General features: G+C 68.7%; 51 protein-coding genes and 1 pseudogene (2 of these 52 only partly in view). 30 read left to right on the top strand and 22 right to left on the bottom strand.

Annotated elements, in window-relative coordinates; translation table 11 throughout:
• The 15 genes and pseudogenes from ACRSCF_RS00495 to ACRSCF_RS00425 form a co-directional block, all read left to right on the top strand.
• Window positions 1-2019, top strand: partial view of an IPTL-CTERM sorting domain-containing protein gene (locus ACRSCF_RS00495; RefSeq protein WP_244387697.1) — the 3' portion only. Its footprint begins 1665 nt before the window's first position; only the last 2019 of its 3684 coding nucleotides appear in the window; the start codon falls outside the window, past its left edge; its stop codon occupies window positions 2017-2019.
• Between the two features lie 164 nt (window positions 2020-2183).
• Window positions 2184-2864: a fumarylacetoacetate hydrolase family protein gene (locus ACRSCF_RS00490; protein WP_070080774.1), complete on the top strand. Its 681-nt coding sequence runs from the start codon at window positions 2184-2186 to the stop codon at window positions 2862-2864.
• Window positions 2861-3622 carry a fumarylacetoacetate hydrolase family protein gene (locus tag ACRSCF_RS00485; protein WP_244387696.1) on the top strand — a complete coding sequence of 254 codons (762 nt, stop codon included), beginning with the start codon at window positions 2861-2863 and terminating at the stop codon, window positions 3620-3622. Before ACRSCF_RS00490 ends, ACRSCF_RS00485 begins: the two co-directional genes overlap by 4 nt.
• Window positions 3623-3649: 27 nt before the next feature.
• Window positions 3650-5107, top strand: coding sequence for a 5-carboxymethyl-2-hydroxymuconate semialdehyde dehydrogenase (gene hpaE, locus ACRSCF_RS00480; RefSeq protein WP_034365845.1), 1458 nt, complete (start codon window positions 3650-3652; stop codon window positions 5105-5107).
• A gap of 42 nt (window positions 5108-5149) precedes the next feature.
• Window positions 5150-6145, top strand: a pseudogene (locus tag ACRSCF_RS00475) (tripartite tricarboxylate transporter substrate binding protein); the annotation flags it as partial.
• 20 nt (window positions 6146-6165) lie between these two features.
• A complete protein-coding gene (locus ACRSCF_RS00470; RefSeq protein ID WP_012202043.1) occupies window positions 6166-6492 on the top strand; it encodes an aromatic ring-opening dioxygenase subunit LigA in 327 nt (108 codons plus the stop codon).
• A 1-nt stretch (window position 6493) separates the two neighbouring features.
• The gene (locus ACRSCF_RS00465; RefSeq protein WP_244387695.1) at window positions 6494-7312 is read left to right on the top strand and encodes an extradiol ring-cleavage dioxygenase; all 819 of its coding nucleotides are present in this window, start codon (window positions 6494-6496) and stop codon (window positions 7310-7312) included.
• Window positions 7313-7747: a 5-carboxymethyl-2-hydroxymuconate isomerase gene (locus tag ACRSCF_RS00460; protein ID WP_203400212.1), complete on the top strand. Its 435-nt coding sequence runs from the start codon at window positions 7313-7315 to the stop codon at window positions 7745-7747.
• Between the two features lies 1 nt (window position 7748).
• Window positions 7749-8582 carry a 2-oxo-hept-4-ene-1,7-dioate hydratase gene (gene hpaH, locus ACRSCF_RS00455; protein ID WP_034365851.1) on the top strand — a complete coding sequence of 278 codons (834 nt, stop codon included), beginning with the start codon at window positions 7749-7751 and terminating at the stop codon, window positions 8580-8582.
• A 45-nt stretch (window positions 8583-8627) separates the two neighbouring features.
• Window positions 8628-10082, top strand: a complete 1455-nt coding sequence (locus ACRSCF_RS00450) for an NAD-dependent succinate-semialdehyde dehydrogenase (RefSeq protein WP_016452253.1) — start codon at window positions 8628-8630, stop codon at window positions 10080-10082.
• Window positions 10083-10100: 18 nt separating this feature from the next.
• Window positions 10101-10922: an aldolase/citrate lyase family protein gene (locus ACRSCF_RS00445; protein WP_244387694.1), complete on the top strand. Its 822-nt coding sequence runs from the start codon at window positions 10101-10103 to the stop codon at window positions 10920-10922.
• 86 nt (window positions 10923-11008) lie between these two features.
• Window positions 11009-11497: a homoprotocatechuate degradation operon regulator HpaR gene (gene hpaR / locus ACRSCF_RS00440; RefSeq protein ID WP_016447335.1), complete on the top strand. Its 489-nt coding sequence runs from the start codon at window positions 11009-11011 to the stop codon at window positions 11495-11497.
• A gap of 44 nt (window positions 11498-11541) precedes the next feature.
• Window positions 11542-12177: a 3'-5' exonuclease gene (locus ACRSCF_RS00435; RefSeq protein WP_244387693.1), complete on the top strand. Its 636-nt coding sequence runs from the start codon at window positions 11542-11544 to the stop codon at window positions 12175-12177.
• A gap of 190 nt (window positions 12178-12367) precedes the next feature.
• Window positions 12368-12871 (top strand): flavin reductase family protein, encoded by a 504-nt coding sequence (locus ACRSCF_RS00430; RefSeq protein ID WP_016452255.1) that lies wholly within the window; start codon window positions 12368-12370, stop codon window positions 12869-12871.
• Window positions 12872-13080: 209 nt separating this feature from the next.
• Window positions 13081-14496, top strand: coding sequence for an amino acid permease (locus tag ACRSCF_RS00425; protein ID WP_244387692.1), 1416 nt, complete (start codon window positions 13081-13083; stop codon window positions 14494-14496).
• Here the strand turns inward: ACRSCF_RS00425 and ACRSCF_RS00420 are convergent.
• Window positions 14493-15692, bottom strand: coding sequence for a DUF5666 domain-containing protein (locus tag ACRSCF_RS00420; RefSeq protein ID WP_034365877.1), 1200 nt, complete (start codon window positions 15690-15692; stop codon window positions 14493-14495). The genes ACRSCF_RS00425 and ACRSCF_RS00420 overlap by 4 nt on opposite strands.
• Before the next feature lie 148 nt (window positions 15693-15840).
• On the opposite strand from ACRSCF_RS00420, the gene ACRSCF_RS00415 reads away from it, so the two are divergent.
• Genes ACRSCF_RS00415 through ACRSCF_RS00405 form a run of 3 tightly spaced genes read left to right on the top strand, consistent with a single transcriptional unit; the run spans window position 15841 to window position 18558 of the window.
• Window positions 15841-16551 carry a PepSY domain-containing protein gene (locus ACRSCF_RS00415; RefSeq protein ID WP_223275184.1) on the top strand — a complete coding sequence of 237 codons (711 nt, stop codon included), beginning with the start codon at window positions 15841-15843 and terminating at the stop codon, window positions 16549-16551.
• Window positions 16551-17231 carry a response regulator transcription factor gene (locus ACRSCF_RS00410; protein ID WP_016452258.1) on the top strand — a complete coding sequence of 227 codons (681 nt, stop codon included), beginning with the start codon at window positions 16551-16553 and terminating at the stop codon, window positions 17229-17231. The genes ACRSCF_RS00415 and ACRSCF_RS00410 overlap by 1 nt, the downstream gene beginning before the upstream one ends.
• A complete protein-coding gene (locus ACRSCF_RS00405; protein ID WP_074921175.1) occupies window positions 17221-18558 on the top strand; it encodes a sensor histidine kinase in 1338 nt (445 codons plus the stop codon). The genes ACRSCF_RS00410 and ACRSCF_RS00405 overlap by 11 nt, the downstream gene beginning before the upstream one ends.
• A 19-nt stretch (window positions 18559-18577) precedes the next feature.
• Here ACRSCF_RS00405 and minE read toward each other — a convergent pair whose 3' ends face one another.
• The 7 genes from minE to ACRSCF_RS00370 form a co-directional block, all read right to left on the bottom strand.
• Window positions 18578-18841 (bottom strand): cell division topological specificity factor MinE, encoded by a 264-nt coding sequence (minE, locus tag ACRSCF_RS00400; protein ID WP_016447328.1) that lies wholly within the window; start codon window positions 18839-18841, stop codon window positions 18578-18580.
• Window positions 18842-18847: 6 nt separating this feature from the next.
• Window positions 18848-19660 carry a septum site-determining protein MinD gene (gene minD, locus ACRSCF_RS00395; protein WP_017405686.1) on the bottom strand — a complete coding sequence of 271 codons (813 nt, stop codon included), beginning with the start codon at window positions 19658-19660 and terminating at the stop codon, window positions 18848-18850.
• 49 nt (window positions 19661-19709) lie between these two features.
• Window positions 19710-20456 (bottom strand): septum site-determining protein MinC, encoded by a 747-nt coding sequence (gene minC / locus ACRSCF_RS00390; RefSeq protein WP_034365861.1) that lies wholly within the window; start codon window positions 20454-20456, stop codon window positions 19710-19712.
• 168 nt (window positions 20457-20624) lie between these two features.
• Complete coding sequence (locus ACRSCF_RS00385) at window positions 20625-21413, bottom strand: crotonase/enoyl-CoA hydratase family protein (protein WP_034365864.1); 789 nt, start codon at window positions 21411-21413, stop codon at window positions 20625-20627.
• A gap of 24 nt (window positions 21414-21437) precedes the next feature.
• Window positions 21438-22454, bottom strand: a complete 1017-nt coding sequence (locus tag ACRSCF_RS00380) for an acyl-CoA dehydrogenase family protein (protein ID WP_244387691.1) — start codon at window positions 22452-22454, stop codon at window positions 21438-21440.
• Window positions 22455-22538: 84 nt separating this feature from the next.
• A complete protein-coding gene (locus tag ACRSCF_RS00375; RefSeq protein ID WP_244387690.1) occupies window positions 22539-23696 on the bottom strand; it encodes an acyl-CoA dehydrogenase family protein in 1158 nt (385 codons plus the stop codon).
• Window positions 23697-23784: 88 nt separating this feature from the next.
• Window positions 23785-25848: an acetoacetate--CoA ligase gene (locus ACRSCF_RS00370; protein WP_244387689.1), complete on the bottom strand. Its 2064-nt coding sequence runs from the start codon at window positions 25846-25848 to the stop codon at window positions 23785-23787.
• A 195-nt stretch (window positions 25849-26043) separates the two neighbouring features.
• Between ACRSCF_RS00370 and ACRSCF_RS00365 the strand changes: the two genes are divergently transcribed.
• From ACRSCF_RS00365 to ACRSCF_RS00355, 3 genes are all read left to right on the top strand, one after another.
• Window positions 26044-27351: a solute carrier family 23 protein gene (locus tag ACRSCF_RS00365; protein ID WP_244387688.1), complete on the top strand. Its 1308-nt coding sequence runs from the start codon at window positions 26044-26046 to the stop codon at window positions 27349-27351.
• Window positions 27352-27558: 207 nt separating this feature from the next.
• A complete protein-coding gene (locus ACRSCF_RS00360) occupies window positions 27559-29073 on the top strand; it encodes an acetyl-CoA hydrolase/transferase family protein (protein ID WP_043789488.1) in 1515 nt (504 codons plus the stop codon).
• Window positions 29074-29203: 130 nt separating this feature from the next.
• A complete protein-coding gene (locus ACRSCF_RS00355; protein ID WP_012202024.1) occupies window positions 29204-29677 on the top strand; it encodes a hotdog fold thioesterase in 474 nt (157 codons plus the stop codon).
• Here the strand turns inward: ACRSCF_RS00355 and ACRSCF_RS00350 are convergent, their stop codons facing one another.
• The 6 genes from ACRSCF_RS00350 to ACRSCF_RS00325 form a co-directional block, all read right to left on the bottom strand.
• Window positions 29678-30391 (bottom strand): ABC transporter ATP-binding protein, encoded by a 714-nt coding sequence (locus ACRSCF_RS00350; protein ID WP_016452267.1) that lies wholly within the window; start codon window positions 30389-30391, stop codon window positions 29678-29680.
• Window positions 30384-31142 carry an ABC transporter ATP-binding protein gene (locus ACRSCF_RS00345; protein ID WP_016452268.1) on the bottom strand — a complete coding sequence of 253 codons (759 nt, stop codon included), beginning with the start codon at window positions 31140-31142 and terminating at the stop codon, window positions 30384-30386. The genes ACRSCF_RS00350 and ACRSCF_RS00345 overlap by 8 nt, the downstream gene beginning before the upstream one ends.
• Window positions 31135-32202 carry a branched-chain amino acid ABC transporter permease gene (locus tag ACRSCF_RS00340; protein ID WP_016447317.1) on the bottom strand — a complete coding sequence of 356 codons (1068 nt, stop codon included), beginning with the start codon at window positions 32200-32202 and terminating at the stop codon, window positions 31135-31137. Before ACRSCF_RS00340 ends, ACRSCF_RS00345 begins: the two co-directional genes overlap by 8 nt.
• Before the next feature lie 3 nt (window positions 32203-32205).
• On the bottom strand, window positions 32206-33078 hold the full coding sequence (locus ACRSCF_RS00335) for a branched-chain amino acid ABC transporter permease (protein WP_013799989.1): 873 nt from the start codon (window positions 33076-33078) through the stop codon (window positions 32206-32208).
• 50 nt (window positions 33079-33128) lie between these two features.
• On the bottom strand, window positions 33129-34292 hold the full coding sequence (locus ACRSCF_RS00330; protein ID WP_013799988.1) for an ABC transporter substrate-binding protein: 1164 nt from the start codon (window positions 34290-34292) through the stop codon (window positions 33129-33131).
• A 164-nt stretch (window positions 34293-34456) separates the two neighbouring features.
• Entirely contained in the window at window positions 34457-36049 is a 1593-nt protein-coding gene (locus ACRSCF_RS00325) for a benzoate-CoA ligase family protein (RefSeq protein WP_046238978.1), read from the bottom strand.
• A gap of 174 nt (window positions 36050-36223) precedes the next feature.
• Here ACRSCF_RS00325 and ACRSCF_RS00320 point away from each other — a divergent pair, with 174 nt between their 5' ends.
• The 4 genes from ACRSCF_RS00320 to boxA all read left to right on the top strand — a co-directional run bounded on the left by ACRSCF_RS00320 (window position 36224) and on the right by boxA (window position 41827).
• The gene (locus tag ACRSCF_RS00320) at window positions 36224-37138 is read left to right on the top strand and encodes a helix-turn-helix transcriptional regulator (protein ID WP_013799986.1); all 915 of its coding nucleotides are present in this window, start codon (window positions 36224-36226) and stop codon (window positions 37136-37138) included.
• Window positions 37139-37332: 194 nt separating this feature from the next.
• Window positions 37333-39003, top strand: coding sequence for a 2,3-epoxybenzoyl-CoA dihydrolase (gene boxC, locus ACRSCF_RS00315; protein WP_212645588.1), 1671 nt, complete (start codon window positions 37333-37335; stop codon window positions 39001-39003).
• Between the two features lie 38 nt (window positions 39004-39041).
• Window positions 39042-40469, top strand: a complete 1428-nt coding sequence (gene boxB / locus ACRSCF_RS00310) for a benzoyl-CoA 2,3-epoxidase subunit BoxB (RefSeq protein WP_034365867.1) — start codon at window positions 39042-39044, stop codon at window positions 40467-40469.
• Window positions 40470-40495: 26 nt separating this feature from the next.
• Window positions 40496-41827 (top strand): benzoyl-CoA 2,3-epoxidase subunit BoxA, encoded by a 1332-nt coding sequence (gene boxA / locus ACRSCF_RS00305; protein WP_034365870.1) that lies wholly within the window; start codon window positions 40496-40498, stop codon window positions 41825-41827.
• Here boxA and ACRSCF_RS00300 read toward each other — a convergent pair.
• Together ACRSCF_RS00300 and ACRSCF_RS00295 are read right to left on the bottom strand one after the other, a co-directional pair.
• On the bottom strand, window positions 41821-42582 hold the full coding sequence (locus ACRSCF_RS00300) for an aspartate/glutamate racemase family protein (RefSeq protein ID WP_160851031.1): 762 nt from the start codon (window positions 42580-42582) through the stop codon (window positions 41821-41823). The genes boxA and ACRSCF_RS00300 overlap by 7 nt on opposite strands.
• 14 nt (window positions 42583-42596) lie before the next feature.
• Window positions 42597-43478 carry an amino acid ABC transporter substrate-binding protein gene (locus tag ACRSCF_RS00295; RefSeq protein WP_016447309.1) on the bottom strand — a complete coding sequence of 294 codons (882 nt, stop codon included), beginning with the start codon at window positions 43476-43478 and terminating at the stop codon, window positions 42597-42599.
• Window positions 43479-43700: 222 nt separating this feature from the next.
• Between ACRSCF_RS00295 and ACRSCF_RS00290 the strand changes: the two genes are divergently transcribed.
• Complete coding sequence (locus ACRSCF_RS00290) at window positions 43701-44930, top strand: D-amino acid dehydrogenase (RefSeq protein ID WP_016447308.1); 1230 nt, start codon at window positions 43701-43703, stop codon at window positions 44928-44930.
• A 12-nt stretch (window positions 44931-44942) separates the two neighbouring features.
• Here the strand turns inward: ACRSCF_RS00290 and ACRSCF_RS00285 are convergent, their stop codons facing one another.
• Both ACRSCF_RS00285 and ACRSCF_RS00280 read right to left on the bottom strand, forming a co-directional pair.
• Entirely contained in the window at window positions 44943-45848 is a 906-nt protein-coding gene (locus ACRSCF_RS00285; protein WP_034365873.1) for a LysR substrate-binding domain-containing protein, read from the bottom strand.
• 18 nt (window positions 45849-45866) lie between these two features.
• On the bottom strand, window positions 45867-46439 hold the full coding sequence (locus ACRSCF_RS00280) for a cob(I)yrinic acid a,c-diamide adenosyltransferase (protein WP_016447306.1): 573 nt from the start codon (window positions 46437-46439) through the stop codon (window positions 45867-45869).
• 181 nt (window positions 46440-46620) lie between these two features.
• Between ACRSCF_RS00280 and ACRSCF_RS00275 the strand changes: the two genes are divergently transcribed.
• On the top strand, window positions 46621-46989 hold the full coding sequence (locus ACRSCF_RS00275; protein ID WP_016447305.1) for an EF-hand domain-containing protein: 369 nt from the start codon (window positions 46621-46623) through the stop codon (window positions 46987-46989).
• A gap of 82 nt (window positions 46990-47071) precedes the next feature.
• Window positions 47072-48496 carry an FAD-binding oxidoreductase gene (locus ACRSCF_RS00270; RefSeq protein ID WP_013799978.1) on the top strand — a complete coding sequence of 475 codons (1425 nt, stop codon included), beginning with the start codon at window positions 47072-47074 and terminating at the stop codon, window positions 48494-48496.
• Here ACRSCF_RS00270 and ACRSCF_RS00265 read toward each other — a convergent pair.
• Window positions 48486-49391, bottom strand: coding sequence for a LysR family transcriptional regulator (locus ACRSCF_RS00265; protein ID WP_016447304.1), 906 nt, complete (start codon window positions 49389-49391; stop codon window positions 48486-48488). The two genes, ACRSCF_RS00270 and ACRSCF_RS00265, sit on opposite strands and share 11 nt — an antisense overlap.
• 129 nt (window positions 49392-49520) lie before the next feature.
• Here ACRSCF_RS00265 and ACRSCF_RS00260 point away from each other — a divergent pair, with 129 nt between their 5' ends.
• Both ACRSCF_RS00260 and ACRSCF_RS00255 read left to right on the top strand, forming a co-directional pair.
• Window positions 49521-50729: a CaiB/BaiF CoA transferase family protein gene (locus tag ACRSCF_RS00260; RefSeq protein ID WP_013799976.1), complete on the top strand. Its 1209-nt coding sequence runs from the start codon at window positions 49521-49523 to the stop codon at window positions 50727-50729.
• A 71-nt stretch (window positions 50730-50800) separates the two neighbouring features.
• Window positions 50801-51802 carry a Bug family tripartite tricarboxylate transporter substrate binding protein gene (locus ACRSCF_RS00255; RefSeq protein ID WP_013799975.1) on the top strand — a complete coding sequence of 334 codons (1002 nt, stop codon included), beginning with the start codon at window positions 50801-50803 and terminating at the stop codon, window positions 51800-51802.
• A gap of 323 nt (window positions 51803-52125) precedes the next feature.
• On the opposite strand, the gene ACRSCF_RS00250 is transcribed toward ACRSCF_RS00255, so the two are convergent.
• The 3 genes from ACRSCF_RS00250 to ACRSCF_RS00240 form a co-directional block, all read right to left on the bottom strand.
• Entirely contained in the window at window positions 52126-53313 is a 1188-nt protein-coding gene (locus ACRSCF_RS00250) for an IS481 family transposase (RefSeq protein WP_411165070.1), read from the bottom strand.
• A gap of 265 nt (window positions 53314-53578) precedes the next feature.
• The gene (locus tag ACRSCF_RS00245) at window positions 53579-54868 is read right to left on the bottom strand and encodes a M20/M25/M40 family metallo-hydrolase (RefSeq protein ID WP_034368563.1); all 1290 of its coding nucleotides are present in this window, start codon (window positions 54866-54868) and stop codon (window positions 53579-53581) included.
• A gap of 157 nt (window positions 54869-55025) precedes the next feature.
• A protein-coding gene (locus ACRSCF_RS00240; RefSeq protein ID WP_016452281.1) for an MFS transporter crosses the window boundary here: on the bottom strand, window positions 55026-55116 show its 3' portion. 1184 nt of this gene lie beyond the right edge of the window; the window shows 91 of its 1275 coding nt (coding positions 1185-1275); the start codon falls outside the window, past its right edge — the gene reads right to left on this strand; its stop codon occupies window positions 55026-55028.

Here is a 55116-nt window from a genome sequence, read left to right as displayed (position 1 = left end):
GACGCATCGACGGCCATCGTCATCGATGCCGCCACCATGCTGGTGGGCGACGACGAGGCGCCTGCCCAGGATGCCTCGGGCAATGCGCTGCCGGCCGGCAACTCCTTCTCGGCCTATGGCCCGGCCGGCGGGCTGCCCGTCAAGCCGCTGATGCTGGACAGGACCGCCCTGGGCCTGGCCGATGCCGCCGCCTGCACCGCCCCCGGCCTCACGGGCCTGGACAGCTGCAAGAGCGACGAGGAAATGGACATCGAGGCCAGCTTTGCCCTGGGCAGCCGCGTGTACGTGGCGGGCTCGCACTCCAACAACAAGAGCGGCAAGTCGCGCACCGACCGCTGGCGCCTGGCGGCGATGGATGTGACCGGCTCCGGCGCCTCCACGGCGCTGACCGCCAGTGGCTACTACCGCTGGCTGCGCGAGGACCTGCGCAGCTGGGACGCGGCCGCGCATGACGGCCTTGCCGCCAACTATCTGGGCCTGGTGGCCAGCTCGGACGGCGGCGCCACCAAGGCGCCCGAGGCCGAGACGATGAGCGGTTTTTCCATCGAAGGCATGTCCACCAGCCCCGACGACGGCGCCGCATGGCTGGGCTTTCGCGCGCCGCTGGTGCCGGCGCCGGGCGCGCCCGCCGTCACGGCCGACGACGCCACGGGCCGCACGCATGCGCTGATCGTGCCCGTGACCAACTTCGCGGCCCTGCCTGCGGCCGATGGCGGCAGCAAGGGCAGCGCGACCATGGGCCAGCCGATTCGCCTGGACCTGGGCGGCCGCGGCATCCGCGAAATCCGCAAAAATGCGGCCGACGAGTACCTGATCATTGCCGGCCCCTCGGCCAGCGCCACGGGCACCGCGCCGCGCAACTTCCAGCTCTATTCCTGGGACGGCCGCGTGAACAGCGCAGGCCTGGCCCTGAACCTGCGCCCGCGCGCTGCCGACCTGGCCGCCATCACCGCGCCCCACACCGCCTGCTCGGCCGAAGGCATAGGCGCCATGCCCGCCAGCCTGGACGCGGGCGGCAGCGTGGACATCCTCAGCGACTGCGGCGATGCCGATTTCTACGGCGATGGCACCGTGGCCAAGGACCTGCCCCATGCCGCCTGGAAAAAGGCGCGCCTGGACAGCCTGGCGGTACCCGCCCTGTCCACCGTGGCCCTGTCCGCCCAGGCCGTGGACCAGACATCGGCCGTGGTCCAGGCCACGCCCAGCGTGGGCGGCAGCCTGCGCGCCGTGGCCCTGCCCGCCAACGCCCCCGTCCCCGTCCCCAGCTGGGAACAGGTCATGGCCGGCCTGGATGCCGCCGGCCTGCCGGCCCCTGCCAGCAACACGGTCAGCACCGCGGCCGGCACGGCCGCCACGCTGTCCTTCACCGGCCTGGACCCCGCCGTGAGCTACCGCGTGCATGCGGTCAACCTGCCGGCCTCGGGCACGGCCAGCGCGCCGGCTGTGCTGGCGCTGAGCAAGCCCGTGCCCATCGGCACGCAGATCGGCACGGGCAGCAACACGGCGGGCGTCAGCAACGGCACGGGCAATGTGGGTGCAGACCAGTGGCAGTTCGCCTCGAACTCGGCAGGCTTTCAGCCTGCGCCCTCGCAAAGCCCGCTGCCGGGCGGCCTGCGCATGCCCTACGGCAGCCTGAGCTTCGTGCTCATGGGCGGCACGCCGGGCTCCATGGCCACCATCCGCATGGACCTGCCTGAAGCCGCACCCGCCCAGGCCACGCTCTGGAAGTACGGCCCCACGGCCGCCACGCCCACGGCGCACTGGTATGAGCTGGCCGCATCGGCCTACCGCTTCGCACCCGACCGCCGCTCGGTGAGCTTCGACATCACCGACGGGCAGACGGGCGACAGCGACCTGATCGTCAACGGCGTCATCGTGGACCCCGTGGCGGTGGCCGCGCCTGCGGCCCTGCCGCCCGGCGCCACGGCCACCCCCGTGCCCGGCCTGTCCACGCTGGCCCAGGCGCTGCTGGCGCTGGCCCTGGGCGGCATGGCCGCACTGCGCCGCCGACGCGGCTGACGCCCGCGCGCCTTCTGTACCGGCCGCACCCGGTACCCCCTTCAAGCCCCTGCACGGTTCGCCGTGCAGGGGCTTTTTGCTGCGGCCTGGGAAAACCCTGAATCCCCCGTGTTGACGGGGCTTGTTGCACAAACAATAATTACCACGTTAACTAAATCCACACCATGCAGATTCAGCCCTTTCTCCTGGATGACGGCCTTGCGCTGGGCACGGTCTACGGCACGCTGCTCAACCAGCAGGCCACCGTGCAGCGCCTGTCGCCGCAGTTCGACAGCGCGCCCTACAAGGCCGCTCCGCGCGCCCCCGTGCTCTATCTCAAGCCGCGCAACACCTGGGCGCGCGATGGCGCTGCGGTGGCCGTGCCGGCCGATCCCGGCGAGGTCCGCGTCGATGCCAGCATCGGCCTGGTGATCGGCCGCAGCGCCACGCGCGTCAGCGAAGCAACGGCCCTGGACCATGTGGCCGGCTGGCTGATCGCCAGCGACCTCACGCTGCCGCACGAGAACTACTACCGCCCCGCCATCCGCCAGCGCTGCCGCGACGGTTTCTGCCCGCTGGGCACGCCGGTGCGCGGCGCAGGCTTCGATGCGCAAGCGGCAGAACTCACGGTGTCCATCAATGGTGAACAGGTCTGGCAGCGCGGCTTTGCCGACCTGGTGCGCTCGCCCGCAAGGCTGCTGGCCGACGTGACCGAATTCATGACGCTGTCGCCCGGCGACGTGCTGCTGCTGGGCCCGGGCGAAGGCGCGCCGCTGGCGCGGCCCGGGGACCGCGTGGTCATCGAGGTGCCCGGCCTGGGCCGGCTCACGCATTCGGTGGTGGCAGAACAGGGAGCAGCAGCATGAAGCACGGACGCGTCATCTTCGAAGGACAGAGCCTGCAGGTCACCGAAGGCCCGCACAGACAGGTGCAGTTGCCCGATGGCCGCCTGGTGGCGGAGACCGCCGTGCAGTGGCTGCCGCCGCTGCAGTTCGGCACCGTCTTCGCGCTGGGCCTGAACTATGCGGACCATGCCAAGGAAATCGCCTTCAACAAGGCGCCCGAGGAGCCGCTGGTCTTCCTCAAGGGCCCGAACACGCTGAACGGCCACCACGGCCACACGTACCGGCCCGCCGACGTGGCCTACATGCACTTCGAGTGCGAGCTGGGCGTGGTCATCGGCAAGACCTGCCGCAACGTGCGCCGCGAAGACGCCTACAGCGTGGTCGCCGGCTACTGCACGGCCAACGACTACGCCATACGCGACTACCTGGAGAACTTCTACCGGCCCAACCTGCGCGTGAAGAACCGCGACGGCGCCACGCCCGTGGGCCCGTGGTTCGTCGATGCGGCCGATGTGCCCGACCCCATGAGCCTGCGCCTGCGCAGCTGGGTCAACGGCGAGCTCAAGCAGGACGGCAGCACGCGCGACATGGTGCATGACATCCCCTCGCTGATCGCCCACCTGTCGGGCTTCATGACGCTGAACCCCGGCGATCTCATCCTCACCGGCACGCCCGACGGCGTGGCCGACTCCCGCGTGGGCGACGAGATCGTCACCGAGATCGAAGGCCTGGGCCGCCTGGTCAACACCATCGTCGGCGACGCGCCGGCCGCCTCCTGAACCCACCGCATACGCCAAGGAATCCCCATGCGCATTGACCACCTGATCGACGGCAAGGCCGTCGCCGGCAAGGACTATTTCGAGACCGTCAACCCCGCCACCCAGGAGGTGCTGGCCGAGGTTGCCGCTGGCGGCGAGGCCGAGGTGCAGGCCGCCGTCGCCGCCGCGAAGAACGCCTTCCCGAAATGGGCCAACACGCCCGCCACCGAACGCGCCAAGCTCGTGCGCAAGCTGGGCGACCTGATCGCCCGCCATGTGCCCGAGATCGCGCAGACCGAGACCAACGACTGCGGCCAGGTCATCGCCCAGACCGGCAAGCAGCTGGTGCCGCGCGCGGCCGACAACTTCTACTACTTTGCCGAGATGTGCACGCGCGTGGACGGCCACACCTATCCCACGCCCACGCACCTGAACTACACCCTGTTCCACCCCGTGGGCGTGTGCGCGCTGATCTCGCCGTGGAACGTGCCCTTCATGACGGCCACCTGGAAGGTGGCGCCCTGCCTGGCCTTCGGCAACACGGCCGTGCTCAAGATGAGCGAGCTGTCGCCCATGACGGCCGCGCGCCTGGGCGAGCTGGCGCTGGAGGCCGGCATTCCGCCCGGCGTGCTCAACCTGGTGCACGGCTACGGCAAGGACGCGGGCGAGCCCCTGGTGCGCCACCGCGATGTGCGCGCCGTCTCGTTCACGGGCTCGACCCAGACCGGCAACCGCATCGTGCAGGCCGCCGGCCTCAAGAAGTTCAGCATGGAGCTGGGCGGCAAGAGCCCCTTCGTGATCTTTGACGACGCCGACTTCGAGCGCGCGCTGGATGCGGCCGTGTTCATGATCTTCTCCAACAACGGCGAGCGCTGCACGGCCGGCAGCCGCATCCTGGTGCAAAAGGGCATCTATGCGAAGTTCGTGGACCGCTTCGTGGAGCGCGCCAGGAGGATCACCGTGGGCGACCCGCTGGACGAGTCCACCATCGTCGGCCCCATGATCAGCGCCAGCCACCTGGCCAAGGTGCGCCACTACATCGAGCTGGGCCAGAAGGAAGGCGCCAGCATGCTGTGCGGCGGCCTGGATGCGCCCGTGCTGCCCGAGCGCGTGCGCAAGGGCAACTATGTGCTGCCCACGGTGTTTGCCGACGTGGACAACCGCATGCAGATCGCCCAGGACGAGATCTTCGGCCCCGTGGCCTGCATCATCCCCTTCAGCGACGAGGCCGAAGCCGTGCGCCTGGCCAACGATATCCAGTACGGCCTGTCCAGCTACGTCTGGACCGAGAGCGTGGGCCGCGCCCACCGCGTGGCCGCCGCCATCGAGGCCGGCATGTGCTTCGTCAACAGCCAGAACGTGCGCGACCTGCGCCAGCCCTTCGGCGGCACCAAGGCCTCGGGCACGGGCCGCGAGGGCGGCAGCTGGAGCTACGAGGTCTTTTGCGAGCCCAAGAACGTGGCCGTCTCGCTGGGCTCGCACCATATTCCGCACTGGGGCGTCTGAACGGGCGACCAGCGACAACGACAAAGAGAACCGAGGAGACAAGACATGCAACGCCGCCATTTCCTGCAATCCACCGCAGCCACCACGGCCGCAGCGCTGATGCTCCCGGGCCTTTCCCAGGCCCAGCCCGGCAGCGCGTCCGGCACCTGGCCCGCAAAGCCGCTGCGCATCATCGTGCCCTTCACGCCGGGCGGCACCACCGACCTGGTGGCGCGCCTGGTGGGCACCGAGCTGGGCAAGTCCCTGGGCCAGCCTGTGATCGTGGAGAACAAGCCCGGCGCGGGCACGGTGATCGGCGTGGACTATGTGTCCAAGCAGCCGGCCGACGGCTACACCCTGGTGTGCGTGGCCAACAGCTTCACGGCCAACAAGACGCTGGTGAAGAACCTGCCCTACGACACCACGCGCGACCTCAAGCCCGTGGCGCTGATGGGCCTGTCCGAGCATGTGCTGGCCACCCACCCGGGCAGCGGCCTGAAGACGCTGGCCGACCTGCGCAGCCGCGCCAAGGCCAGGCCCGGCGAGCTCAGCTATGCCTCGTTCGGCAACGGCACCTCGGCCCATCTGTCGGGCGCGCTGCTGTGCCAGGAGATGGGCATCGACATGGTCCACATCCCCTACAAGGGCCAGGGCCCGGCGCTGGCCGACCTGCTGGGCGGCCAGGTGGACGTGATGTTCGGCAACTGGCCCGAGTTCCGTGGCCATGTGCAAAGCGGCAAGCTGGTGGCACTGGGCATGGCCACGCGCCAGCGCTCGCAGTTCGCTCCCCAGGTGCCCACGCTGGCCGAGCAGGGCGTGGCGCTGGAATCCAACTCCTGGCAGGGGCTGCTGGCACCCGGCGCCACGCCCGATGCGCTGGTGCAGCGCATCAACGCCGCCGTGGTCAAGGCGCTGGCCGAGCCCGCCGTGGTGGACGCCTTCGCGCGCGGCGGCATCGTCTCGCAGGCCGGCACGGCGCAGCAGTTCGCGGCCTTCGTCACCAGCGAAATCGCCAAGTACGAAGCCATCATCCGCCGCGCCAACATCACGCTGGGCTGAGGCAGACACCGGGAGCCGCCATGAGCCTGTACACCATGCAGAAATTCCTGTTCCAGCTCAACCGCGAGCCCGAGGTGCAGCGGCGCTTCGCCGAGGACCGCGCCGCGCTGCTGGCCGAGTACGCGCTGGAGCCCGAGGAGTACGAAGCCATGTTCCACGGCGACATCGGCAAGCTCTACGTGCTGGGCTGCAACGGCCAGCTGCTGATGCACTTCGCGCCGCTGCTGGGCATGCCCTGGGCCGACTACCTGCAGGCCATGCGCGATGGCGTGCAAAAGCACGGACCGGTGCGCGCGGGCGTCTACGCGATGACGACAGCCACCAACGAAAAGATCGCAGGAGTTTGAGATGAGTCTGGTATTTGCAGGCGTTTGCAGCCACGCGCCCGGCATCACGGGCCGCGCACACCTGGCCGATCCGGCCACCAAGGATGCCTTCCATGCCGCCTTCCGCGACATGGGCGCACGGCTGGAGGCGGCGCGGCCCGACGCCGTGATCGTCATCGCGGCCGAGCACTTCGCCAACTTCTTCATGAACAACATGCCGGCCTATGCCATCGGCATGGCGGACCACTACGAAGGGCCCATCGAGGACCCGGCCTGGCTGGGCATAGAGCGCCACCGCATTCCCGGCAATGCCGAGCTGTCGCGGCGCCTGATCACCGAGGTCATGCAGACCGTGGACGTGGCCTTTGCCGAGGAGTGGAAGTTCGACCACGGCATCATGGTCCCGCTGCACTTTCTGACGCCGGCCTATGACAAGAACATCATCCCCGTCAACATCAACTGCCAGGGCCCGCCGCTGACGCCGCTGCACCGCGCCTGGGCCTTTGGCGAGGCCCTGCGCCGCGCCTGCGACAAGGCGCCCGAGCGCATCGCCATCGTGGGCACGGGCGGCATCTCGCACTGGCCGGCCACGCCCGACTCGGGCAAGGTCAACTGGGAGTGGGACCAGCAGTTCATGGACCGCTGGTGCCGCAACGACCGGGACGCGCTGCTGTCGTACACCGACGCCGAGACCTACCGCGACGGCGGCCAGGGCGGCTTCGAGATCCGCAGCTTCATCGCCGTGGCCGCCGCCGCGCGCGGCGCGGGCCAGGTGCTGTACTGCCAGCCCATTCCCATCTTCGCCGTGAGCTGCACGGCCGCCACCATGGAGGTGGCCTGAATGCCGCACGTGGTCATCCTCTACACGGCCAGCCTGGACGCGCACACCGACATGACGCAGCTGTGCCGCGCCCTGGCCGACACCATGCTCACCGTGCGCGCCGAAGACGGCGCCCAGGTCTTTCCCACGGGCGGCACGCGCGTGCTGGCCTACCCCGCGCCGCACAGCGCCGTGGCCGATGGCGGGGCCGCGGGCCTCGCAGCGGGCGGCGATGGCGACTACGGCTTCATCTACATCAACCTGCGCATGGGCCGGGGCCGCTCGGCCGCCGTGCAGCAGCAGGCCGGCGACGCCCTGCTGGCCTGCGCGCGCCGCCATCTGCAGCCGCTGTTCGTGCAGCGCCACCTGGGCCTGACCGTGCAGGTCGATGAAAGCCCGGGCCAGGTCTACGACGGCAAGCACAGCACCCTCCACCCTCTCTTTTCCAGGCCTTGAAATGTTTTCCCAAGAACTGTTGACCCAACTGGCCCAGGAGCTGGACCGCAGCGAGAAGACGCGCGTGCAGGTCGAGCATTTCTCCAAGCGCTTTCCCGGCATGACCGTGGAGGATGGCTACCGCGTCTCGCGCGAATGGGTGCGCCTGCAGATCGCGGCGGGCCGCAAGGTGATAGGCCACAAGATCGGCCTGACCTCGCGCGCCATGCAGATATCGAGCCAGATCGACGAGCCCGACTACGGCACCCTGCTCGACAGCATGCTCTACCGCTGCACGCCGGGCCAGGTGCTGGACATCCCGGCCGCCCACTTCATCGCGCCGCGCGTGGAGGTGGAGCTGGCCTTCGTGCTCAAGGCGCCGCTGCGCGGCCCGGGCCTGCCCGGCGGCAAGGAGATCACGCTGCAGGACGTGCTGGACGCCACCGACCATGTGACTCCGGCCATCGAGATCATCGACGCGCGCATCGAGCAATTCGACCGCCACACCAAGGCCATGCGCAAGGTCTACGACACCATCAGCGACAACGCGGCCAATGCGGGCATCGTCACCGGCGCCGGCCGCGCTGACCCCCAGGTGATAGACCTGCCCTGGTGCGGCGCCATACTGCGCTGCAACGGCGTGGTCGAGGAGACCGGCCTGGCTGCCGGCGTGCAGGGCCATCCCGCCATCGGCGTGGCCTGGCTGGCCAACAAGCTCTCGCCCTGGGGCGAAGCCCTGGAGGCCGGCCAGACCGTGCTGGCGGGCTCGTTCACGCGCCCCGTGGCCGCCAAGCCTGGCGACCTGTTCGATGCCGACTACGGCCCGCTGGGCCGGCTGCAGTTCCGTTTTGTCTAGGCGCCGTCGTCCCGACGCCTGCCCCGCCCTTATTGGAGATTTCCCATGCCGCTTGCACTGCGCGACCCCAGCCTGCTCAAGAACCTCTGCCTGATCGACGGCCAATGGCTGGCCGCCGACGATGGCAGCCGCATCGACGTCCACAACCCCGCCACGGGCGAAGCCGTCGGCCATGTGCCCCGCATGGGCGAGGCCGAGACGCAGCGCGCCATCGCCGCCGCCGAGCGCGCCTTCGCCCTCTGGAAGCAGCAGACCGCCGAGGCCCGCGCACGCCTGCTGCATCGCTGGTTCGAGCTGATGATGGAGAACCAGGAGGACCTGGCCCTGATCATGACCAGCGAGCAGGGCAAGCCCCTGGCCGAGTCGCGCGGCGAGATCGCCTATGCGGCCTCCTACGTGCAGTGGTTTGCCGAGGAAGCGCGCCGCATCTACGGCTCCACCGTGCCCGCGCCCTGGGCCGACAAGCGCATCATCGTGACCAAGGAGCCGGTGGGGGTCTGCGCCGCGATCACGCCCTGGAACTTCCCGGCCGCCATGATCACGCGCAAGGTCGCGCCCGCCCTGGCGGCGGGCTGCACCATCATCGTCAAGCCCGCGCAGCAGACACCGCTGTCGGCCCTGGCCATGGCAGAGCTGGCCCAGCGCGCCGGCATTCCCGAAGGCGTGTTCAGCGTGATCACGGGCTCCTCGCGCGCCATCGGCGGCGTGCTCACGGCCAGCATGGCCGTGCGCAAGCTGACCTTCACGGGCTCCACCGAAGTGGGCCGCGTGCTGGCCGAGCAATGCGCGCCCACGCTCAAGAAGATGTCGCTGGAGCTGGGCGGCAACGCGCCCTTCATCGTCTTCGATGACGCGGACCTCGATGCCGCCGTGGAAGGCGCCATGGCCTCCAAGTACCGCAACACCGGCCAGACCTGCGTGTGCGCCAACCGCCTGCTGGTGCAGGACGGCGTGTACGACGCCTTCATGGCCAGGCTCAAGGTCGCCGTGCAGGCCCTCAAGGTGGGCAACGGGCTGGAGGCCGGCGTGGGCCAGGGCCCGCTGATCGACCAGGCCGCCGTGGACAAGGTCGAGGAGCTGGTGGCCGATGCCGTGAAGAACGGCGCCGAGGTCGTGCTGGGCGGCAAGCGCCACGCGCTGGGCGGCACCTTCTACGAGCCCACCATCCTGGCCAACGCCACGGACCGCATGCGCATCGCCAGGGAAGAGGTCTTCGGCCCCGTGGCGCCCGTGTTCCGCTTCAAGACCGAGGAAGAGGCCATCCGCATGGCCAACGACACCGAGTACGGCCTGGCCGCCTACTTCTACGCCCGCGACGTGGGCCGCGTGTGGCGCGTGGGCGAGGCGCTGGAGTACGGCATGGTGGGCATCAACAGCGGCATCATCAGCACGGCCGTGGCGCCGTTTGGCGGCGTCAAGCAGTCGGGCATGGGCCGCGAGGGCGGCGCCGCCGGCATAGAGGAATACCTGAGCACCAAGTACCTGTGCATGGGCCACTGAGGCCCGGACAATCACACCATGCAGACACCTGTGAACCGCTTCAAGGCCGCCATTGCGGCCGACCAACCCCAGATCGGCCTGTGGCTGGGCCTGGCCGACGCCTATTCGGCGGAAATCTGCGCGGGCGCCGGCTTCGACTGGCTACTGATCGACGGCGAGCATTCGCCCAACGACACGCGCACCCTGCTGGCGCAGCTGCAGGCCATCGCGGCCTATCCCGACAGCCATGCCATTGCCCGCGTGCCCATGGGACACGGCGAGGTCGGCGAGATGCTGATCAAGCAGTACCTGGACATCGGCGTGCAGACCCTGCTCGTGCCCATGGTGGACACGGCCGAGCAGGCCGCACGCATCGTGCGCGCCGCGCGCTATCCGCAGGCCGACGGCCAGGGCGGCATCCGCGGCATGGGCGGCGCACGCGCCTCGGCCTGGGGCCGGCGCGCCAACTACGCCCATGAAGCCAACGCCCAGGTCTGCGTGCTGGCGCAGGTGGAGACGCGCCAGGCGCTGGCCCACCTGGACGCCATTGCCGCCACCGAGGGCGTGGACGGCGTCTTCATCGGCCCGGCCGACCTGTCGGCCTCCATGGGCCACATCGGCAACCCCGGCCATCCCGAGGTGCAGGAGGCGATTGCCGACGCCATCGCGCGCATACGCCGCGCCGGCAAGGCGCCCGGCATCCTCACGCCCAACGAGGCCCTGGCGCGCAAGTACCTGGAGCTGGGCTGCACCTTCACGGCCGTGGGCCTGGACACCAGCGTGCTGGTGCAGGCCACCAGCGCCCTGGCTGCGCGCTTCAAGCAGGCAGCGGCCCCCGCGCCGAAAAGCCAGACCTATTGAGGCCCCGGCCTGACAAGGCGCGCGCAACGCCGCTCCGGGGAGGGAGCGGCGGCTGCATAGAATCCAGCCGACAGATGCTGCCGAACATGCCCCAGACCACGACCTCTTTTGCCCCCGAGCCGCTGCGCGCCTTCTCGCGCTCCCTGCCCATGGCGCTGCTGCGCGCCCGCGAATCGGTCATGGTGCGCTTTCGGCCCATGCTGCGCGCCCATGGCCTGACCGAACAGCAGTGGCGCGTGCTGCGCGCCATGGCGGCGGTCACGCACAGGCTGCGGCCCATGGAGCTGTCGCAGGCCACCTACATCAGCATGCCCAGCCTCTCGCGCCTGCTCAAGACGCTGGAAGGCCGGCAGCTGGTGGAGCGGTCGCGCCACGCCAGCGACATGCGCGGCGCCGAGTTCGAGCTCACGGCGGCCGGCCACGCCATCGTGGCCGAGATCGCGCCGCATTCCTCCGAGACCTATGCCGAGATCGAGCGCCTGGTGGGCCATGAAGAGATCGAGCAGCTCTACGCCCTGCTCGACCAGGTCGTGCAGCGCCTGGGCGCGGCCGACGGCAGCCAGGCCGAGGAATAGCCGCCCCGGCACGCCGGTCGGGCACTGCCGGGCACAATCGCCTCATGCCGCAGCCGATTGCCGTCATCGATTTTGAAACCACGGGCATGGCGCCTGCCCAGGGCGCGCGTGCCACCGAGGTCGCCATCGTGCTGATCGAGGGCGGCCAGGTCGTGGACCGTTTCCAGAGCCTGATGCGCACGGGCGCCTGGATACCGCCCTTCATCACGCGGCTGACCGGCATCACCAATGCCATGGTCGCAGCCGCGCCGCCCGCCGAGGACGTGATGCGCGATGCCGCCCGCTTCGTGGGCAGCGCGCCCATGGTGGCGCACAACGCGGCCTTCGACAGCAAGTTCTGGCAGTCCGAACTGGCCCTGGCCGGCGAGGCCGCGCCCCAGCCCTTTGCCTGCACCGTGCTGCTGTCGCGCCGCATCTATCCCGACGCGCCCAGCCACAGCCTGAGCCGGCTCACCGCCCACCTGGGCCTGCCCGTGGCCGAGCGTGCCCACCGGGCGCTGGCCGATGCCGAGATGGCCGCCGCCCTGCTGGCGCGCATGCAGCAGGACCTGTGCCGGCGCTATGCGCTGGCCTGGCCCGAGCATGCACTGCTGATGCGGCTGCAGCGCTGCGCGCGCGCCCGCATGTCAGGCTGGCTGCAGGAGAACGCCGCGCCCGCCCAGATGCGCATGGCGCTGTGAGCCGGCACGGCGCACGCAAGGCAAAGACCTCCCTGGCCAAATCCCCATCGGCCGCATCTGCCGGCATCCGCACCCATAATGCACGGTTGCTGCCCGGCTACGGGCGCCCGTCCCAAACGCGGCAGCCCTGTTGCCGCCTTGCTGCCGCCTGGTTCTTGCACCCGTGAATTCCGCCCTGCCTCCTGCCGCCATGGCCAACCTGGCCCCTCAGGCCCCGTTCTCGTCGCGCGAGTTCCGCGACGCGCTGGGCCAGTTCGCCACGGGCGTGACCATCGTCACCGCGCGCAGCCCGCAGGGCCATCCGGTGGGCGTCACCGTGAGCTCGTTCAACTCGGTCTCGCTCACACCGCCGCTGGTGCTGTGGAGCATGGCGCTGTCGGCGGCCTCGCTGCCCGTGTTCCAGCATTGCTCGCACTACGCCATCCATGTGCTGTCGGCCTCGCAAAAGCCCCTGGCCGAGCTGTTCGCGCGCAAGGGCGTGGACCGCTTCGCCAACACCGCCTGGCGCAGCTCGGCCCAGGGCGTGCCGCTGCTGACCGAAGCCACCACCGTCTTCGAGTGCCGCAACCGCCATCGCCATGAAGAGGGCGACCATGTGATCTTCATCGGCGAGGTCGAGCAGTGCAGCCACCAGGCCGGCCACACGCCGCTGCTGTACCACGCAGGCCGCATGCACACGGGCGGCCTGGGCTGAGCCCGGGCCCGCGGCAGCACTCCCGTCGTCTCTCTCGGCAGCTCCCCCATTCCCGTTCCTTCCCGCCTCCGGGTAATCCCCGGTCCGGGAAATCGGTGTCTGCGCATATTGTATATACAGGCTTATACATCTGAGCACAGACCCATCCGCAGGCCGATGAAGCCCGTGGATGCGGCGGCCATTTCACCAATGACGGGGGGAGACAGCACATGAGTTCACCATCTGCAGGCAGCCTGCACCGAGGGCTGTCGGCCCGCCACATACGCTTCATGGCGCTGGGCTCGGCCATAGGCACGGGGCTGTTCTACGGCTCGGCCAAGGCCATACAGCAGGCGGGCCCCTCGGTGCTGATCGCCTACCTGCTGGCGGGCGCGGCGGTCTACATGGTGATGCGCGCGCTGGGCGAGATGGCCGTGCACAACCCCGTGCCCGGCTCCTTCGGCCAGTACGCCAGCGACTACCTGGGCCCGTTCGCCGGCTTCATCACGGGCTGGACCTATACCTTCGAGATGGTCATCGTCTGCCTGGCCGACGTGACGGCCTTCGGCATCTACATGGGGTTCTGGTTTCCCGAGGTGCCGCGCTGGATCTGGGTGCTGTCCATCGTCTGCTTCATCGGCGCGCTCAACCTGTGCTCGGTCAAGGTGTTCGGCGAGATGGAGTTCTGGCTGTCCCTGCTCAAGGTGGCGGCCATCATCGCCATGATCGGCGGCGGCCTGGGCATCATGGTGTTCGGCTTCGGCATGGCGGCCGACCAGGCGCCCACCGGCGTGCAGAACCTGTGGGTGCACGGCGGCTTCATGCCCAATGGCCTCCCGGGCCTGATCGCCTCGCTGGCGGTGGTGGTGTTCGCCTTCGGAGGCATCGAGATCATCGGCATCTCGGCCGGCGAGGCCAAGGACCCGGCGCGCGTGATCCCGCGCGCCATCAACGCCGTGCCGCTGCGCATCCTGCTGTTCTACGTGCTCACGCTGTTCGTGCTGATGAGCATCTTCCCCTGGCCGCAGATCGGCAGCCAGGGCAGCCCCTTCGTGCAGATCTTCAGCGGCCTGGGCATTTCCTCGGCCGCCACCATCCTCAACATCGTGGTGATCTCGGCGGCCGTGTCCGCCATCAACAGCGACATCTTCGGCGCCGGCCGCATGCTGTACGGCATGGCGCACCAGGGCCAGGCCCCTGCCGGCTTCGGCCGCGTCTCGCGCCATGGCGTGCCCTGGATGACGGTGGTGGTGATGGCCGTGGCGCTGCTGGCCGGCGTGGTGCTGAACTACCTGATCCCCGAGGACGTGTTCCTGCTGATCGCCTCCATCGCCACCTTCGCCACGGTCTGGGTCTGGCTGATGATCCTGCTGTCGCAGTTCGCGGCGCGCCGCCGCATGAGCCCGCAGCAGGTGGCCGCGCTGAAGTTCCCGGTCCCGCTGTGGCCCGCCGCGCCGCTGGCCGCCATCGCCTTCATGCTGCTGGTGCTGGGCGTGCTCGGCTACTTCCCCCACACCCGTGCCGCGCTGGTCGTGGGCGGCCTGTGGATCGTGCTGCTGGGCGCCGCCTACCTGCTGTGGGTGCGCCCCGCCGCCGCGCGTGCGCAGAGCGAGGCGATGCGGCCTGCGGCGAACGCGAACCCTTAGTCGAACTCGACCTCGGTGGCCACCACCATCGCGCCATCGACCGAGAGCCGGCCCTTGACCTCGACCATGCGCCCCACGGCAATTTGGGCAGCGCTGCCATCCTCGAAGCGCGCATTGCGATAGTCCACGCGCACGCCGCGCAGCTCGAAGATGCCGGCCAGGCTGTCGACAGCGGTGATGCGGCCCTCGATCTCGAAGCCATCGTCACTGTCCAGCCGCAGCTTGCGCTCGACCTCGGAGGCGCGAAGCACCCCGTCCTGGAACATGCCCTCGACCTCGACCAGGTCGCCCACGGCAAGGCCTGCGGGCAGGCGTGTGGCGCTGCCCGCGTCCACGCTCAGGCCGTCCACGACGAAGCGGGTCGGCGAGTCCATGCGGGTGATATGGCCGGTGACGTCGGCCTCCACGCCCGCCTGTTCGGGCAGCGTGGGACGCTGCACCGACAGTGCGGTGGCCACCCACAGGCCGGCGGCATCGGGCTGGCGCGCCAGGCGCAGGCTGACCACGTCGCCGGCAGCCAGCGCGGCGGCAACCTGCACGCCGCTCCAGTTGACGACGGCCTCGCCGATGCGCAGGGTGCGGCGCGACGCGTCAACGGCATCCACAGGCGCGCGCAGGCGCCAGGGCTCGTCGGCGTCATCCTCGATCTCGATGCGGCTGGCAAGAATGCGGCCCTGCGCATCGCGCAGGCCGTGGACTTCCAGCACACGGCCGACCTGCAGCGCCGCCGCGCGGCCGTCCTCGAACACCGTGGCCGCATCGACGATCACGGTCTGGTCCAGTACGGTCAGCCGGTCGCCCACGACCGCGCTCAACGGGCCTTCCAGATCGCTGCGCACAAGAATCTGGCGGGCCATGGCGCGCGCCACACCGTCGCTGCCGGTGGTCACGGGGTCGGCCGTGACATGGACCGCCATGCCCAGCTTGAGCGCATCGCTGGCCAGCAGGACGCCATCGCCATCGGTGATCCGGGCCTGGCGCTCGTCATACCGCACCCCATTGACCAGGATGGAGCCGAAGCCGTCAATGGTGCCCGACGCATAGCTGGCGCTGGGAGTGACCGGCGTGGGGGCGGGCTTGTCAGCCCCGCCACCGCCACCGCCGCAGGCGGCCAGCAGCACGGACAGCGAGAGCGCGCCAGCGCCCAGGACCCGGGGCAATGGCGGGGCGGAGCGGGAAAAGCGAAGAAAATGCATGGTGTTCAATGCCAGAAAGAAACAGATGAAAAGGCACCGCGGCGGGGCCATCGGTGCAACCGCCTGCAGTGTCGGCAAAGGCGCCTAAACCGCGCATGAATGGCGCGTTCATGCACTGTTTAAGAACGTGCACATAAGATGCGTGGCCGTGAAACTCCGCCTCGCACTTGCTGCCTTGCTGGCCCTGCCGCTGGCGCCCGCCTCTGCCACCACGCCAGCGGAGCATGAAAGCGTGCGCCGCGAGGTGCAGTCCAAGCGCCTGCGGCCCTTGGCGGAAATCCTCCAGGACGTGCAGCAGCGCCACAAAGGGCGCGTCATCGACATCGAACTCGAGCGCGGCGCCGACGGCCGGCGCTGGTACGAAATCAAGCTCGCCAATGGCCAGCGCACGGAGATCTATATCGATGCAGTCACGGGACAGGACATCCCCCGGCCGGGCGCGACCACCGCCGTGCTGATACCCATGTCCGCCGTGGCGGCAGCCGTCACCCGCTTGCATCCCGGCACCGTGCTGCAGATCGAGCTGGAGGAAACGCGCAGCCCCAGGCCCTACTACGAGATCCAGCTGCTCACGCGCGAAGGCCGTGAGCAGCTGCTGCGCGCCGACGCCCAGACGGGCCGCATCCTGGCGGAGCCTGTCCTGAGCCGGGAGCAGGCCGCCACGCTGCAACCGCTGCCGCGCATTCTTGAGGAACTGGAGCGCAAGTACCAAGCCCGCGCCACAGAGGCCGAGCTCAAGATCGACGTCCGGCAGCGCGCCTACTACGAGGTCGAGTTGCAGCTGAGCGCCGGCCGCAGCATCGAAGTGCATGTGGATGCGTACAGCGGCCAGCCCATCGAAGAGGACGGACTGCGCTGATGCGGGTGCTCATCGTCGAAGACGACGCCGATCTTGCTGCAGGCCTGCAGGCCATCCTGCAGGAGGCCGGCATGCTGGCCGAGTGCTGCGCGGACGGCCGCCTCGCCCAGGAACTGGGCAGCGTCGAACACTATGACGCCGCCTTGCTGGACCTGGGGCTGCCAGGACAGGACGGCGTCTCGGTGCTGCGCCATTGGCGCGAGCAGGGCCGCTCCTTTCCCGTGCTGGTGCTCACGGCCCGCAACCGCTGGAGCGACAAGCTCACGGCCTTCCAGGCCGGCGCAGACGACTACCTGACCAAGCCCTTTCTGCACGAGGAGGTCGTCACGCGGCTGCGTGTGCTGCACCGGCGCGCAGCAGGCAGCAGCCGGCCCCTGGTGCAGATAGGCCCGCTGGCCTACGACACCATGGCAGACCGCTTCACGCTCGAAGGTCGGCCGCTTGCGCTGACCGCGCAGGAGCAACGCATCCTGAGCTTTCTGACCAACCGGCATGGACAGCTCGTCAGCCGCGCCGACATCAGCGAGCATGTCTACGCACGCGACCTGGACCCGGACTCCAACACCGTGGACGTGCTGGTCGGCCGCATCCGCCGCAAACTGTCCCCGCATGGCCTGATCCATACCGAGCGCGGACGGGGCTTTCGCCTGCAGCAGGCCAGCGGCGACCATGCGTCCTAGACACTGGGGCCTGTCGGAGCGCCTGCTGGCACTGAGCCTGGTGGCCACGCTGGCCTGCGGCACGGCCGCCAGCTGGCTGCTGCGTGAGCAGTTGCACGATGCGGTGCTGCGCAGCTTCAAGGCCGGCCTGCAGGACCGCGCCGAGCGGCTGCAGGCCGAGCTGCAGTCCCCTGGGCCCCTGACCGGACAGGGCACGCGGCTCAATCGCGGCGAGTTCGGCCGCATTTTCTCGGGCTGGTACTGGACACTGGAGCAGGACGGGCGGCTGCAGCAGTCGCGCTCGGTCTGGGACGACAGCCTGGAGCTGGACGACGCCCGTCCCTGGCCCCGGCACAAGGGCAGCGAGACGCTGCTGTCGCTGCGCGGGCCGCAGGGGCGCGAACTGCTGGGCCTGCGCCGCAGCTTCGATGTCGCGGGCAGGCGCGTGCAGCTGCATGTCTTCGGCCCGCTGGACGGTACGCGCCAGGAATGGCGCCGAATCGACCGCATCCTGCTGGTCACCGAGCTGGGCCTGGTCGCCGCGCTGCTGCTGTGCACGGTGGCGCTGGTGCGCCTGGGATTGCAGCCGCTGCGCAGCCTGCAGCAGGCGCTGCAGGACATGGAAGACGGCACACGCACGCAACTGGGGCGGCACTTCGGCCCCGACCTGGACCCGATTGCCGAGGCCGTGGACCAGGTGCTGCAGCGCAATGCCCAGGTCGTGGAGCGCGCGCGCCACCAGGCGGCCGACCTGAGCCATGCGCTCAAGAAGCCGCTGGCCGTGCTCGGCATCCAGGCACGCGGCCATCAGGTCGATGGCCCGTGGCTGCGTGACCAGGTACAGGCCATGTCCCACACCATCGACCGCCATCTGGCGCGCTTTGCCAGCGGCGCCGGCAGCGCCGGCAGCGTGGCGCTGGATGAGGTGCTGGCCCGGCTGCTGGATGCCATGCGCCAGATCCACGCCCAGCGGCACCTGTCCTGGTCCATCCAGACCTCCACGCCGCTGCCCGGCCATGGGCGGCGCTGGCGCGGCGCGGCCTCGGACCTGGAGGAGATGGCGGGAAACCTGCTGGACAACGCCGGCAAGTGGGCGCGCAGCCGCGTCACGCTGGCCGTGTGCCAGGATGGCACGACGACGCTGCTGCAGATCGATGACGACGGCCCAGGCCTGGCACCGGAGCATCTCGCGCAGGCCATGGAGCGCGGTGTCCGCTTCGACGAACAGGCCCAGGGCCACGGCCTGGGCCTGGCCATCGTGCGCGACATCGCCGAGACCTATGGTGGATCGCTGGAGATGGGGCCGAGCCCGCTGGGCGGGTTGCGCTGCACGCTGCGCCTGGGCTGAGCACGGCGCCGGGCGGCGCTCAGCGCGCGGCGTCGGGCAGTTCGATCTTGACTTCGAGCACTTCCAGGTTTTCCTGGCGCTCCAGATGCACCTTGATGTCGTTGACGTCGATGTCCACGTACTTGGAGATCACCGCCATCAGCTCCTTTTGCAGCGCAGGCAGGTAGTCGGGACCGCCGCCATTGCCGCCCACGCGCTCGCGCGCGAGGATGATCTGCAGGCGCTCCTTGGCCACCGAGGCCGTCTTCTTCTTTTCTCCGAGCAGGAAAGAGAGCATGGACATGGCCGCTTACCTCCCCCCGAACATGCGTTTGAAGAAGCCGGGCTTTTGCGCTTCGGTGAAGCGCATGGGCTTTTCCTCGCCCAGGAAGCGCGCGACCACGTCCTGGTAGGCCTCGGCCACGTCCGAGCCCTGCATGTGCACGGCGGGGATGCCCTGGTTGGAGGCCTGCAGCACGGTTTCGGACTCGGGCACGACGCCGATCAGCTCGATGCGCAGGATGTCCTGGATGTCCTCCAGCGACAGCATCTGGCCGTCCTGCACGCGGTTGGGGTTGTAGCGCGTGATCAGCAGGTGTTCCTTGACGGTCTCGCCCGCGATGGCGCGCGCGGTCTTGGAGCTGAGCATGCCCAGGATGCGGTCGGAGTCGCGCACGGAGGAGACTTCGGGGTTGGTCACGACCAGGGCCTCGTCGGCGAAGTGCATGGCGATCAGCGCGCCGCTTTCGATGCCGGCCGGCGAGTCGCAGACGATGTACTCGAAGTCCATGCCCGCCAGGTCGTCCAGGATCTTCTTGACGCCGTCCTGCGTCAGCGCATCCTTGTCACGCGTCTGGGAGGCGGCCAGCACGAAGAGGTTGTCGCACTGCTTGTCCTTGATCAGGGCCTGGTTGAGGTTGGCCTCGCCCTGGATGACGTTGATCAGGTCGTAGACCACGCGGCGCTCGCAGCCCATGATCAGGTCCAGGTTGCGCAGGCCCACGTCGAAATCGATGACGGCGGTCTTGTGCCCGCGCAATGCGAGGCCCGATGCGAAGCTGGCACTGGTGGTGGTCTTGCCCACGCCACCCTTGCCGGAGGTCACGACGACTATTTTGGCCATGTTTGCACGGTTCCTTAAAGACTGGAGAGCAAAGAAGAAGGGTCCGGTGTCATACCGGCTCGATGAGGATTTTCTCGCCGTCGAGACGTACCTTGGCGGGCCTGGCGGCCACATCCGCGGGGAGATCGGTCTCGATTGTGCGATAGATGCCGGCAATCGACAGCAGCTGTGCTTCCATGCAGGTGCTGAAGATGCGCGCCTCGGTGTTGCCGCGCGCCCCGGCGATGGCCCTGCCGCGCAGCGGCGCGTAGACATGGACGTTGCCGTCGGCGATGACTTCGGCACCATAGCTGACCATGGCCAGCACCACGATGTCGGTGCCGCGCGCATAGACGCGCTGGCCCGAACGCAGCGGCTTGTCCACGATGAGGGCGTCGGCCTGGGGAGCAGGCACCTCGCGCACCACCTCGATCTCGCGCACGACTTCCTGGATCTCGATCTCGGGCACCGTGGGCCGCACGGGTGCGGCCTCGGGCGCGGGCGCCAGGCCTGCGGCACGCGCCGCCTCCATCTGCGCCGGGCTGCCGCCGCGCACGGCCACGGGCACGGTGCGGTGAAAGCGCAGTGCCTCCACGAGCACGGCGAAGTCGATGGACTCCTCGGCATCACGCACATGGGCCAGGTCGATCAGCACGGGGTCGTTGTCGAAGAAATCCGGGTCGTCGGCCAGGCGCTGGGCCAGGTCGGCCACGAGCGCACGTACGTCGGTATCCCGCAGGGTCACGGCCACCACGGGCAGCTGCGCGCTCTTGAGGTCGAAGCTGGGGCGGGCAGTACTCGTCGTTTCAACGGCCATGGGACTGGGAGTGCGGTGGATGGGAGAGTTGCCTCTCGACGCGCAAAGTGTACTGTGTGTGCAGTACATGGGCGCCCACTCCCGCCGGGAGGCGGGCCCCGGGGAGTGTCCATTTGTGTTGTGTCACACACGGCCCATGCCCCCGTGGCGGGGGCCGGGCGGGCCCGGTCATTGAAACCGGGGCTTACGCTTCTCCACGAAGGCCATCACGGCCTCGCGGTGGTCGGCGGTCTTGTGGGCCAGGGCCTGGTAGCCGGCGGACAGCTCCAGCAGCGACTCCAGCGTGCTGTGCTCGCCCTCGCGCAGCAGGCGCTTGGTCATGCGCATCACGGCGCCGGGGTTGGCGGCGATCTTGTCGGCCAGCGCGCGTGCCGTGGGCAGCAGCTGGTCCGCCGGCACGACGCGGCTGACCAGGCCGCAGGCCAGGGCCTGCTGCGCGTCGATGGCCTCGCCCGTGAACGCCATCTCGGCCGCCTTGGCGCGGCCCACGGCGCGCGGCAGCAGCCAGGCGCCGCCGTCGCCCGGCACGATGCCCACGCGCACGAAGCTCTCGGCAAAGGTGGCCGTCTCGCTGGCGATGCGGATGTCGCACATGCAGGTCAGGTCCAGCCCCGCGCCGATGGCCGGGCCGTTGACGGCGCAGATCACGGGCACGTCCAGCTGGGTCAGGGCGCGCGGAATGCGCTGTATGCCCTGGCGGTACTCCTCGCGGATGGCGTCGGGCGTGAGCGCGTCGTCGAAGAAGCGCTGCATGTCCTTGACGTTGCCGCCCGAGCTGAAGATGGGGCCGGCGCCCGTGAGGATGACGGCCTTGACCGAGGCGTCGCGCCGGATCTCGTCGCAGACCTGCACGAATTCCTCCACGGCCGTGTTGCCCGTGAGCGCATTGCGCGTCTCGGGCTGGTTCATGGTGAGGGTCCAGATGGCGCCGTCGCGGGCGATGTTCAGAAAGGACATGGAGAAGACTCCTTGAGCAAGGGTTTATGAGGTGATATCGGTGGTCGAACGGATCAGGTCCAGCGTGCTGCCCGCGTGGCCATGGACCAGCGCGGTGCCTGCCACACCGTGCCAGTACGACTCGGAGCCGGCCGTCTGGCGCCAGGCATGCAGGCGGCGCGTGAGCAGTTGCAGGTCGTATTCCTCGGTGAAGCCCATGGCGCCGTGGATGGCGTGGGCCGCCTCGGCCACGGCCAGCGCGGCCTGGCTGCAGCGCGCCTTGGCCACGGCCACGCGCAGCCGATCGGGGAAGATGCCCTGCCCCGCGCAGCCCAGCCGGGCCGCCATGCGCGCGGCGAAGACATGCTCGCTCATCACCGCCAGCTGGTGCTGTATGGCCTGGAACTTGCCGATGGGGCGCCCGAACTGCTGGCGCTCGTTCGCGTACTGCAGCGTGCGCTGGAACACCTCCATGAGCGCGCCCGCCAGCTGCGCCGCCACCAGGCCGGCCTGCAGCGTGCGCAGGTCCAGCCCATCCGGCAGGGCGATAGCGGGAGCAGGTGCTGCGCGGACCTGATCGGCGCTCCAGCGCAGGTTCACGTCCAGGCAGAAGGCCGCCGGCTCGGACTGCGCCTGCGCCACGGGCAGCAGGCTCCAGCCCTGCGCATGCTGCACCAGCGCGCTGTCCGCCACCACGCCCAGGCGCACGGGTGCGCAGTGCAGGCTGCCATCCGGCTGGAGCAGGCCTTGCGCCAACGCGATGGCGCCTGGTGGACGCTCCGCCCCCGCGCCAGCCAGCAGCGCGCGCGCCAGCATGGTCTCGCCCAGCGGCACGGGCAGCGCATGGGCGCCGGCCAGCGACCACACATCGAACAGCTGCGCCAGCGCCAGCCCCGCACCGCCCGCGTGCTCAGGCACCAGGGCATCGGCAAAGCCGGCCTGCTCCAGCGATTGCCACAGCGCCCGGGGCGAGCCCCCGGCCTCGATGGCGCGCACCCGCGCGGGCGTGCACTCGCCCTGCAGCAGCTGGCGCGCGGCGTCGGCAAACAAATCGTCTTCCATGTCTCTCTCCATTCATGACACATGACGCCAGGCCTTGGGCGTTCCGTTTGAAACTGGCGCGCCCCAACTCAAGGGGAACCTTATTCAACGCAGGCCGAGGCCACGCGCGATCATTCCGCGCAGGATGTCGCGCGTGCCGCCGCGCAGCGAATACGAAGGCGCAACCTCCGTCACGTAGTTGAGGGTGCGCAGCAGCTCCAGCGGAACCTCGGACGCCTCGCGTGCGAACAGGTCGTCGGCGATGGCGGCGGGAATGGACTGCTCCAGCGTCGTGCCCAGCTCCTTGACCAGGGCCGCCTCGACGATGGGGCTTTCGCCGCGCACCAGCTTGTCCTGCACGGCCACCGACATGGTGCGCAGCGGGGCCAGCTCGGTGAACACGCGGCCGGCCAGGCGCAGCGCGCCTTCGCTGCGCTCGCCCGTTGCACGCAGCCAGGCCAGCCATTCGTCGAACAGCACGATGCTGGAGAACAGCCGCTCGGGCCCGCTGCGCTCGAAGGCCAGCTCGGCCGTGACCTGCTCCCAGCCCTGGCCTTCCTGGCCGATCAGGGCGTCGGGCGGCAGCTGCACGTTGTCGAAGAAGACTTCGCAGAAATGGCTGTCGCCCGAGAGGTCGGTGATGGGCCGCACGGTCACGCCCGGCAGCGACAGGTCCACGATGACCTGGGACAGCCCCTTGTGCCGGTCACCCGCCTCGCCCGAGGTGCGCACCAGGGCGATCATGTAGTGGCAGTGGTGGGCGTTGGTGGTCCAGATCTTCTGGCCGTTGAGCACGAAGCCCTTGCCGTTCGGCACGGCGCGCGTCTTCACGCTGGCCAGGTCCGAGCCCGCGCCGGGCTCGCTCATGCCGATGCAAAAGAAGGCCTCGCCCCGGCAGATGCGCGGCAGGTAGAACTGCTTTTGCGCCTCGGTGCCGTACTTGAGGATCAGCGGGCCGCTCTGGCGGTCGGCAATCCAGTGCGAGCCCACGGGCGCGCCGCAGGCCAGGTATTCCTCCACCAGCACGTATCGCGTGAAGGCGCTGCGCCCGCCACCGCCGTACTCGCGCGGCAGGGTGACGCCTATCCAGCCCTTTTCGCCCAGCTGCCGGCTCAGGTCGGCGCTGTAGCCGCCCCAGGAGCGCGCACGCACATGGGGCGGCAGGCCGCTTATGGCCTGGGCGAGGAATGCGCGCACCTCGGCGCGCAGGGCTTCGTCCTCGGCGGGGATGCGGGTCAGGGCAAGGGAATCAAGCACGCTCATTGCAGGGCTCCATGGTTGGACCCCACTCTAGGCAGCCGGTCTGTCGCAGTCCAATATTAAAAACCGCGCCACTGATACCGTTTGAATATCAGGCAGCCTGTGCCTTGGCATGCTGCGCCGCAAAGCCCACATACCAGTCCAGGCAGCCCGGGTTGGCCATGGCCTCCTTGTTGACCACCTTGTCCAGCGGCTGGCCCAGCATCAGCTTCTTGATGGGCAGCTCCTGCTTCTTGCCGCTGAGCGTGCGCGGGATTTCGGCCACCTGCACGATCTCGTCGGGCACGAAGCGCGGCGACAGGGCCTGGCGGATGGCGCCCTGCAGGCGCGCGCGCAGGGCGTCGTCCAGATCCACGCCCGGGCGCAGCACCACGAACAGCGGCATGTAGCTTTCGCGGCCCAGGTATTCGAGGTCCACGACCATGGAGTCCAGCACTTCGGGCAGGGCCTCGACGGCGCTGTAGATCTCGCTGGTGCCCATGCGCAGGCCGTGGCGGTTGATGGTGGCGTCGCTGCGGCCGTAGATGATGCAGCCGCCGTCCGGGAGGATGCGTATCCAGTCGCCGTGGCGCCAGACCGGGCCCATGGCGGCGGGGCCGTCACCGCCGCCGGGCGCGCGGCCGTGGCCGGCCGGGTACATGTCGAAGTAGCTGGACAGGTAGCGCTTGCCGTCCGCATCGCCCCACAGGTACAGCGGCATGGAGGGGATGGGCTGGGTGCAGACCAGCTCGCCCACCTCGTCGATGACGGGCTGGCCCTGCTCGTTCCAGGCCTCCACGGCCGCGCCCAGCTGGCGGCACTGCATGATGCCCGGCTGCTGGGGCAGCTCGCGGTGGCCGCCGATGAAGGCGCCCGCGAAGTCGGTGCCCCCCGAGATGTTGTTCCACCAGATGTCAGGCCGCCCCATGCCTGCGAACTGCGCCGTGCCCCAGCTTTGCACCTCGGGCGACAGCGGCGAGCCCGTGGTGCCCAGGCTGCGGATGCGCGACAGGTCGCCGCACTGGGCCAGGTCCACGCCGGCCTTCATGCAGTTGGCGTAGAAGGCCGCGCCCGAGCCGAAGCTGGTCACGCCGGTCTCGGCCGCGAAGCGCCACAGCACGCCCCAGTCGGGCCTGTCCTTGCTGCCGCCGGGGCTGCCGTCGAAGATCACGCAGGTGGTGCCGCCCAGCAGGCCCGAGACCTGGGCATTCCACATCACCCAGCCCGTGGAGCTGTACCAGTGGTAGCGCTCGCCCCAGCTGTTGGGGTGGTAGCTGCAGCCTACGTCGTTATGCAGGGCCTTGAGCTGCAGGGCCACCAGCACCATGCCGCCATGGCCGTGGACGATGGGCTTGGGCAGGCCGGTGGTGCCGCTGGAGTAGACGATCCACAGCGGGTGGTCGAAGGGCAGCCATTCGGGCTCGAAGGCCGCCGTGGCCGCGTCATCGCGGGCCGTGACCTGGCCGTAGTCGGCGGCATCGGCCAGCCTGGCCTGCAGATCCAGGTTGGGCACCAGCACCACATGCTCCACGCTGGGCAGGCCTGCGCGCAGTTCGGCCAGCACGGCCATGCGGTCGATATCGCGCCCGGCGTAGTGCACGCCATCGACGGCGATCAGCGCCTTGGGCGCGATCTGGCGAAAGCGGTCCAGCACCGCGTTGGTGCCCATGTCGGGCGCGCAGATGCTCCAGACGGCGCCCAGGCTGGCCGTGGCCAGCAGGGCGACCATGGCCTCGGGGATGTTGGGCATGTAGGCAGCCACGCGGTCGCCGCGGCCCACGCCCTGGGCCTTCAGATGCAGGGCCAGGGCGGCGACCTGGCGGCGCAGCTCGGGCCAGGACAGTTCGCGGTGGCGGCCCGTCTCGTTGCGGCTGACCACGGCGGGCATGCCGGCCGCATGGGCGGCATCCACATGGCGCAGCGCCTGGCGCGTGTAGTTGATCTGGGCGCCCGGAAACCACTGGGCGCCGGGCATGGTGTTGCGCTCCAGCACGGCCGTGTGCGGCGTAGGCGATTGCAGCGCGTTGTAGTCCCAGATGCTTTGCCAGAAGGCGTCCAGGTCGGTCACCGACCAGCGCCACAGCGCGTCGTAGCTGTCGAACTGCAGGCCGTGGCGCTCGCGCAGCCAGTCCTGGTACAGGCGGATCTGGGGGATGAAGGCAGGGGTGTGGCTCATGACCGGCCACGGTACGCGCGCGCTGCCCGCGAGCCCAGACGGGAAAGCCATTAGCCTGGCACCTGGGCGACAAAGTCTGCGGGCCGGATCGCGTATCTGCGCACAAACACTGGGAAAAAATTTCCGCTCGCCCCCTCCTGCCAGAAAACAAATGCCTCTAATATCGCGCCAATTTTTTACAAGGAGCGATGCCACATGGGCCTTTTCCAATGGACGGAGAAATCCGCCGACCAGCTGCAACGGGGAGGCGTGATCGGCCCCGATGAGCGCCTGCCCTGGCCCCAGACCGGGCTGATGGGCATACAGCACGTGATCGCCATGTTCGGCTCCACCGTGCTGGCGCCCATCCTCATGGGGTTCGACCCCAACGTGGCCGTGCTCATGAGCGGCATCGGCACGCTGATCTTCTTCCTGATCACGGGCGGCAAGGTGCCCAGCTACCTGGGTTCGTCCTTTGCCTTCATCGGCGTGGTGATCGCAGCCACGGCCTATGGCGGCAAGGGCGCCAACGGCAACATCGGCGTGGCGCTGGGCGGCATCATTGCCTGCGGCGCGGTCTATGCGCTGATCGGCCTGGTGGTGCAGCTGGTGGGCACGCGCTGGATCGAGCGCTTCATGCCGCCCGTGGTCACGGGCGCCGTGGTGGCCGTGATCGGGCTGAACCTGGCGGCCATCCCCGTCAAGAACATGGCGGCCAACAACTTCGAGTCGTGGATGCAGGCCCTGACCTTCGTCTGCGTGGGCCTGGTGGCCGTGTTCACGCGCGGCATGGTGCAGCGCCTGCTGATCCTGGTGGGCCTGATCGCCGCCAGCGTGCTGTACGGCCTGTTCACCAATGTGCTGGGCATGGGCAAGCCCGTGGACCTGTCGGGCGTGGCCAATGCCGCCTGGTTCGGCCTGCCCCAGTTCCACGCGCCCGTGTTCAGCGGCCCGGCCATGGTGCTCATCGTTCCCGTGGTCATCATCCTGGTGGCCGAGAACCTGGGCCACATCAAGGCCGTGACCGCCATGACGGGCAAGAACCTGGACCAGTACATGGGCCGGGCCTTCATCGGCGACGGCGTGGCCACCATGGTCAGCGGCGCGGCCGGCGGCACCGGCGTGACCACCTATGCCGAGAACATCGGCGTGATGGCCGCCACGCGCATCTACTCGACGGCCGTGTTCTTCGTGGCCGCCGTCCTGGCCGTGCTGCTGGGCTTCTCGCCCAAGTTCGGCGCGCTGATCCAGGCGATCCCGCTGCCCGTGATGGGCGGCGTGTCCATCGTGGTCTTCGGCCTGATCGCCGTGGCCGGCGCCAAGATCTGGGTGGACAACCGCGTGGACTTCTCGCAGAACAAGAACCTGATCGTGGCGGCCATCACCCTGATCCTGGGCACGGGCGACTTCACGCTCAAGTTCGGCGACTTCGCGCTGGGCGGCATCGGGACCGCGACTTTCGGCGCCATCATCCTGTACGCGCTGCTGGATCACGCACGCGATGATCAGCCAATGATTCATTGAATGTGAGCGCACGCAAACATTCTTTGAGCCTTTGACTGCGCGGCAGGGCCTTTACGGGGAAACCCGAGGGTCGCTGCCAGCGCTGCTACCATCGGTTTCCGGAGATATACCGCCCTTGCGTTCTTGCATGGGGCGGTTTTTTTTAGGCTTGCAAGCCAGCGCTGCGGCACCCTGCCGGCTGGCGCGAGCCGTCAGCCGGAGCCATAGATGTCCCTCGCAGACCGCGTACGTTTCCCAGAATTCCTTTCGCGCACCATGACGGCCGAGCAGGCCGCCGCCCTGATCCCCCACGGCGTCAACGTCGGCATGAGCGGGTTCACGGGCGCGGGCTACCCCAAGGCCCTGCCCCAGGCCATCGCCCAGCACGCCAAGAGCGAACACGCGGCCGGCCGGCCCTACAAGATCAATGTCTGGACCGGCGCCTCCACGGCCGCCGAGATGGACGGCGCCCTGGCCGAGGCCGGCGCACTGGGCCAGCGCCTGCCCTTCAACACCGACCCGACCTGCCGCGCCAGGATCAATGCCGGCGAGATCGACTTCATCGACATGCACCTGTCCCACGTGGCCCAGCATGCGTGGTTCGGCTTCCTGGGCCCCATGAGCGTGGCCGTGGTCGAGGTGCTGGGCGTGACCGAGGACGGACGCCTCATCCCCTCCACCGCCGTGGGCAACAACAAGACCTGGCTGGAGATCGCCGACAAGGTGATCCTGGAGGTCAACACCAAGCCGCCGGCCAAGATGGAAGGCATGCACGACATCTACTACGGCACGGCCATCCCGCCGCGCCGCGTGCCCATTGCCCTGACCCATGCCGATGACCGCATCGGCGAGCCCTACCTGCGCGTGGACCCGGCCAAGGTGGTCGCCGTGGTCGAGACCCACAAGGGCGACCGCGACAACGTCTTTGCCCAGCCCGACGCCAACTCCAACCTGATCGCCGCGTCCATCATCGACTTCCTCGCGCACGAGATGAAGATGGGCCGCCTGCCCAAGGAGATGCTGCCCATCCAGTCGGGCGTGGGCAACGTGGCCAACGCCGTGCTGGCCGGCCTGCTGACGGGGCCGTTCGAGAACCTGCTGGGCTTCACCGAGGTCCTGCAGGACGGCATGCTGGACCTGCTGCGCGCAGGCAAGATGAGCCGCGCCTCGGCCACCTCGATCTCGCTGTCCGGCAGCGCCTACAGGGACTTCGAGGAGAACATCGACTTCTACCGCGACCGCATCATCCTGCGCCCCCAGGAGATCAGCAACCACCCCGAGCTGGTGCGCCGGCTGGGCGTGATCGCCATGAACTCCATGATCGAGGCCGACATCTACGGCAACATCAACTCCACCCACGTCATGGGCACGGGGATGATGAACGGCATCGGCGGCTCGGGCGACTTCGCGCGCAACGGCTACCTGTCCTTCTTCGTCACGCCCTCGGTGGCCAAGGGCGGCAAGATCAGCTGCATCGTGCCCATGTGCTCGCACGTGGACCATACCGAGCACGACACGCAGATCATCGTCACCGAGCAGGGCCTGGCCGACCTGCGCGGCCTGTCGCCGCGCAAGCGCGCCCAGGTCATCATCGACCGCTGCGCCCATCCCGACTTCCGCCCCCAGCTGCAGGACTACTTCGACCGCGCCCAGCGCCAGGGCGCGCTGCACACGCCGCACATCCTGGGCGAAGCGCTGAGCTGGCACCAGCGCTTTGTCGAAACGGGCGACATGCGCGCCTGACCCGCACAAGCGCGCCAGCGCGCAGTCTCCTGGGCTACAGGCAGCCATCGGCATGGCTGCCTGGACTGGCGTAGCATGCAAGGACGGCCCACGGGGCCGTCTTTTTCGTTGCACCCACAGGACTTCTCCCATGCCGATCTGGAAGCGCAGCTTCACCCTTGAAGACATCACCTCGCTGAGCGCCGACACGGCCGTCTCGCACCTGGGCATCGAGTTCACCGAGATCGGTGACGACTTCCTGCGCGGCCGCGTGCACGTGGACCAGCGCACCTGCCAGCCCTACGGCATCCTGCACGGCGGCGTGAACGTGGTGCTGGCCGAGACCCTGGGCTCGGTGGCCGCGGCCTGCTCCATCCCCGAGGGCTGGCGCAGCGTGGGCCTGAACGTCTCGGCCAACCATGTGCGCGCCGCGCGCCAGGGCTGGGTCACGGGCACGGCCCGCCCCGTGCACCTGGGCCAGACCACCCATGTCTGGGCCATCGAACTGCATGACGAAACCGGCCGCCTGACCTGCACCTGCAGCCTGACCATGGCGCTGCTGCCGCCCACGCATGCGCAGAACGTCAAGCTCGCGGCGCAGCCGCCAGTGGCGGCCCAGCCCTGATCAAACCCCCAGCAACTCCGACAGGCGCTCCGGCTGCGCCAGCAGCTCCCGCGAGTCGGCCTGCAGCGCCAGCCGGCCCTTGGCCATGACCACGGCGCGGTCGGTGTGGGCCAGGACCTTTTTGTAGTCGCGGTCCACGATCAGGGTGGAGATGCCGGTGCTGCGGATGGCGGCGATCACGCGCCAGATTTCGGCGACGACCAGGGGGGCCAGGCCTTCGGTGGCTTCGTCGAGGATGAGCAGGCGCGGGTGCGTCATCAGCGCGCGGCCTATGGACAGCATCTGCTGCTCGCCGCCAGAGAGCTGGTCGCCGCCGTTGGCCAGGCGCTCCGCGAGCCGGGGGAAGGTGTCGAGCACGCGCTCCAGCGTCCAGTGGCGCTCGCCCTGCAGTCCGGGGCGGGCGCTCATGACCAGGTTCTCGCGCACGCTGAGGTTGGGGAAGATGCCGCGCCCCTCTGGCACATAGCCAATGCCCAGCCGCGCCATGCGCTCGGGCGGCGCGCCCGTGCAGTCGCGGCCATCGGCGCGCAGGCGGCCGGAGCGTGCCGGCACATAGCCCATGAGCGTGCGGATCAGCGTGGTCTTGCCCATGCCGTTGCGCCCCAGCAGGCCCACGGCCTGGCCCGCGCCCAGCGCCAGGCTCACGCCCTGCAGGATGTGGCTGTCGCCGTAGTAGGTATGCAGCTCGTCGATGGCGAACATGGGCTCAGTCATCGTCTTCTCCGAGATAGGCAGTACGGACCACGGGATCGACACGGATCTGCGCGGGCGTGCCCGTGGCCACCACGCTGCCGTTGACCATCACGGTGATGCGGTCGGCGATGCGGAACACGGCGTCCATGTCGTGCTCGACCAGCAGTACCGCATGGCCGCGCTTGAGCTCCTGCAGCAGGGCCAGCATGCGCTCGGTCTCCTCGGCGCCCATGCCGGCCAGCGGCTCGTCCAGCAGCAGCACGCGCGGGCCGGTGGCCAGGCACATGGCCACTTCCAGCTGGCGCTTGGCGCCATGGCTCAGCGTGCCGGCCACGGCCAGCGCCTGCCCGGCCAGGCCCGCACGCTCCAGGGCCGCATGGGCCTGGCGCAGGCTGGCCGCGCAGCGCTGTGCGGACAGGCCCAGCTGCCAGGGCCTGAGCGCCATCTGCGCCTGGGCCGCGAGCCGGCAGTTCTCCAGCGCCGAGAACTCGGGAAAGATGGTGGTGCGCTGGTAGCTGCGGCCCACGCCGGCACGCGCGCGCCGGGGCTGGGGCATGCGCGTGACGTCCTGCCCCGCGAGCGCGATGCGCCCCGCGCTGGCCGCCAGCTCGCCCGAGAGCATGTTGACCAGGGTGGACTTGCCCGCGCCGTTGGTGCCGATCACGGCATGGACCTCGCCCTCGTGCAGGTCCAGGTCCACGTCGCCCACGGCCGTGAGCCCGCCGAAGCGGCGCGTGAGGCCGCGCACCGAAAGCAGTGCCGCATCAGCCATGTCCGGCCTCCTTGTGGTGGACCTCGTTGTGCACTCCAGCGCGTTGCCGTGCAAGGCCAGCCAGCCCGATCAGCCCCATCAGTCCTTTCGGCAGCAGGGCCACGAGCACGATGATGGCCAGGCCCAGGCTCAGCTGCCAGTGATCGGCCATGGGGCCGACGATGGCATGCGTGGACAGCACCTCCTTGAGCGCGACGAAGGCCACCGTGCCCAGCACGGCGCCGCGCAGCGAGCCCAGGCCGCCGAGGATGACCATCAGCAGCACCTCGCCCGAGTGGTGCCAGGACAGCAGCTCGGGGTTGACCACGGCATCGCGCACCGCCAGCAGAAAGCCTGCCACGCCAGCCAGCATGCCGGCCAGCACGAAGGCCGCGAGCTTGTACCCGTAGGTGGTAAAGCCGGCCGCACGCATGCGCTGTTCGTTGACGCGTATGCCCGCCAGCGCCGCGCCGAAGCGCGACTGGCGCAGCCCGGCCAGGAAGGCATAGACCAGCACCAGGGCGGCCAGCACCACGTAGTACTGCACGCGCGGGATTTCCATGTCGATGGCGCCCAGCGCGGGCCGGGCCATCAGGTAGATGCCATCGCTGCCGCCGCCGATGCCCGTGTCGTGGACCACGAAGTAGGCCATCTGTGCGAAGGCCAGCGTCACCATGATGAAGTAGATGCCGCGCGTGCGCAGGCTCAGCAGGCCCACCAGCAGCGCATAGCCACCCGAGGCCAGCAGCGCCCAGCCCAGCATGGCCGGCAGGCTGCCGCCCTCGTTGCCTGCGGACAGCACGGCGGCATAGGCGCCCAGGCCCATGAAGGCCGCATGCCCCAGGCTCACCAGGCCCGTGCCGCCCACCAGCAGCTGCAGGCTGAGCGCGAAGATGGCCAGGATCATGGTCTTGACCACCAGGCCCGACAGATAGTCCGACCACCAGGGGCCGGCCAGCGCCAGCAGCGCCACGCAGGCCAGCGGCACGGCGCAGGCCTGCCATCGGCAGGCGCGCTGCGGCATCTCTACGGGCTGCGCGGCAGCTGCCAGCAGGGCCGGAGAAGGATTGGATACGGCCATTGTTCAGCTCCTTTGCCCCATCAGACCCTGGGGCCGCCACACCAGCACCACCGCCATCAGCAGGTAGACGCTCATGCCGCTGAGCTCCTGGAAGAACAGCTTGCCGAAGGTATCGACAAAGCCCACCAGCAGCGAGGCCAGCAGCGCGCCCGTGATCGAGCCGATGCCGCCGATCACCACCACCACGAAGCAGATGATGAGCACGTTGCCGCCCATGCCCGGATAGACCGAACTCATGGGCGCGGCGATCATGCCCGCCAGTGCCGCCAGCGCCACGCCGATGGCGAAGACGATGCGGTACAGGCGCTTCACGTCGATGCCCAGGCCGCGCACCATGTCGCGGTTGCTGGCGCCCGCGCGCACCATCATTCCCAGGCGCGTGCGGTTGACCACCCAGTACAGCGCCAGCGCCACCAGCAGGCACACGCCCGAGGCGAACAGCCGGTACCACGGATAGCTCATGAGCCCGCCCAGCGAGAAGCTGCCCGACAGCCAGCCGGGCAGCGGCACGCCATGCACGTCGTTGCCCGCCAGCAGCGAGCGCAGCTCCTCGAACACCAGGATCAGCCCGAAGGTCATCAGCACCTGCTGCAGGTGCTCGCGCTCGTAGAGGTAGCTGAAGAAGGCCCACTCCAGCGCATAGCCCAGCACCACGGTCAGCGCCACGCCGGCCAGCAGCATGGTGATGAAGTGCTGGCCCAGCAGCGGGGACAGCGCAAAGGCCATGTAGGCGCCGATCATGTAGAAGCTGCCATGGGCCAGGTTGATCACGCCCATGATCCCGAAGATCAGCGTCAGGCCGGAGGCCAGCAGGAACAGCAGCAGCCCGTACTGGACGGCGTTCAGGCACTGCACGAGAAAGGTGGCAAGGTCCATGGCGATGTCCGTATGCGTGCGTATTCGTCCGTATGAGTGCGCCCCGCGCCTCACATGCGGCAGCCGCGGCCGGTATCGCCCAGGGCCTTGATCGCCACGCCCATGCGCTGGTTCTCCTTGCCCACGACCTTGCGCAGGTACATGTCCTGCACGGGGTTGTGCGACTTGCTGATAGTGAAGTCACCGCGCGGGCTGGGGATGGTGGCCTTCTCGATGGCCTGGCGGAACTCGGCCTTCTTCGCGATGTCGCCGCCCGCCGCCTTCAGGCCCACGCCCAGCATCTGGGCGGCGTCGTAGCCCTGCACGGCATACACATCGGGCATCAGCTTGTAGGCCTGGGCATAGGCGGAGCGAAAGCGCCGGTCGCGCTCCGTGCCCAGCTCGTCGGCGTAGTGCAGCGTGGTCAGCACCCCCTGGGCGGCCTCGCCCTGGGCCTCCAGCGTGCCGTCGGTCAGAAAGCCCGAGCCGTACAGCGGGATGGTCTTGTGCAGGCCGGCCGCGTGGTAGTCCTTGACGAACTTGACGGCGCCCGCGCCCGCGAAGAAGGCAAACACCGCATCGGGCCTGGCCGCCGCGATCTCGGTCAGCAGGGCCTGGAACTCCACGTTGGGAAAGGGCACGGTGAGCTGCTTGCTGACCTTGCCGCCCTCCTTCTCGAAGCCTTCCTTGAAGGCATTGGTCATCTCCTCGCCGGCCGCGTATTTCCAGGTGATGGTCATGGCGGTTTTCCTGCCCTCCTGCCTGGCCGCCACCACGCCCATGGGATAGGAGGACTGCCAGTTGGAGAAGGACGAGCGGAAGATGTTGGGCGCGCACATGGCGCCCGTGACCGCATCGGCGCCCGCATTGGGCACGATGAGCACGGTGCCGCTTTCCTTGGCCGCGCGCGCCATGGCCATGGCCACGCCCGAATGCACGGTGCCCACCAGCACATCGACCTTGTCGCGCTTGATCAGGCGGTTGACGTTGTCCGTGGCCTTGGCCGGATCGGACTCGTCATCGACCTTGAAGAACTCGATCTCGCGCCCGCCCAGCCTGCCGCCCTGCTCGTTCACGAACATGCGAAAGCCGTTCTCTATGGCCGAGCCCAGCGCCGCATAGGTGCCGCTGTAGGGCAGCATGAAGCCGACCTTGATCCTGTCCTGCGCATATGCGCCGCAGGACAGGGAGGCCGTCAGGGCGAGGACGGCCCAGTGTTTGCGATCGGTGTTCATGCGTGTCTCCTTGTGGTGGATGGGTCTTGCTTTGCGGGTCTTGCTCACACAATTCATTTCGGTTCTCCATGGCACTGCCACGCCCCTTGAAACTGGCGCGTCCCAAAGCGAGGGACACCGAGGAAGGGCCGCCCCGCACCGAGGGTGTCGTCCCCCTCCCTCGCTCAGCGAGTAGAGAGGGGGAAGCCGCGTAGCGGCTCAGGGGGTGTACTGGCTTCGCGCTCTCGGAGCCTGAAACGCTGGATCTTTCCGGTGGCGGTCTTGGGAAGTTCGTCCACGAACTCGATGAAGCGCGGGTACTTGTAGGCGGCCAGGCGCTGCTTCACGAAGGCCTTGAGCTCGGCCTCGGTGGCGCTGCAGCCGTCCTTGAGCACGACGAAGGACTTGGTCTTGAGCAGGCCGTCGGCGTCGGTCTTGCCGATCACGGCGGCCTCCAGCACGGCCGGGTGCTGCATCAGCGTGGCCTCGACCTCGAAGGGCGAGACATAGATGCCGCTGACCTTGAGCATGTCGTCGCTGCGCCCGGCATAGGTGTAGTAGCCATCGGCGTCGCGCACGTACTTGTCGCCGCTCTTGAGCCAGCCGCCCTGGAAGGTCTCGCGCGTCTTGTCGCGGTTGCCCCAGTACATGAGGGCGGCGCTGGGCCCCTGGATGAACAGGTCGCCCACCTCGCCATCGGCCACGGGGCGGCCGTCCTCGCCGCGCAGCTCCACGCGGTAGCCGTCCACCGGCTTGCCCGTGGTGCCGTAGCGGATGTCGCCAGGCCGGTTGGACAGGAAGATGTGCAGCATCTCGGTGGAGCCGATGCCGTCCACGATGTCGGCGCCGAAATGCGCCTTGAAGCGCTGGGCGATCTCGGCCGGCAGCGCCTCGCCGGCCGAGGAGCACATGCGCAGGCTGACCTGCTCGCGCGCGGGCAGCAGCGGCGAGGCCAGCATGCCCGCAAAGCCCGTGGGCGCGCCGAAGAACACCGTAGGCCGGTGCTGCACCCAGCGCGCGAAGGTGGCCTCGGGCGTGGGCCGCTCGGCCATCAGCAGCACGGTGGCGCCCACGCTCAGCGGAAAGCTCAGGGCATTGCCCAGGCCGTAGGCGAAGTAGAGCTTGGCGGCGGAAAAGCAGATGTCGCCCTCGCCCAGGCCCAGCACCGGGCCGCCATAGAGTTCGGCCGTCCAGTACGGATTGGCATGCGTGTGGACCGCGCCCTTGGGCTTGCCCGTGGAGCCCGAGGAATACAGCCAGAAGCCCGGGTCATCGCCCAGCGTGGGCGCCGGTGCGGGCAGCGGCGGCTGCGCCGCCAGCCAGGGCTGCAGGGGCGCAAAGCCTGCGGCGCGCGCCGCCGCTTCGTCGCCGGCCACCCAGACATGGCGCACCTCGTTGGGCGCCCGGTCCAGCGCCTGGCGCAGCAGGGGCAGCAGCGCATCGCAGGTCAGCACGGCCTGGGCGCGGCTGTGGCCCAGCATGTAGGCGTAGTCGTCGGCCGTGAGCAAGGTGTTCACCGCCACCGGCACCACGCCCGCATACAGCGCGCCCAGAAAGGCCACGGCCCATTCATGGCGGTCGTGCATGAGCAGCAGCACGCGCTCCTCGCGGTGGATGCCCGCCGCCAGCAGGCCGCTGGCCATGCGCTGCGCCTGCTGCTGCAGCTGGCCGTAGCTCAGCGTGCCGTGGTCGTCGATGTAGGCGATCTTGCCGGGCCGCCCCTCATTGAGCGCGAACAGGTGCGCGGCGAAATTGAAGGGCTGGGTGAAGTCGATCATCGGGGTCTCCTTCGACATCGGGCATCCGGCCCGACTTGTGATCTTCCGCGCAACATGCAATATTGTGCGTGCACCGGAAAGATAGTTAGAACACCACCGAGCGTCAAGCACTATATTGCATGGCTGGTGTTAACCCCGACTGTTTATCATTCACGCCCTCTTCAAGGAAACTCTATGGACCAGTTCGAGACGGCAGCCCAGTCCGCCGGGGCGGCGGATTCCCTCTCAGAAGCCCCCAGGAACCAGGTGCTGCAGGCGCTGGGCGAGCGTGTGCGCAGCCTGCGCTCGCGCCGGGGCATGACGCGGCGCGCCCTGGCGGCGGCGGCCGATGTCTCGGAGCGCCACCTGGCCAACCTCGAATACGGCACGGGCAATGTGTCGGTGCTGGTCCTGCACCATATTGCACAGGCCCTGCAATGCTCCATGGCCGAGCTGCTGGGCGACGTGACCACCACCAGCGCCGAATGGCTGCTGATCCGCGAACTGCTGGAAGGCCGCGATGAAGAGGACCTGCGCCGCGTGCGCCTGGCCGCAGGCGAGCTGCTGGGCACGGCGCCCAGCGACCGCCAGCGCCACACGCGCATCGCCCTGATCGGCCTGCGCGGCGCGGGCAAGTCCACGCTGGGCCGCATGCTGGCCGAGCAGCTGGGCGTGCCCTTCCTCGAACTCAACCAGGAAATCGAGCGCATTGCGGGCTGCAGCGTGCGCGCCATCCACGACCTGTACGGTGCCAACGCCTACCGCCGCTACGAGCGCCGCGCGCTGGAGGAGGCCGTGCAGATCTACAGCGACGTGGTCATCGCCACGCCGGGCGGCATCGTCTCCGACCCAGCCACCTTCAACGAGCTGCTGTCGCACTGCACCACGGTCTGGCTCAAGGCCCAGCCCGAGGAGCACATGGCCCGCGTCGTGGCCCAGGGCGACACCCGCCCCATGGCCGCCAATCCCGAGGCCATGGACGATCTGCGCAGCATCCTCGAAGGCCGCGCCGGCTTCTACGCCAAGGCCGACCATGTGGTGGATACCAGCGGCCAGACGCTGGAGCAGAGCTTCGATCAGTTGAAGGCACTGTTCCTGCCCGCACGCTGAGACGGCGGCAGCAACCCACGGCATCCAGGCCCCAGGCCTGGATTTTTTTCGCCTGTACTGGCTGGTGTTTACCCTGGATATGGCCAAAACACGCACTATCGTGCGTGTTGCTGCGTGCATTTTTGTGATGAATCTGCATAATTGTGCCTGCACCGTATCTGCGACTGCACTATTTTTCATCCAAGAGGCCGTCCATGCACCCGTCCAGCCCCACTGTCGATTACCGCACCGAGCCCGCCCAGTACCGCCACTGGTCGTTCACCGTCGAGGGCGCCATCGCCCGCATGCAGCTGAACATCGCCGAGGACGGCGGCATACGGCCCGGCTACAAGCTCAAGCTCAACAGCTACGACCTGGGCGTGGACATCGAGCTGCACGACGCGCTCAACCGCATCCGCTTCGAGCATCCGCAGGTGCGCACCGTCATCGTCACCAGCGGGCGCGACCGCATCTTCTGCTCGGGCGCCAACATCTTCATGCTGGGCGTGTCCAGCCATGCCTGGAAGGTGAACTTCTGCAAGTTCACGAACGAGACGCGCAACGGCATCGAGGACAGTTCGCGCCACTCGGGCCTGAAGTTCCTGGCCGCCGTCAACGGCGCCTGCGCAGGCGGCGGCTACGAGCTGGCCCTGGCCTGCGACGACATCGTGCTGATCGACGACCGCTCCTCCTCCGTCTCCCTGCCCGAGGTGCCGCTGCTGGGCGTGCTGCCCGGCACGGGCGGCCTCACGCGCGTGACCGACAAGCGCCATGTGCGCCATGACCTGGCCGACATCTTCTGCACCAGCGTCGAAGGCGTGCGCGGCCAGCGCGCGGTGGACTGGCGCCTGGTGGATGCCGTGGCCAAGCCCGCGCAGTTCGAGGCCGTGGTGGCCGAGCGCGCGCAGCGCCTGGCCGAGGGCAGCACGCGCCCCGCCAATGCGCAGGGCATCACGCTCAAGCGCCTGGAACGCGAGGCCACGGACGACGCGCTGCACTACCGCCATGTCAGCGTGCAGATCGACCGCGCGCGCCGCAGCGCCACGCTGACCGTGAAGGCGCCCACGCTTGGGCAAGGCCCGCAGCCCGCCAGCATCGAAGCCATCGAGCAGGCCGGCGACGCCTGGTGGCCGCTGGCCATGGGCCGCGAGCTGGACGACGCCATCCTGCACCTGCGCACCAACGAGCTGGACGTGGGCACCTGGCTGCTCAAGACCGAAGGCGATGCCGCCGCCGTGCTGGCCGCAGGCGCCGCCCTGCTGGCCCACCAGGACCACTGGCTGGCGCGCGAGACGCTGGGCCTGCTGCGCCGCAGCTTTGCGCGGCTGGATGTGTCCTCGCGCACGCTGTTCGCGCTGATCGAGCCCGGCTCCTGCTTCGTGGGCATGCTGGCCGAGCTGGCCTTCGCGGCCGACCGCGCCTACATGCTGGTGCTGCCCGATGACACCGAGCGCGCCCCGCGCATCCAGCTGGACGAATTCAATTTCGGCCTGCTGCCCCTGGTCAACGACCAGTCGCGCCTGCAGCGCCGCTTCTACGAGGAGGCCGCGCCGCTGGAGGCCGCGCGCGCCGCCACGGGCCGCGCGCTGGACGGCGACCAGGCCCTGGCCCTGGGCCTGGTCACGGCCGCGCCCGACGACATCGACTGGGACGACGAAATCCGCATCGCCATGGAAGAGCGCGCCGCCATGTCGCCCGATGCGCTCACGGGCCTGGAGGCCAACCTGCGCTTTGCCAGCCGCGAGAACATGGTCACGCGCATCTTCGGGCGCCTGTCGGCCTGGCAGAACTGGATCTTCAACCGCCCCAATGCCGTGGGCGACAAGGGCGCTCTCAAGCTCTACGGCACGGGCCAGAAGGCCGGCTTCGACTTCAACCGCGTCTGACCGCAGGCACGCCCCGAAACATCCACGGAGACCCCACCATGAGCGCCATCAACTACAGCGAGAAGATCCCCAACAACGTCAACCTCGGCGAAGACCGCACCCTGCAGCGCGCGCTGGAGAGCTGGCAGCCCAACTTCCTGAACTGGTGGGGCGACGTGGGCCCCGAAGGCTCCACCGACTACGACGTCTACCTGCGCACCGCCATCAGCGTGGACCCGCAGGGCTGGGCCCAGTTCGGCCACGTGAAGATGCGCGACTACCGCTGGGGCATCTTCCTGAACCCGGCCGAGGCCGACCGCAAGGTGCACTTCGGCGACCACGCGGGCGAGAAGGCCTGGCAGGACGTGCCCGGCGAGCACCGCGCCAACCTGCGCCGCATCATCGTCACCCAGGGCGATACCGAGCCCGCCTCGGTGGAGCAGCAGCGCCACCTGGGCCTGACCGCGCCGTCCATGTACGACCTGCGCAACCTGTTCCAGGTCAACGTCGAGGAAGGCCGCCACCTGTGGGCCATGGTCTACCTGCTGCACAAGCATTTCGGCCGCGACGGCCGCGAGGAGGCCGAGGCCCTGCTGGAACGCCAGTCCGGCGACGAGAACAACCCGCGCATCCTGGGCGCCTTCAACGAGAAGACGCCCGACTGGCTGTCCTTCTTCATGTTCACCTACTTCACCGACCGCGACGGCAAGTTCCAGCTGGCCGCGCTGGCCGAAAGCGCCTTCGACCCGCTGGCGCGCACCACCAAGTTCATGCTGACCGAGGAGGCCCACCACATGTTCGTGGGCGAGTCCGGTGTCTCGCGCGTGCTGCAGCGCACCTGCCAGGTCATGAACGAGCTGCGCACCGACGACGTGGGCCGCCTGCGCGCGGCCGGCGTGATCGACCTGCCCACGCTGCAGCGCTACCTGAACTTCCACTACAGCGTGACCATCGACCTGTTCGGCGCCGACCAGTCCAGCAATGCCGCCACCTTCTACAGCAGCGGCCTCAAGGGCCGCTACGAGGAAGGCAAGCGCGCGGACGACCACCGCCTGCACGACCAGCACTACAAGGTGCTGGAAGTGGTGGACGGCAGGCTGCAGGAAAAGGAAGTACCCATGCTCAACGCGCTCAACGAGGTGCTGCGCGACGACTACATCAAGGACTCCAACGCGGGCGTGGGCCGCTGGAACAAGGTCATGGAAAAGGCCGGCATCGACTTCCGCCTCACCGTGCCGCACAAGGCCTTCAACCGCCAGATCGGCGCGCTGGCGGGCGTGCGCATGAGCCCCGACGGCCGCGTGGTCAGCGAGCAGGAATGGCGCATGCGCGAGGACGAATGGCTGCCCTCGGACGCCGACCGCGCCTTCGTCGCCTCGCTCATGGGCCGCTGCGTGGAGCCGGGCCAGTTCGCGGGCTGGATCGCGCCGCCGGTCATGGGCATCAACCGCCAGCCCGTGGATTTCGAATACGTGCGCTTCAACTGAAGCGCCGCGCCAGCAGGGAGTCGCCCATGACAGTCGCCTTGGTAGAACACGGCATCCTCACCCAGCACCTGATCGACCCGGAGATCTGCATCCGCTGCAACACCTGCGAGGCCACCTGCCCCGTGGGCGCCATCACGCACGATGACCGCAACTACGTGGTACAGGCCGAGCAGTGCAACGGCTGCATGGACTGCGTCTCGCCCTGCCCCACGGGCGCCATCGACAACTGGCGCAAGGTGCCGCTGGCGAGCGCCTATCCCGTGGCCGAGCAGCTGCTCTGGGACGAGCTGCCCGAGGAACTGCCGCCTGAGGCGCTGGTTCAGGCACGGGCCCAGGCACAGGACACAGGGGGCGCGCCTGCCGCCGAGGACCTGAGCCAGGCCCAGGCCGTGATCGCGGCGGCCGCCACGCGCGGTGCGGATGCGGCCCGGCCCGATGACCAGGCCGATACCCAGGTGTTGCGCAGCGCCAGCTACGGCGCCACCGTGCCGCCCTGGTCAGCCGCCCATCCGTACACCAACCTGCATGGCCCCAGGAGCCCCGTCACGGCCACCGTGGTCGGCAACCTCAACTGCACGGAGGCGGGCTTCGACAGCGAGACCCACCACATCGTGCTGGACTTCGGCAGCCAGCCGTTCCCCGTGCTCGAAGGCCAGTCCATCGCCGTCATCGCGCCCGGCACCGATGCCCAGGGCCGCCCGCATGTGGCGCGCCAGTACTCGGTGGCAAGTGCGCGCAATGGCGAGCGGCCCGGCTACAACAACCTGGCGCTGACCGTGAAACGCGTCACCCAGGACCACCAGGGCCGCCCCGTGCGCGGCGTGGCCAGCAACTACCTGTGCGACGCACGCATCGGCGACAGGGTCCAGGTCATAGGCCCGTTCGGCCAGTCGTTCCTGATGCCCAACCATCCCCGCTCGCACATCGTGATGATCTGCACGGGCACGGGCAGCGCCCCCATGCGCGCCATGACCGAATGGCGCAGGCGGCTGCGCAAGAGCGGCAGGTTCGAGGGCGGCAAGCTCATGCTGTTCTTCGGCGCACGCACGCCGCAGGAGCTGCCCTACTTCGGCCCGCTGCAAAGCCTGCCGCGCGACTTCATCGACAACAACCTGGCCTTCTCGCGCGTGGCCGGCCAGCCCCGGCGCTACGTGCAGGACCTGCTGCGCGAACGTGCGGCCGACCTGGCGGCCCTGCTGCGCGACGACAACGCGCACTTCTACGTCTGCGGGCTCAAGAGCATGGAGGAAGGCGTGGTGCTGGCACTGCGCGACGTGGCGCAGCAAGCCGGGCTGGACTGGGAACAGGTCGGTACACGCCTCAAGCGCGAAGGCCGGCTGCATCTGGAAACTTATTGAATCGCTACAGGCCCATACGCATCGCTGGCCAGGGCCTGGGCCAGTATCCAGGCAGGGTCCACCAGCTCGGCACCGCGCGCCAGCGGCGACTGCGGCAGGGCCAGCGGGATCTCGGTGCAGCCCATGATCACGGGCACATCGCCATGGCGCTGCAGCAGCGGGGCCAGCACCTCGCCGAAGCAGCGCGCGGCCAGGTCCATGTCGCCCTGCTTGACGCCGTCGTAGATGCCCTGCATGAGCCGCGCGCGGCCCTGCGCATCGGGCTGCAGCGCGGTGATGCCGCACTCGGCCAGCGCCGCGTCGTACAGGCCGCTGTCATAGGTGCCCTGCGTGGCCAGCACGATAGCCTGTTGCGCGCCGCCGGCCTGCAGGTGCAGGGCGGCCTGGCGCGCGATGTGCAGCACATGCAGCTGCGGAAACAGCGCCTGCAGCTGCCCATGCCAGGCATGGGCCGTGTTGCAGGCCAGGGCCACGCTGCGCACGCCCAGCGCCGCCATGCGGCCCACGCCCTGCAGCAGGTGCTGGGCCGGCCCCGTGGGCGACTGCGGGTCCGCGCGCAGCGCCGCGCTGCGGTCGGGCATGGGCAGCTGCACCAGCCAGTGCTCGGGATAGGCCTGGTCATGCACGGGCAGGCCCTGCTGCTGCAGGTGCGCCGTGCAGGCCTGCACGAACAGGCGCACGAAATCCGCGCCTGCGGCCGGGCCCATGCCCCCGAGAATGCCCACCGCGCGCGGGGGCTGAAGCTGCTGCTGCATGCTGCGATCCAAAATCAAAAAGCAGGTTTGTCGCTGAGGTCCTGCAGGTTTTTCTGCAACTGCTCGCTCATCGGCAGGCCCAGGGCCACGTTCCTCGGGGCAATGGGCTGCATGAACCACTTGTCATACAGCCTGGCGAACGCGCCCGACTTCATCATGTCGCCGATCACGCCATCGACCAACTGCTTGAACTGGGCATCGTCCTTGCGCAGCATGCAGGCATAGGGCTCGACCTGCAGCGAGTCGGCCACCACCTCGAAGTCCCCGGGGTTCTTGGCCGTGGGGATCAGGCCGAAGAGCAGGATGTCGTCCATGCCGAAGGCCGCGGCGCGGTCGTTCTCCACCAGCAGGAAGCCGTCCGCATGGTCCTTGGCCATGACGATGTTCATGCCCCAGGCCTTGTCGGCATTGGCCTTGCGCAGCACCTGCAGGTTGGTGGTTCCCGTGGTGATGGCCACGGTCTTGTCCTTGAGGTCGGCGTAGTTTTTGATGCCCGAACTCTTCTTCACCAGCAGCCGCGTGCCCGTGTAGAAATGGTTGATGGCAAAGGCCACCTCCTTGCCGCGCACTGTGTTGTTGGTGGTCGAGCCGCATTCCAGGTCGATGGTGCCGTTGGCCAGCAGCGGCATGCGGTTCTGCGAGGTCACGGCCTGCCACTGCACCTTCAGATCGGGCCGGTTCACCGCCTTCTTCACGGCCTCGGCCACGGCCTGGGACATCTCCACCGTCATGCCGATGGGCTTGCCGTTGTCCAGGTAGCTGAAGGGCACGGAGGACTCGCGGTAGGCCAGCGTGATGCGGCCGCTGTCGCGCACCTTGGCCAGCGTGTCGGCATGGGCCGCAGCCAGGCCTCCCAGGGCCAGGGCCGCGCACAGCGCGGTGGTGTGAAGTTGCATGCTTGTCTCCTCGTCTTTGGTGGATGTGCGGCCAGTGTAGGAAGGGCGGCGGCCTTTGCGGAATGACAATATCGGGCCGGTCCATGCCCGCCGGTTATGGGCTGGCCGCCTGCCCGCAGCAGCAGCCCCCGGCCATAACCTGCGTGCATGGCCCGTGTGCCAAATGCCATGGCCCGGCCTGCCGCGCGCGGCCTACAGTGCAGCTGCATGGAGAAACGATCAATGCATGTCTGCATCGTGGGCGCCGGCATCGTCGGCCTGGCAACGGCCTGGGCGCTGCGGCAGGCCGGCCACCGCATCACCGTGCTGGACCGCGCACCGGGCCCCGCCCAGGGCGCCAGCGGCGGCAATGGCGCGCAGCTGAGCTATTCCTACGTGCAGCCGCTGGCCGATCCCGGCATCTGGAAGATGCTGCCCCGCCTGCTGCTGCAAAAGGATTCGCCGCTGGCCTTCCGCCTGCGCGCCGACCCCGCGCAGTGGGCCTGGGGACTGCGCTTTCTGGGCGCCTGCAATGCCCATGCCTCGGCCGAAGGCACGCGCGCCCTGCTGGCCCTGGCCGCCGAAAGCCGCCAGGCCTTCGAGTCGCTCCAGGCCGTCGAAGCACTGGCCTGCGACCTGCACACGCCGGGCAAGCTGGTGCTCTACCCCACCCAGCAGGCGCTGGATGCCGCCGCGCAGCAGGTGGCGCTGCAAGCGGGCCTGGGCGGCGCGCCGCAGCGCATCGTCAACGCCGCCGAAGTGGCGCGCATCGAACCCGCGCTCGCCGGCTACGCCCAGCGCATTGCAGGCGCCGTACACACGCCCAGCGAGGCCGCCGCCGACTGCCGCCTGCTGTGCGAACAACTGGCCGCCCGGCTCACCGCACGCGGCGCCGAACTGCGCTACGGCGTGGAGCTGCAGGGCTTCGAGCGCGAAGGCGACGCCATCACCGGCCTGCGCACCGCCGCAGGCCCGCTGCCGCTGCGCGCCGACCACTACGTGCTGGCCAGCGGCTGGGAAAGCGCGGTCCACGCGCGACAGCTGGGCCTGCGCATTCCCGTCTATCCGCTCAAGGGCTACAGCATCACCGCCGATGCCGCCGCGCAGCTGCCGCACGCCGCGCCCCGGGTCAGCGTCACCGACACCGCACGCAAGGTCGTCTTCGCACGCATCGGCGAACGCCTGCGCGTGGCCGGCATGGTGGAGATCGTGGGCCGGGACACGCGCACCGACCCGCGCCGCATCGCCAGCCTGCGCCGCTCCACGCAGGAGGTCTTCGCCGACCTGCCGCTGGACGGCAACCTCCACCCCTGGACCGGCATGCGCCCCGCCACACCCACCGGCCTGCCCCTCACCGGCCGCCAGCGCGGCGGTCCGCGCAACCTGTGGCTGCAGACGGGGCATGGCGCGCTGGGGCTGACGCTGGCGTTCGGGTCGGCGCAGAGGCTGGTGGGGCAGATGGAGCAGGCCTGAAACCCGCAGGCCTCAACCAGCCAGCAACTCGCGCAAGGCCTTGCGCATTTCCTCGGTCATTGCCCGTGCCAGCACCGACCCTGGACGCTGGGGCAGGCTCAGGGCATTCACACCCACCGTGATGCGCGGCAGCAGGGGCACGACATGGACCTTGCGGCTGTCGGCGGCCAGGGCGGTGCAGCCGTCCATGATGGCGGCGCCCAGGCCGTACTCGGCCATGGACAGGGCCGCGTGGTAGGTCTGCACGGTGACCACGGGCGACAGGCCCACGCCGTGCTCGCGGCAGGCCTGGCCCAGGCGCATGCCCAGCGGGTCGCGCGCATCAAGCGCGACCACGGGCAGCTCGGCCAGGTCCTTGAGCTCCATGCCCTCTTCGCGCACGCGCGAGGGCGGCAGCAGGCCCTTGGGCAGCACGCAGAACATGTCCACCTCGGCCAGCAGCTCATGCTCCAGCGCGGGCTGGCCCACGGAGCTGATGACGAAGCCCACGTCGGCCTCCTGCAGCAGCAGGGCCGAGACCACCTGGGGGGTGTGCAGTGCCTGCACATGGACCTGCACCTGCGGGTGGCGGCGCCGAAAGCCGGCCACGGCGCGCGGCAGCACCTCGCGGCTGAGCGCGAAGACGGTGAGCACGGTGAGCCGGTCCGCTGCCCGGCCATGGCGCAGGTTGTCGGCCAGACGCTGGACCTCGTCGAGCTGCTCGAACAGCTTCTCGATGTGGGGGAACAGCGCCAGCGCCTCATTGGTGGGCGTGAGCCGCCCGCGTGCGCGCTGGAACAGCGCAAAGCCCAGCTGCAGCTCCGCATGCTGCAGGGTGCGGCTGACGGCCGGCTGGGTGATGTTGATCAGCCGTGCGGCAGCGCTGACGCTGCCGGTCTGCATGACGGCATTGAAGACCTCGATGTGGCGCAGGCGCATGGGCCGTCCTCAGCACGGTCACTCTTGAGCGGACTGCGCGCGCGCCAGCCGCTCGCTTTTCCAGTACACGTCGTCGCCGCCATCCATGCGGTTGAGCACGCGTGCCAGCACGAACAGCAGGTCGGACAGGCGGTTCAGGTATTGGCGCGGCGCGGGCCGCATGGCCTCGCCCTGCTCCAGCGCCACCACCATGCGCTCGGCACGGCGCGCCACGGTGCGGCAGACATGGGCCTGGGCCGCTGCGCGGCTGCCGGCCGGCAGGATGAATTCCTGCAGCCGGGGCAGCTGCGCGTTGTAGTGGGCCAGCGCTTCATCGAGCTGCAGCAGGGCCTCGTCCTTGAGCAGTTCATAGCCGGGAATGGACAGCTCGCCGCCGAGGTTGAACAGCTGGTGCTGCACATCGACCAGCAGCTCGCGCACGTCCTCGGGCAGGGCCTCGCACAGCAGCAGGCCGATGTGGGAATTGAGCTCGTCCACATCGCCCATGGCGTGCGGGCGGCCGCTGTTCTTGGAGACGCGCGTGTTGTCGCCCAGGCCCGTGCTGCCGTCGTCTCCGGTGCGCGTGGCGATCTGTGTCAAACGGTTGCCCATGGGCGTTCTCCTTGGCGGTGCGGGGGTGGAAAGCCGGACCCGTAACGGCCCAACACCCAATTGTGCGTTACAGGCGGCACGCAAATGTTGTAGCAGGCAACAGCCGGCAAAAGTGCTGGCCCTGCTGCGCTGCAACAGGTGGAATGCAGTCATGTTCCACGTTCGACAAGGAGTTCGACACATGACCTCTCAACTGCGCAAAGTCTCTGGTTTTGAAATCCGCAGCGTGATGTTGTTCGCGGCCATTTCGCTGGGCAGCGTTGCTGCCATGGCGCAGACATCTACTCCCGCTGCGCCTCCTTCGCAGGCCTCCTTTGGAGCCGGTAGCGGTCCTGCCACCGGCGTACAAGCAGCGCCGGCCCCTTCGTCGGCCGGCGCCAACGAGGTGCAGGCCGCATTCGACCGCGCCGACACCAACCGGGACGGCAAGCTGAGCAAGAAGGAGGCCGAGGCCCTGCCCGCCGTGAGCAGCAATTTCGCCCAGATCGATGCCGACAAGAACGGATCGCTGTCGCGCGATGAATTCAGCAAGGCTGTCCAGCCGCGCTGACACCCGGATGCCTGGCGGCTGACCCACACGGTTGGGCGACAGGGCCGGTGGTATTCTTTCCAGTTCCCCCTGGAGAACACCGATGAACGCCCCTGTCGCCCCCGTCCGCCTGCAGCCTGACTTCGCTCAGCGCCCCATTCCCGAAGCCTTCCTCCAAGCCCTGGCCCAGCGTTTCGGCGCCCAGTGCTCCACGGCTTTGGCGGTGCGCGAACAGCACGGCCGCGACGAGGGCGCCATCCAGGCGCCCCCGCCTGCGGCCGTGGTCTTTGCCGAAAGCACGCAGGACGTGCAGGACGCGCTGAAGCTGGCCGACCAGCATGCCGTGCCGGTCATCCCCTACGGCGCTGGCTCCTCGCTCGAAGGCCATCTGCTGGCCGTCGAGGGCGGCATCAGCCTGGACCTGAGCCGCATGAACCGCATTCTCTCGGTCAACACCGAGGACCTGACGGTCACCGTGCAGCCCGGCATCACGCGCAAGCAGCTCAACGATGCCATCAAGGACACGGGCTTCTTCTTTCCCATCGATCCCGGCGCCGATGCCTCCATCGGCGGCATGACCGCCACGCGCGCCAGCGGCACCAATGCCGTGCGCTACGGCACCATGCGCGAGAACGTGCTGGCGCTGGAACTGGTCACGGCCAGCGGTGAGCTGATGCGCACCGGCACGCGCGCCAAGAAAAGCAGCGCGGGCTACGACCTCACGCGCCTGATCGTGGGCAGCGAGGGCACGCTGGGCGTGGTCACCGAGATCACGGTGCGCCTGTACCCGCTGCCCGAGGCCGTGAGCGCGGCCATCTGCTCCTTCCCCAGCATCGAGGCCGCCGTGCGCACGGTGATCCAGACCATCCAGATGGGCGTGCCGATTGCCCGCGTGGAGCTGGTGGACGTGAACTCGGTGCGCATGGTCAACGCCTACAGCAAGCTCACGCTGCGCGAGGAGCCCATGCTGCTGATGGAGTTCCACGGCTCGCCCACGGGCGTGAAGGAGCAGGCCGAGATGGTGCAGGACATTGCGGGCGAGTTCGGCGGCAATGCCTTCGAATGGGCCGAGCGCCCCGAGGACCGCACGCGATTGTTCACGGCCCGCCACAACGCCTATTTCGCGGCCGTCTCCAGCCGCCCCGGCTGCCGCTGCATCACCACCGACGCCTGCGTGCCCATCAGCCGCCTGGCCGATGCGCTGCTGGACTCGGTGCGCGAGGCCGACGACAGCGGCATTCCCTACTTCCTCGTCGGCCACGTGGGCGACGGCAACTTCCACTTCGGCTACCTGATCGACCCGGACAACGAGGATGAGCGCTCGCGCGCCGAGCAGCTCAACCACCAGCTGGTGTCGCGCTCCATTGCGCTGGGCGGCACCTGCACGGGCGAGCACGGCGTGGGCATCCACAAGATGGATTTCCTGCGCGAGGAAGCCGGCGACGGCGCGGTGCAGATGATGCGTTCCATCAAGCAGGCGCTGGACCCGAAGAACATCCTGAACCCCGGCAAGATCTTCAGCCTCTGAGTCCCTCCGCCGCAGCTTTCTCGCGCAGGAAGTCGATCAGCGTGGTGATGGCCCGCGTCTGGTAGTGGGACGGCATGTACAGCAGGTACTGGCGCGTGGCCAGAAAGTCCAGGCTGCCCGGCGGCAGCGGCAGGCGCTCAAGCGCGCCGCTGGCCAGTTCGGCCGCCACCATGTAGCGCGGCACCACGGCCACGCCCAGGCCCTGCAGCACGGCATCGCGCAGGAAGTGGAAGTTGGGCGACATCAGGCGCGGGCGTATGCGCAGCTCGGTGGGCCGGGCGCCGTTCATGCCGGCCGTGCGCAGCTTCTGGCCCGTGAGCGCCGAGGTGATCAGCGGCACGCGCTTGAGCGCCAGCAGCGAGTCGGGGTGGCCATGCTGCGCCAGGAACTGCGGCGTGGCGCAGGCCTCGTAGAGCACGTCGCCAAGCTTGCAGGCCACCAGGCTTTCGGGCGGCTCGGTCATCACGCGCACGGCGAAGTCCACCGCGCCCTGCATCAGGTCCTCGATGTCGTTGTCGAAGATCACCTCCAGCGTGATGCCCGGGTGCATGCGCATGAACTCCGTCAGCCAGCCCGACATCTGCAGCTGGCCGTAGCCGCTGGGCACGCTCAGCCGCACGGTGCCCTGCAGGCTCTGGCCCAGGCTGTCCACCGACTCGGCCGCCGCCATGACCTCCTGGCGTATCGCGCGGCCATGCGCGTACAGGCGCAGGCCCAGCTCGGTGGGCTCGACCTGGCGCGTGGTGCGGCGCAGCAGCTGCTGGCCGATCTGGCGCTCGAACTGGTTGAGCCGGTGGCTGACGTTGGCGCGGCTCATGCCCAGGCGCACGGCGGCGCGGCTCAGGTTGCCGGCTTCGATGATGTCCACCAGCAGGGACAGTCCGCCCAGATCCATTGTCAAACCTCAGTACACACAATGTCCATTTTTTAGCACGATTGTCAAAGTCAATAAACGAATGAAGAATGCGGGCCTGCCCGGGCATCACCGGCCCGTTGCGGTTTTCGTGGTTCGACAAGGTTTCGCATGAGTGCTCTCCCCTCTTCCCTGCCGCTGGACGGCGTGCGCGTCCTGGATCTTTCGCGCGTGCTGGCCGGCCCCATGTGTGCCATGGCGCTGGCCGACCTGGGTGCCGATGTCGTCAAGGTCGAGCACCCGGGCCGCGGCGACGACACGCGCGACTGGGGCGTGCGCGTGGGCCAGCGCAACACCTCCTACTTCAACAGCGCCAACCGCAACAAGCGCTCGGTCACGCTGGACCTGCAGGCCGAAGAGGGCCTGCGCATCGCACGCGAGCTGGCGGCCGACAGCGATGTGGTCATCCAGAACTTCAAGGTCGGCGGCGCCGAGAAGCTGGGCCTGGGCTACGAGCAGCTGTCGCAGCTGAACCCGCGCCTGGTGTACTGCTCCATCTCGGGCTACTCGCGCAGCGGCCCCGAGGCCACGCGGCCCGGCTACGACCTGGTGGTGCAGGGCGAGTCCGGCATCATGGCCATGAACGGCGAGCAGGGCCAGGGCCCGCTGAAGTTCGGCGTGGCCGCCGTGGACATGTTCACGGGCATGTACTCGGCCCAGGCCATCCTGGCCGCGCTCTACGAGCGCGAGCGCAGCGGGCGCGGTCGCCATGTGCAGATGGCCCTGTACGACTGCGGCCTGATGATCACCAGCTACTACGGCATGGAGGCCCTGCTCAAGGCCGGCGACCCGCCCAAGTTCGGCAACGCCCATCCGTCCATCGTGCCCTACGGCGTGTTCGAGGCGGCCGACGGCCCTCTGGTCATCACCGTGGGCAACAACGGCCAGTTCCAGCGCTTTTGCACCGACGTCATCGCCAAGCCCGAGTGGGCCGCCGACGAGCGCTTTGCCACCAATACCGCACGCTCGGCAAACCGCGATCTGCTGATGCCGCTGGTGCAGGCCGAGCTGCTGCGCTTCACGCGCGCCCAGCTGCTCGAATGCCTGACGGCCGCGCAGATTCCCTGCGGCGAGGTGCTGGGCCTGTTCGAGGCCCTGAACTCGCAGCGCACGGCCGACGCCGGCCTGCTGCACCGCTTCGAGGACAGCGAGGCCGGCAGCCAGTCCGTGCTGGCCCCGCCCTATGCGCTGGACGGCCAGCGCCTGCCCGTGCGCCGCCCGCCGCCGCACCAGGGCGAACACACCGACGAGGTGCTGCAGCAGCGCCTGGGCCTGGACGAACAGGCCCGCGCCGCGCTGCGCGCCAAAAACATCATCTGAGAGCGCGCAGACGTTCCCACCCAGACCGCTCCACGGCTCTCATTTCCACCCCTTCCCGCTTGAGGAGACATATGACTTCCACCCCCTTCCAGGCCTCGCGCCGCCAGATCCTTTCCGCCGCCTGCGCCACCGCCATCGCCACGCTGGCCCCCGCCGCACGGGCCCAGAGCCAGTGGCCCGACAAGCTGATCAAGCTGACCGTGGCCTTCCCGCCCGGCGGCCCCACCGACACGGCCGCGCGCATCGTCGCCCAGCGCCTGACCGAGCGCCTGGGCCAGACCATCGTCATCGACAACCGCCCCGGCGCCTCGGGCTCGGTGGGCACGGCGGCCTTCATCAAGTCGCAGCCCGACGGCTATTCGCTGTCCATGTTCGGCATGCCCGCGCTGCTGGCGCCCATGCTGTTCAACAACAACCTGTACGACGTGCGCAAGGACTTCCTGCCCGTGGCCACGGTCTATGACCTGCCCATGGCCATCGTCATCAACCCGCGCGAGCTGCCGGACGTGACCAACCTGCAGCAGCTGATCGAGCACGCCAAGAAGGCCAAGCCGGCGCTGAACTACACCAGCTCGGGCACGGGCAGCTTCGGCCACCTGTCCATGGAGCAGCTCAAGGACCTGGGCGGCTTCGACATGCAGCACGTGCCGTATCGCGGCAGCGCGCCGGCCGTGACCGACCTGATCGGCGGCCAGATCGCCGTGATGTTCGCCGACGTGGTCGCAGCCCTGCCCCACATCCAGGCCGGCAAGCTGCGCGCCATTGCCGTCAGCTCGCAAAAGGCCAAGCAGCTGCTGCCGAACGTGAAGTCGGTGGCCGAGCAGGGCTTCCCCGGCTTCGACGCCGACACCTGGGGCGGCCTGATCGCCCCGCTGAACACGCCGCCCGCCGTGGTCCAGCGCCTGAACCAGGAACTCAAGCTCATCCTGGCCGAGCCCGAGCTGCAAAAGAAGATGCTGGCCGCAGGCGCCATCGCCACCTACCAGGACGGCGCGGCCATGAAGGCACGCCTGAATGCCGACTTCACGCGCTGGAGCAAGATCGCCAAGGACAAGAACATCTCTTCGCAGTAAAGAACACAGAGCGCCCCACGATGCGCCTTCAGGGCATGCCGCAAGGCATGCCCTTTTTTGCGTCCGCAAATGCTGGGCGCCCGCTGTTCACTCCCGTATGACCGCGCCTGCGTCGTGGCGGTTGCGGGGTTGCAGTCCTGCCGAAGGACAGGACTGCTTCGTCATCTGACTCGCTGCGGTTGTCTGAGCGGAGTTCACGCAGTGAACGCAGCGAGTTCCGCAGCGAACCCCGCAACCGCCACGACGCAGGTTGCCCCGTAGCGAAGCGCAGGGGTCGCGGATATCCGGGTTGTACGTGTCAAGGACATGGGTAACAACTCAGCTCACAGACATGGGTAACACTTCAAGCTCACATAGTCGTTCTGGGGTCCTCGCACATCCTCTTCGTTGAAGCAGCCCAGTCGCACCGGCCCCAGATACACATCCCACTGCCCAGCGGCCACCTCCTGCATCCCGATCCACTGCCCCGCCAGCAGGTAGCCTATGTAGATCCGCAGCGCTCGCCAGTAAATCAAGCCGTTGTGGCTGACCCGAACCCTTTCCCAATGCTTCGGATACTCCAGCTCCGGTAGCTTTGAGGGGTATGGCCTGGTCGAGTCGCTGTAATGCTGGGCCGGCATGCTTTGCTGCAAGGCCTCATGCGGGCGCTGCTGGTTGTAGTGCTCCACAAAGGCATCGAGCTGCATCTGCAATGCCGCTTTGTCCGCCGCAGGCTCTTTGCCCAGGGCATGCTTGAGCGTGCGGTGCATCCGCTCGTGGCGACCGTTTTGCTGTGGCTTGCCCCTCTCGATGCGCTCCGGGCTGATGCCCAGCCTTATCCACCATATCGCCAGGCGTGACAGGCCCGCCACGCCAGTAGTCGCGAACGGCGGACCGTTGTCACTGCGTATGCGCTCGGGCAGTCCGTATTGCCGAAACACCTGTTCAAAGCTGCGTTTGGCATCCTCGTAGTTGGGGCTGTCGTAGACATGCACGGCCAGCAAATAACGGCTGGCGTGGTCCATGATGGTCAATGGATAGCACCAGTGACCATCGGCTGTCTTGAACTGGCCTTTGTAGTCTGCACTCCACACCCCATTGGGCTGCTTGCTCGTTCGCAAGGGCTGGGCCGTAGGCACCGAGCGTCTGCGTACACGCCTGCTGCAAACAAGCCCCTCAGCCTTCAGCACGTTGTAGATGGTGGTTTTGCTGGGTGTCTCCTGTGGGCCCCAGCGCTGCAGGAGCAAAGCGTGCAGCTTCTTGGGCCCCATCTGTGACCTTTGCTGCGTGCGCAGCTCAATGATGGCCCGGCGCTGTGCATAGCTGATCGCCTGATTGTTCCCGTGGGGCCTGCGACTGCGCTCTTGCAATCCATCCATGCCCAGTTGGCGGTATCGCTCAACCCACTTGTAGGCCGTCTTGCGGCTGATGCCGTAGCGCCTGCACAGCTCGCTCAGCGGCACGCCACTGCGCAGATGGTCGGCTATGAAGAGCAGTTTCTCGTCCATGGGTGCGCACTCCTTCCAGGGCATGGTGATCGCTCCTTGGCTGCTGTTGGCTCCAGCTGCCAAGCTTGGATCTGTTACCCATGTCCTTGTACTGATGTGTCACCTATGAGTGTGAGTCGTACCGGTCGCCTTCTTTGACCTGACCTTTCTTGGCGAATCAAGAAAGGGCAGTCGGCTGCCGGGCCGAAACCCGGCCTCGAAAAACAACCACCCGGCAGGGTCAGAAAAAGCGACTCAAGCCACCGTCTGGCTTTGGCTTAACGCAGGAGTGCAGCCTGATAGCCGACCCTTACTTGGAGAGATCCATGATCATGCGCGTGGCCAGGTACAGGCGCGGCACGATGGTGTTCAGCTGCACATACTCCGCATCATTGGAGTGCGCGCCGTAGCCGCTCAGGCCAAAGCCCTCGATGACCGCACCCTTGGCCTTGAGCGCCGCAAACGCCGCGTCGGTGCCGCCGCCCGTGGCCTTTTCCATCACGCTCATCTTCAGGCCCAGCTCATCGCTGTAGATGGTCTGCGCCTGTTTGGCCAGGCTGCGCGAGGCCTCGTTGGCCTCCAGCGGCGGGCGGCGCACTTCGAACTTGAACTGCACCTTGCTGGCGTCCAGCAGCTTGTGGCCCACCTTGGCCTGCATGGCCTGCTCCAGCGCCGTGAAGTCGGCCACGCGCAGCGCGCGGGCGTCGGCCTGGGCCGTGGCCTCGGCGGGAATGACGTTGCGGTTGGTGCCGGCCTTGGCCACGGTCCAGTTGAGCTTGAGGCCGGTCTCGGGCTTGGACAGGTCCTTCATCTGCAGCAGCTGGTGCGACAGCTCGTACAGCGCATTCACGCCGTCCTCGGGCTTGGCGCCCGCGTGCGAGGCCTTGCCCTCGACCTTGAGGTAGGCCGCGCCGATGCCGCTGGTGGCCAGGCGCACGCCGCCGTCGGTGCCGCCGCCTTCGAACGAGAAGACCGCATCCTGCTCGGCGCCCAGGCGCGTGATGGTGCTGCGCGCGCCGGGCGAGCTGATTTCCTCGTCGCTGTTCATCAGCACGGTCAGCGTGCCGTAGTTGTCGAAGCCCAGCTGGCGCAGCATGGCCACGGTGTGCAGGATCAGGGCCACGCCCTGCTTGTCGTCGGCAATGCCCAGGCCGTAGGCGCGCTCGCCGTCGATGCGAAACGGCTGGTCCTTGAGCATGCCGCGCAGGTAGACCGTGTCCATGTGGGCGATCAGCATGATGCGGCTGGTGCCCTTGCCCTTGAACTCGGCATGCACCATGGGGCCGATCTTCTCGGGCGTGTCACCCAGCCGGTAGACGTCGGTGGGCTGCAGGATCTCGACCTTGCCGCCCTGCTCGCGCAGCTTGCCGGCCACGTAGTTGGCGATCTGCTCCACGCCCTCCATGTCCTTGCTGCCCGACTCGATGTGCACCAGCTCGCGCAGCGTGTCCAGCAGGGGCTGCTGGTGCTTTTGCGCCAGCGCCTGGATATCGGCCTTGGGCGCAGCCAGGACACTGCCGGACAGGCCGGCCATGGCGAGGGCCAGCGCCAGCGGGGCGCTGCGGAACATGAGGGAAAGCGGTGCGAAGGCGGAACGCATGGACAGGTCTCCTGTGTTGAAAAGTTGTGCCTGCACAATAGCAGGCGCCGCGCAGGGCGCACGCAATTGGCGTGCCTGTTTTGTCCATCTCTGCGCCCAAAGCAAAGGCCCCCGCAAGCTTGGGCCTGCGGGGCCTTGTGGGGAGTGCGACCCGGTATCAGCCCGCGCTCAGCGCCATGCCGCTTTTCCGGCTCACGCCATCGCCCACGACCACGGCCGACACCACGCTCAGCACCAGGGCAATGGCC

Source organism: Delftia sp. 11MD, from assembly GCF_050907895.1.
Taxonomy (GTDB): Bacteria; Pseudomonadota; Gammaproteobacteria; order Burkholderiales; family Burkholderiaceae_C; genus Comamonas; species Comamonas tsuruhatensis.
Note: the sequence above shows the minus strand (reverse complement) of the source record. Positions and strands in the feature narration are given on the sequence as shown.

What these genes read in the sequence shown, in the direction of transcription:
- boxC (WP_212645588.1), top strand. Translation starts at nt 37,333, where the DNA reads ATGCACCCGTCCAGCCCCACTGTCGATTACCGCACCGAGCCCGCCCAG.
- hpaH (WP_034365851.1), top strand. Translation starts at nt 7,749, where the DNA reads ATGTTTTCCCAAGAACTGTTGACCCAACTGGCCCAGGAGCTGGACCGC.
- ACRSCF_RS00370 (WP_244387689.1), bottom strand. Translation starts at nt 25,848, where the DNA reads ATGAGCCACACCCCTGCCTTCATCCCCCAGATCCGCCTGTACCAGGAC.
- ACRSCF_RS00365 (WP_244387688.1), top strand. Translation starts at nt 26,044, where the DNA reads ATGGGCCTTTTCCAATGGACGGAGAAATCCGCCGACCAGCTGCAACGG.
- boxA (WP_034365870.1), top strand. Translation starts at nt 40,496, where the DNA reads ATGACAGTCGCCTTGGTAGAACACGGCATCCTCACCCAGCACCTGATC.
- minE (WP_016447328.1), bottom strand. Translation starts at nt 18,841, where the DNA reads ATGTCCATGCTCTCTTTCCTGCTCGGAGAAAAGAAGAAGACGGCCTCG.
- ACRSCF_RS00295 (WP_016447309.1), bottom strand. Translation starts at nt 43,478, where the DNA reads ATGCAACTTCACACCACCGCGCTGTGCGCGGCCCTGGCCCTGGGAGGC.
- ACRSCF_RS00350 (WP_016452267.1), bottom strand. Translation starts at nt 30,391, where the DNA reads ATGACTGAGCCCATGTTCGCCATCGACGAGCTGCATACCTACTACGGC.
- ACRSCF_RS00405 (WP_074921175.1), top strand. Translation starts at nt 17,221, where the DNA reads ATGCGTCCTAGACACTGGGGCCTGTCGGAGCGCCTGCTGGCACTGAGC.
- ACRSCF_RS00355 (WP_012202024.1), top strand. Translation starts at nt 29,204, where the DNA reads ATGCCGATCTGGAAGCGCAGCTTCACCCTTGAAGACATCACCTCGCTG.
- ACRSCF_RS00270 (WP_013799978.1), top strand. Translation starts at nt 47,072, where the DNA reads ATGAACGCCCCTGTCGCCCCCGTCCGCCTGCAGCCTGACTTCGCTCAG.
- ACRSCF_RS00245 (WP_034368563.1), bottom strand. Translation starts at nt 54,868, where the DNA reads ATGCGTTCCGCCTTCGCACCGCTTTCCCTCATGTTCCGCAGCGCCCCG.
- ACRSCF_RS00250 (WP_411165070.1), bottom strand. Translation starts at nt 53,313, where the DNA reads ATGCCCTGGAAGGAGTGCGCACCCATGGACGAGAAACTGCTCTTCATA.
- ACRSCF_RS00290 (WP_016447308.1), top strand. Translation starts at nt 43,701, where the DNA reads ATGCATGTCTGCATCGTGGGCGCCGGCATCGTCGGCCTGGCAACGGCC.
- ACRSCF_RS00420 (WP_034365877.1), bottom strand. Translation starts at nt 15,692, where the DNA reads ATGCATTTTCTTCGCTTTTCCCGCTCCGCCCCGCCATTGCCCCGGGTC.
- ACRSCF_RS00335 (WP_013799989.1), bottom strand. Translation starts at nt 33,078, where the DNA reads ATGGACCTTGCCACCTTTCTCGTGCAGTGCCTGAACGCCGTCCAGTAC.
- ACRSCF_RS00345 (WP_016452268.1), bottom strand. Translation starts at nt 31,142, where the DNA reads ATGGCTGATGCGGCACTGCTTTCGGTGCGCGGCCTCACGCGCCGCTTC.
- ACRSCF_RS00330 (WP_013799988.1), bottom strand. Translation starts at nt 34,292, where the DNA reads ATGAACACCGATCGCAAACACTGGGCCGTCCTCGCCCTGACGGCCTCC.
- minD (WP_017405686.1), bottom strand. Translation starts at nt 19,660, where the DNA reads ATGGCCAAAATAGTCGTCGTGACCTCCGGCAAGGGTGGCGTGGGCAAG.
- ACRSCF_RS00445 (WP_244387694.1), top strand. Translation starts at nt 10,101, where the DNA reads ATGCAGACACCTGTGAACCGCTTCAAGGCCGCCATTGCGGCCGACCAA.
- hpaR (WP_016447335.1), top strand. Translation starts at nt 11,009, where the DNA reads ATGCCCCAGACCACGACCTCTTTTGCCCCCGAGCCGCTGCGCGCCTTC.
- ACRSCF_RS00300 (WP_160851031.1), bottom strand. Translation starts at nt 42,582, where the DNA reads ATGCAGCAGCAGCTTCAGCCCCCGCGCGCGGTGGGCATTCTCGGGGGC.
- ACRSCF_RS00375 (WP_244387690.1), bottom strand. Translation starts at nt 23,696, where the DNA reads ATGAGCGTGCTTGATTCCCTTGCCCTGACCCGCATCCCCGCCGAGGAC.
- ACRSCF_RS00485 (WP_244387696.1), top strand. Translation starts at nt 2,861, where the DNA reads ATGAAGCACGGACGCGTCATCTTCGAAGGACAGAGCCTGCAGGTCACC.
- ACRSCF_RS00275 (WP_016447305.1), top strand. Translation starts at nt 46,621, where the DNA reads ATGACCTCTCAACTGCGCAAAGTCTCTGGTTTTGAAATCCGCAGCGTG.
- ACRSCF_RS00285 (WP_034365873.1), bottom strand. Translation starts at nt 45,848, where the DNA reads ATGCGCCTGCGCCACATCGAGGTCTTCAATGCCGTCATGCAGACCGGC.
- ACRSCF_RS00465 (WP_244387695.1), top strand. Translation starts at nt 6,494, where the DNA reads ATGAGTCTGGTATTTGCAGGCGTTTGCAGCCACGCGCCCGGCATCACG.
- ACRSCF_RS00340 (WP_016447317.1), bottom strand. Translation starts at nt 32,202, where the DNA reads ATGGCCGTATCCAATCCTTCTCCGGCCCTGCTGGCAGCTGCCGCGCAG.
- ACRSCF_RS00430 (WP_016452255.1), top strand. Translation starts at nt 12,368, where the DNA reads ATGGCCAACCTGGCCCCTCAGGCCCCGTTCTCGTCGCGCGAGTTCCGC.
- ACRSCF_RS00325 (WP_046238978.1), bottom strand. Translation starts at nt 36,049, where the DNA reads ATGATCGACTTCACCCAGCCCTTCAATTTCGCCGCGCACCTGTTCGCG.
- ACRSCF_RS00380 (WP_244387691.1), bottom strand. Translation starts at nt 22,454, where the DNA reads ATGGAAGACGATTTGTTTGCCGACGCCGCGCGCCAGCTGCTGCAGGGC.
- ACRSCF_RS00435 (WP_244387693.1), top strand. Translation starts at nt 11,542, where the DNA reads ATGCCGCAGCCGATTGCCGTCATCGATTTTGAAACCACGGGCATGGCG.
- ACRSCF_RS00265 (WP_016447304.1), bottom strand. Translation starts at nt 49,391, where the DNA reads ATGGATCTGGGCGGACTGTCCCTGCTGGTGGACATCATCGAAGCCGGC.
- ACRSCF_RS00460 (WP_203400212.1), top strand. Translation starts at nt 7,313, where the DNA reads ATGCCGCACGTGGTCATCCTCTACACGGCCAGCCTGGACGCGCACACC.
- ACRSCF_RS00260 (WP_013799976.1), top strand. Translation starts at nt 49,521, where the DNA reads ATGAGTGCTCTCCCCTCTTCCCTGCCGCTGGACGGCGTGCGCGTCCTG.
- ACRSCF_RS00450 (WP_016452253.1), top strand. Translation starts at nt 8,628, where the DNA reads ATGCCGCTTGCACTGCGCGACCCCAGCCTGCTCAAGAACCTCTGCCTG.
- hpaE (WP_034365845.1), top strand. Translation starts at nt 3,650, where the DNA reads ATGCGCATTGACCACCTGATCGACGGCAAGGCCGTCGCCGGCAAGGAC.
- ACRSCF_RS00410 (WP_016452258.1), top strand. Translation starts at nt 16,551, where the DNA reads ATGCGGGTGCTCATCGTCGAAGACGACGCCGATCTTGCTGCAGGCCTG.
- ACRSCF_RS00255 (WP_013799975.1), top strand. Translation starts at nt 50,801, where the DNA reads ATGACTTCCACCCCCTTCCAGGCCTCGCGCCGCCAGATCCTTTCCGCC.
- ACRSCF_RS00470 (WP_012202043.1), top strand. Translation starts at nt 6,166, where the DNA reads ATGAGCCTGTACACCATGCAGAAATTCCTGTTCCAGCTCAACCGCGAG.
- ACRSCF_RS00490 (WP_070080774.1), top strand. Translation starts at nt 2,184, where the DNA reads ATGCAGATTCAGCCCTTTCTCCTGGATGACGGCCTTGCGCTGGGCACG.
- boxB (WP_034365867.1), top strand. Translation starts at nt 39,042, where the DNA reads ATGAGCGCCATCAACTACAGCGAGAAGATCCCCAACAACGTCAACCTC.
- ACRSCF_RS00280 (WP_016447306.1), bottom strand. Translation starts at nt 46,439, where the DNA reads ATGGGCAACCGTTTGACACAGATCGCCACGCGCACCGGAGACGACGGC.
- ACRSCF_RS00320 (WP_013799986.1), top strand. Translation starts at nt 36,224, where the DNA reads ATGGACCAGTTCGAGACGGCAGCCCAGTCCGCCGGGGCGGCGGATTCC.
- ACRSCF_RS00360 (WP_043789488.1), top strand. Translation starts at nt 27,559, where the DNA reads ATGTCCCTCGCAGACCGCGTACGTTTCCCAGAATTCCTTTCGCGCACC.
- minC (WP_034365861.1), bottom strand. Translation starts at nt 20,456, where the DNA reads ATGGCCGTTGAAACGACGAGTACTGCCCGCCCCAGCTTCGACCTCAAG.
- ACRSCF_RS00425 (WP_244387692.1), top strand. Translation starts at nt 13,081, where the DNA reads ATGAGTTCACCATCTGCAGGCAGCCTGCACCGAGGGCTGTCGGCCCGC.
- ACRSCF_RS00385 (WP_034365864.1), bottom strand. Translation starts at nt 21,413, where the DNA reads ATGTCCTTTCTGAACATCGCCCGCGACGGCGCCATCTGGACCCTCACC.